Source organism: Prosthecobacter sp. (genome assembly GCF_044226605.1).
Classification (GTDB): domain Bacteria; phylum Verrucomicrobiota; class Verrucomicrobiia; order Verrucomicrobiales; family Verrucomicrobiaceae; genus Prosthecobacter.
In genome coordinates this window covers 1-57,671 of record NZ_JBGAGS010000033.1, presented here as the reverse complement: position 1 = coordinate 57,671, position 57,671 = coordinate 1, and the positions used below count along the sequence as shown (strand labels likewise).

The window sequence follows — 57,671 nt, the reverse complement described above, 5'->3', positions numbered from 1 at the left end:
ATGAGCGCGAGCGTCTCGGTCCAGAAGGAGTGTATAAACCAGCTCATGCCACAGCATGCGCAGGGCAGGGGAGATTGCCAAGCGCTTCGAGGGTGCGGAGTGCGTGAAGCCGGCTCATTTGCTTCGCTTCACGTGGGGAATTCATTCACTTGGGAGAATCCTTGAGCAGCATCTCGTCATAGCGGCGCAGGTCCACGGCGTCGGGGTTTTGAAAGAGGCCGCGGAGAAAGATGGAGACGCGGAGAGCGCGGCGCATTTCCTCGATGTGCGGGTCATCGGTGCGGAGATACTGCAGCTCCACGGTGTGTGTGCGCTTGCCCACGTGAACGCTGAGGGTGGTGGTGCTGGAATCGGGGACGACAACGCCGTAGCTCGCGCCGAGGTCAAAAAAGCGCTCGCGCTGCAGCAGTTCGCGGAGTTCTGCGAGCCTGGCGGGAGGGATTTGAAGAGACTCATGCACCGGAGCGCCGGGTTTCTCCACTGTGAGCTTTGCCGCGCCATCATCAGCGATGGCGAGCTGCCATGAGTAGCCTTTGGCAAACAGGCCCGAGACTTTCATGGACACGGTGAGCGGCTCGGCTGCCTGCGCGAGCGTGGCTGTGAGGGCGCAGAGGAGGAGGGGCAGATATCGGAGCATGCTCATGCCGACCTTTGACGGGTGGAGAGCGTCTTCTATTGTCACTTTTTTGACGATGCGGCCAGCTTACGCGTTCTCAAACTTCCGCCAGTACAGCATCGCGATGGGGACCATGCTGAGGCAGTCTTTGCCGGCCTCGGCCACGCCGGCCATGGTGCGGGTGGTCCAGGCACCGATGACGATGGAGACGGCGATCAATGCCGCGGAGCCAAAGATGAAGACCGCCCGCGGCGAGATGGTGAGCCGTGCCGGACGCGTCTCCTGGGAGAGGAGGTCGATGAAGCGCGCGGCGCACAGCACGAGGATGATGGTGGAAAACCAGCCATGGTCCTCGAATTTGTCCTCGCAGAAGTAGTCGTAGGCGCCATGGGCCACCACGGCCATGCCAAAGGTGGTGAGAAACTCCTCCGCCCGGGCAAAGCGGGTGAGCAGCATGCGATACAAACTGTGCGCGCAGATGCCGGTGAGGGAGATGTGCAGGAAATTGGCGGAAACAAAGCGCGTCCAGGCGATGGCGCCGAGGTGCTCCTGGTAGTAGCCGATGTTTTCCTCCAGCGCGAACCCCAGGCCCACGAAGGCGCCGGTGAGCAGGGCCAGCCCGGGCGTGCGCCTCCACAGCAGCCAGGGCAGAAAGAGGCAGAACAGCGCCAGCTTGCAGCCCTCCTCCCGCAGCCCCACTCCACCCACCCAGTACAGCACATCGTAAGGGAAGGGGGCTTCCGAGGTCATGCCCTGGTGGTACTCCTGAAAGGCCAGGATGGTGAGCGTGGGCCACACGCTGGCGATGCCCGCGGTGAGCGCGGCCACGGGGCGTACCCAGCGCCAGCGCTCGTGGTCGCTGTGCTGCACTAATATGAAATACCACAACCCCGCGGCAAACACGGCCAGCGTGAGGATGCCGTAGGGGAGCTCATCGAGCCGGTGGCGGATGAGGCCGTGCCACTGCATCCACACATCTCCCAGCAGGGAGCCCGCATGGTGCTGCAGCAGCGGGTGGGCCTGCTCGATCCAGCCGGGCTGCGCGGCCATGGTGCGCAGCATGGGCAGGTCTCGCTGCGTCACGGCCAGGCGCAGGGCTTCCTCACGTGCGGAGGCGGCGTCAGGAAAGTGCAGGCCCTCGGTGTAGAAGGCCTGGATGGCCGCAGGGATGTCGTCCCGCCGCTTTTCCACGCTGCCAAAAAGCTCTCCCGCCAGCATCTCCGGGGGCATGGCCGCGGCCTTCTGCTGCAGCTGGCGGAACGCCGCCGCATCGGCATCCAGCGTGGCCGCCAGGTAGTCGCGGAAAAGGCCGGCAGGCGCGTCTGAGGTGGCGTGCTGCTGGAGGAGGTGCTCCACGTCATACCCGCCTATTTTTCCCTTTTCCACAAAGCTCTGGTAAGCCGCAGCGTCGTTGTCCTTCATCAGCTGCGGGATCTGCGCCACCAGCATGCGCAGCCACCTGGCCAGCTCACGCGGATGCGGCGAGGTCTCACGCTCCAGGTGCTGGCAGTCCTCCCGCACCTTGTTCAGGGCGGCGGAGACGAACACGGGGTGCGCCGGGCCGTCCTCATGCGGGCTGCCAATGACGATGGCGCTGGCAATGATGGTGCCGATGGCGATGATGGACGCAGCGGTGCGCAGCAGAAAGCGGCGGTTGCGCGTGAGGTAGTGGGTGCGCGCGCGCAGTCCGTGAAACAGGGAGGGCTTCTCGCTCATGCAGATGTCATGGGTCCGCTTTCTTCCACCAGTCAGCGGACTGCTCCCAGGGGGCCGCCTGGGGACTGGACTCCTCCGCCGGGGCGGCAGGGGAGGGGGCTTTGCGGCCGTTTGCCTCCTGCTCTTCCTCCTCCAGCTCCATGAGGAGCTTTACATGCGGCTCCGGACGGGTGGTGCGCCGCCAGATGAGCCAGGCCCACATGGCAAAGGCGCCCAGCAGGAAGAACAGCGTGCCCAGCGTGAAGAGCACCGCCCAGTCGGACGCCTCCAGAATCTGGCGCGGCACCGGGGCCGTGCCGCCTTCGGGCCGGTGGAGCAAGGCGAGGAACTGCGTGTGCATGGGAGCCTGGCGTGCGGTGGCGTTTGTCAACGGGGTACGTCTTGCGTGGCAGCCTGGCGTCAAAAGACCAGCCGCATGGGGATCATCTTGGAGAACTGGAAGCCGTGCTGCTGGAAGAAGGACTGCGAGTCCGCGCTGATGCGGTCCGTCAGCAGCGTGATGCGGCGGAAGCGCTTCTCCCGCGCAAACTCGATGGCATGCTCCAGCAGCCGCCCGCCATACCCCTGGCGGCGGTGCTGCGGATGCACGATGACGTCTTCCATGATGAGCACCAGCCCGCCCTCCGCGGTGCTGATGGTGAAGAGCAGATTGATCATGCCGATGACCTTGTGGTCCGTGCGCAGCACAAAGATGCGCCCCCGGTTTGGCTGCTCCAGGATGAGGCGCAGGCCATGCTCCTGCTTGGCGCGGTCCGGTTTGAAATCCTCCTCCTCGCTGAACAGAGCCATGAGCAGCTCCACCAGCTGAGGCAGGTCTTCAATGGTGGCCGGTTCAATGCGAGGTTCGGTGTCAGGAGCGGACATGGCCTTTAGAATAACGGGCTGGCAGACAAAGGCAATGCGGGATGCGCACCGCCCTGGATGGGAAACCCTGAAATCCCTGTTAAATCGGCATTCACCCCTCTGCACGGAAGGGCGGCATCCGTGCCACCCCGCTACTTCTTCTGCATCGCCTCCATGGCCTCGCGCATGGCTTCCCAGGCGCGGCGGTAGTCCTGCTTCGCCATGTACAGGCTGGCGATTTCCTGGCGGATGTAGGCGGGGGCGTTGGGGATGGTCATCACTCTTTCCAGGGTGCGCAGCGCGCCGTCGTAGTCGCCCTGGGTCTTCTGGGCCTGGAAGAGGTCGATGCCGCGGCGGGCGTCAGTGGGATTGTACACAAAGGCGCGCTCCAGGGTGGGGATGTCCGTGCTGGTGCCGGGGGCGGTGCGATTCACCGAGGGCAGGTAGGGCATCACCACCTGCACGGCCCGCTGGAAGTCGGAGTTCCGCGCGTAGTGCTCCGCGAGGATGCGCCAGCCGTCGTCCCGCCACCTGGGGTTGGCCTCCAGTGCGGCGACGAGGGTTTCCTGGCTGCCATACTGGTACCACATGCTGAAGAGCGTCTGCCGCTGGGGGGACTCCAGACCGCGCAGGTCCGGCTGCTGCTCCAGCAGGCTGCGCAGGCAGCGCTCAAACTCCTCCCGCGTGCGCACGGTTTTGAGGAATTCAAATTTCAGCTCCGACTTGGTGGCCAGCGTCCACAGGGGCTCGCGCAGCTCCGGGTGCTGGTAGGAATGGCCGAGCATGCTGCTGAAGTAGCCGTAGGTGCCGCCGGCGGCCTCAGGGAAGCGGCGCAGGACCTCGCGCCAGCTCACCACAGCGTACTGCGGGTCGTAGTCCAGCCAGTACACACCTTCGGAGAAGCAGAGCAGGGCGTAGTTTTTGTCCAGCGCCCGGCTGCGGGAGAAGTCCAGCATGGCCTCCTCCTTGGGCTGGCCCAGGCGCAGGCGCAGGCAGGCGCGCTCGTAGTAGTAGCGGAAGTCCATGGGTGCCAGTTCGATGGCCTGGTCCATCAGCGGCAGTGCGCCGGCGGGGGAGCCGGAGTCCGCCAGCTTTCCGGCGCGGGCGCGCAGGGCCTCGGCGGAGCTGGTGCCGGGCAGCACGGGGTGCCCGAGTGCGATGGCCAGCCATGCCGCGCCGAGTGCCAGCAGCGGCAGGCCGCAGAGGCGCAGCATCAGCCGCTGGGAGGTGCTGGCGGCGTCCGGCAGCCGCCGTGGGCGGATGGCGATGCCCGCCAGCAGGGCCATGAAAACAGCGTAGCCAAGGCCGTGGCTGGGCACGTCCCCCAGGCCATGCAGCGCGCCGAGCCCGAAGACGATGGCGGCGGCATTTCGCAGGCGGCGGTCCGCCATGCCGGACTTGCGCTTCTTCCCATACCACGGGCCAGTGGAGAGGAAGATCCACAGCACCAGCCCCAGCGCTGGCAGCACCGTCAGCAGCCCGCCTTCGGTGAGCAGCCACAGCAGATCGCTCTCCGGGTGCAGAAAGCGCCGCGCGTGCACCGCCATCCTGGAATACTGCGGGAAGGTGGCGTCAAAATTTCCCATGCCCACGCCCGTCCACGGGGAGTCCAGCCACATCTTGAGCGTCTCCACAAAGAGGGAGCCGCGCCCATTGTCCGAGGCAAACTCGGTGATGCCGCCCTCCGTGAAGCGTTTGGACACATTCCCGCCGGACATCACCAGAAGGGTGGCGATGATGAAGACCAGTGAAGTGGAGACCGCCAGCTTCTGGAAAAAGCCGCGCTTCATGGCAATGGTGCCCATCCATACCATGATGCCCAGCAGCAGCAGCACCACGCCTGCGCGGGAGCTGTTCATGAGAATGGCGGTCACCGGAGGGACGAAGCCCAGCAGGCAGGGCAGCCACAGCCGGGAGCCGCGCCGGAAGGCATCGTACCCGCCCGCCGCGCACAGCACGCAGGTCATCGCCGCGATGCTGCTGATGTGGTTGCGATTGGCAAAGGGGCCGAAGGCATTGCCCCACTCCTTGGTATTGCGCGGCCACCAGGGGATCTGCACCACCTTGAGGTACTCCAAAATGGAAAGCACGCACAGCAGCACGCCGCCGAAGGCCAGCGTCTGCACCACGCCGCGCCGCTGCCCGTCTGAAAAGCCGCGTGTCAGGCACCAGTACAGCCAGACGCCGCACATGGCAAAGACCAGCCAGCCCTCCAGCGCCACGCCGGCCTGCGGCGTGAGGGTGGTGGAAAGGTGGATGTCCCAGTCCTGTACCAGCGTCGTGCGCCAGGCCGGGGCCTGCCCGAACCAGGAGTTTGGCAGGAAAACCAGCAGCGGGGCAGCAAGCGCCCCCAGCAGGCAAAACAGGGGCAGGGAGGGCAGCTTGCGCTTGGGGGCAAAGAACAGCAGCAGCAGGCCCATCAGCGTGGCGATGAGTCCCTTGGACCACGATTCCCGCCCGGCGCCAAACAAGCAGGCGAGCACGGGCAGCGCGGCAAAGGCCCAGCCCTTCCAAGCGGCGCCGGTGACCTCGTAATTCCTCTCCTGCGTGCTCGCCAGATCGTCCTCTCCTTCGTCCTCCTCTTCCTCGCTGGGAGTGCTCTCCCGGCGGCTGCGGCGGCTTCTGCGCCGGCGGCTCTCGCGAGGGGCTTCCGGGGCGCTTTCCGGGCTGCTCTCGGAGGTGTTTTCACGGCTGGCTTCCAGCGGGCGCAGCACGTCCCCGGGGGAGTCGTCAGCGGCGAGCAGGGGATGCTTTTTCTGCGAGGACTCGTCGATCATGGGGGCGTCATCATTCATGCCGTGATGGAGGGCGGGACTAGGGGGACGTGCGCCGCAGGTGCGGGGATCTGGCTGCTCAGCGGGAGCGTGCTCCATTTCTCCAGGCAGCGCTCCAGGGCGGGCAGCAGCACATCCAGACGCAGGTGCCACTCATTGAGCTCGGTGCCGTCCTTGGGCCGGTAGAGGGTGAACTGCCTGCCTCCGCCCAGGGTGAGGATTTCAGGCTGGTAGCCCACCACCGCCTGCACGCTCAGCCCCATGCGCCCGAGCCCGTGCTGAAACAGGCTGTCAAAGCTGCGGAAATCCTCGCAGTGCTCCACTTCAAAGTCCAGCACACGGCCGTAGGCGCGGAAGAACTCGCGCTGCCGCCGCCGCTCCATCACCTCGCCCAACTGCGTGCGGAAATTGGACCAGCTGCGCACGTAGCCCAGGTAGCGGGCCGCCCCCAGTGCAAAGAGAAAGAGGATGGCTCCCACCATCGGCAGGGCGATGCCCTTCGTCATCAGGATGCTCAGCCCCACAAGGCTCAGTGCCAGGCACACGGCGTACATGGCCGCCAGCGCGCGCCCCTTGCTGTACCCCAGCAGGATGAGCCGGTGGTGGATGTGCTCGGCGTCTGCATTAAAAATGGAAACACCGCGGATGGCCCGGCGCAGGATGGCAAACAGCGTGTCCAGAATCGGCACGCCAAGGGCGATGATGATGACCAGCAGCGCGCCGATGATGGAGCCCTTGTCCGAGGTGAAAAGCGAGACGGAGGCGATGAAAAAGCCGATCAAGTAGGCTCCGCCATCGCCCAGGAAAATCTTGGCCGGGGGGAGATTGAAGATCAGAAAGCCCGCCAGTGCGCCCGCCATGGCCAGGGACACCACCAGCACATCGGGCTGGCCACGGTAGTAGCCCAGGAAGGCCAGCGTCAGGCACAAAAACAGCCCAAATCCCCCCGCCAGCCCGTCCATTCCATCGATGAGATTGACGATGTTGGGGATGGTCACCAGCCAGAGCAGTGTGATGGGCAGGCTCCACCAGCCGAGCGTTAGCGCACCTTCGCCAAAAGGATTGCTCAGGATATCAATGGACACGCCGAGGGAGTACAGGATAAGCGCTGTGCCTACCTGTCCGACCAGCTTGACCTTGGCCCCCAGGGGCTTCAGGTCATCCACAAAACCTACGCTGAAGATCAGCGCATTGCACAGCGCCACGGGCAGCCAGCGCGTCCACCCCAGGCCGCCGATGTAGCCCGCCACCAGCGAGGCCAGGCCCACCGCCACGAAGATGGGGGCGCCCCCGAGGCGGGAGATGGCCTTCTCGTGCAGCTTCCGGCGGGTGTCGGGGGCATCCATCCCGATGATGCCGCCGCGCCGGAGGATCCACAAGGTGCCGAGGGCCGCCACCAGAAGCGCCCCGCCAAAATAGCACGCCATTTCCAACCACGAGACATGCCGCGGCGCCCATGGACCCACGAAAGGTTCTTGGAATTTGGAATTTAACATGCGTGAACGGGCATTTCGGGTTGGAAAGACTCCGAGCATACGCATTTCTTAAGGACGGATCAAGACTTCAACGCGGAAGAACTGCTTTGTCGCAACTTTCGCCCCCCCCCTTCCGCCCGGCTGCAGAGCCTCCCCGCCGTGCGTGATCGACGAATTGTCGAACAAGGAGGGTTGATTTTTGAGGTGCCAAACCACACCCTCCGCCCATGCTTCATGACACCATCGTCGCCATATCCACCGCCTTGGGAGAGGCTGCGATCAGCGTGGTGCGCGTGTCCGGCCCGCAGGCGCTGGGCGTGGCGACCCGCGCCTTCCGCCTGCCGCCGAGTTTGAAGCCCCGCCAGGCCCACCTGGTGCCCGTGGTGGACGCGGACGGCAGCATGCTGGACCAAGGCCTGCTGCTGCACTTCAAAGGCCCCGCCAGCTACACCGGGGAGGACGTCATCGAATTCCACGGCCATGGCGGCGTGCTCGTGACCCAGCGCGTGCTGGACCGGCTGCTGGCCAGCGGCGCGCGGGCGGCGGAGCCGGGGGAGTTCACCCAGCGCGCCTTCTTAAATGGCAAGATGGACCTGACGCAGGCCGAGGCGGTGATGGATCTGATCCACGCCCAGAGCACCCTGGCCTTGCGCGCGGCCAATGAACAGCTCGGCGGAGCCATCGGGCGCGAGGCCACGGCCATGCAGCAGGAGATCATCCCGGTGCTGGCCCACATCGAGGCCTACATTGATTTTCCCGAGGAAGACATCTCGCCGGAAACCGGGGCCAGCCTGATCCGCCGCCTGGAGGCCGTGCTGGACCGGGCGCAAAAACTCATCGCCACCTCCGAGCAGGGCCGCATTTTGCGCCATGGTGCCCGCACCGTGATCTCCGGCGCTCCGAATGTGGGGAAAAGCAGCCTGCTCAATGTGCTGCTCGGCTTTGAGCGCGCCATCGTCAGCCCCACCGCCGGTACCACGCGGGACACGATTGAGGAGATCATCCAGGTCCATGGCATCCCCCTGCGCCTGGTGGACACCGCCGGCCTCCGCGAAGCCGGGGACGATATCGAGCGCGTGGGCATCCAGCGCACCGAGCGCGAACTCGAACGCGCCGACCTCGTCCTCGAAGTCGTGGACGCCAGCCGCCCCAATGGTACGACAGAACCTTCTGTCTGTCGACCAGCGCCCCCGCCATCCCCAGACCCGGACGCGCCCGGCTCTAGCTCGGAAATCCGATATCGAGACAACCCCGAATTGGCAGGTGAGCACCCTGCGACACCCAGCTCCGCCCCCGCGGCTCAAACGAACTCCCGCCTCAACCTCCCGCCGGAGCTCGACCGCCGCCGCATCCTCATTCTCAACAAAGCCGACCTCGGAGTCCACCCCGGCTGGAGCGCCGAACCTAACGCCGTCGCCGTTTCCTGTGTCACGGGGCAGGGGATCGAGTCCTTGAGGGACGCCATCCGCGCCGTCATCGCCACCGCTGGCCCTCTGGCAGCCGACCACCCCGTGGCCATCAACGCCCGCCACAAGGCCGCCTTCGAACGCTGCACCGAGCGCCTCCACGCCGCCCGCGCTGCCTTGGAAAGTAACGCTGCCCCCGAATTCATCGCCTTGGAAATCCGCGAAGCGCTTCAGGCCCTCGGCGACGTCGTCGGGCAGGTCGATGTCGAACGCATTCTTGATGTCATCTTCTCCACCTTCTGTATTGGAAAGTAACGGTTATGGCGTTGCAATGGCGTTGCGCGCTTGTACCGGGGCGGACGGTTCGTGAGGAAGTTCACAGGGTTATCGGACTGAGGCGAGGGGCTGGGAGGTCGATGAATAATGGGAGCGATTCATAACAGGCCCCGCCTGTGGGTAGGGGTAAAACGTAACGATAAAAGCGTTTCTATTGACTCGCGCCACGGCGAACTTGCTTTGCGGGATATTCACAGCCTCCGCCAGCGTGCCTTGTGTCATTGCCGATGCACGCCTGAAGACCGATTTTCTATGCAATGGGTTCTACGCTTGGGTTGTTAAAAGTAACGATAAAAAGGTTTCAGTTCGCTGGTAAATCGACCAATCAGCAATGAGGTCAGGTGGCAAGCCGGGCCAACCCTCTCCCCGCCCTAGTCACCCGCTGAAAAAGAAAACAGGTCTTCAGGGAGACGACCGCAGTGCGGGGCGTTCCTGTTCGCCGACCCCGCCTCCGGAAAGCGCATCTCAGACCCCTCACCCGACCCTTCTTCAAACCTCGATCTGGAGGAGTCTTCACATCTTCGATGGGAAGAGGAGAGACCCTTTTCGCCTGTGGGCGACAGCTAGGAAGCATTGCCCTGCTCCGTTGGGATCCGTGATAAAAGGGACTTGGGGTTAGAACGCTGCCCTGTTTGTGTCTAAGTTATAAGTAACGGTTCAAGCGTTTCTTTATCCGCGCCTGTTTGATTGTTAAATGCGCTTATATACAAAGAAATAACAGATAATAACACGGTATAGGAATGATTCAAAAAGGAAGGGATTCCTCCGGGTTGCTGGAAAGCCACAGAGCTATGCGCGGAAGAAGAAACGATAGTTTCGTTTCTTTAGCGCTTCAGCGAATACACCGCCCCCGCCTTCTTCTCCGCTCGCACTCACAATCCGCTCATGGAGTTGCTCACACATTGTAGTCACCGCTCCTCTTTCTCCCTTCCTTGACAATGTAACGTATAAAACGTTTCTTGGTTTACCCTAGCGCTTGCACCGTTTCTCCTGCTCCCTCAATCACTCGCAACAGCGGCGCACTCACATGAGTAACGAAGCCTTCGTTTCAGGCTCTCCTCTCCCGCGCCATCAAATCTGAAACTACATAGGAAACTAACTCTCGCATCGTTTCACCTCATGCCTTGCGCGGGCACTCTTCTGAGACAGCCCTCGCTTCCCCCCAGTGTGCCTTCCCAGATCTTCTCCTCCATCACTCGGCCCTTTCTCCAACGCCCCCACTCGACGCCGTTCCGCCGCCCACTCACATTCCTTGACCATCCCTTGCCCCTCTCGACTTTTCCGCCAGCCATGAACCGCCGCCACTTCCTCACCACCGCCCTTGCTGCCACCGCTGCCTCCACCACCCGCCTTGGCGCAGTCTCCATCGACAAAGCGGCGGCAGATCCGGCCTACGTCATCAAGAACCATGGCATCCGGCACACCGTCATGGGCTGGTGCTTCAAGCCGATGGACACCGTCGTTTTGGCCAAACACTGCAAAGACATCGGACTCGTGGGCATGGAAGGCATCGACCGGAAGTACTACCCGGACGTGAAGGCGCTGGGGCTGGACATCTCCCTCGTCTCCGGCCACGGCTTCAGCAACGGCCCCTGCAACCCCAAGTTCCGCGACGAGGTCATCGCCAAGCTCACCGAGGGCATCAATGTGGCGGCAGACGTCGGCTGCAAAAAAGTCATCACCTTCACCGGCATGAAATTTGAGGGCATGGACCGCGACAAGGCGATCAAGGACTGCCTGGACACCTGGAAGGTCGTGCTGCCGCTCGCCGAGAAGAAGGGCATCACCCTCGTGCTGGAGCACCTGAACTCCCGGGACAGCTCCCACCCCATGAAAGGCCACCCCGGCTACTTCGGCGATGACGTGGACTTCTGCGTGGACCTCATCAAGCAGATCGGCAGCCCGAACTTCAAGCTGCTCTTCGACATTTACCACGTCAGCATCATGAACGGCGACGTCATCCGCCGCCTGCGCATCCACAAGGACTCCATCGGCCACATCCACACCGCTGGAAACCCCGGCCGCTGCGAACTGGACGAGCACCAGGAGATCAACTACCCCGCCGTCATGCAGGCGCTGCTGGAGATCGGCTACCACGACTTCGTCGCCCACGAATTCATCCCCACCTGGAGCGACCCCGTGCTGGCGCTGCGGCATGCGGCGATGGTTTGTGATGTGTGACACGCCGCACCCCACAACACCGGCTTGGAGCTGGACCTGTGAACTTCGATGTGCATGATTCTAAGATGTTAAAGCTCATGCGCTGGGTGTTTGTGATTCCGGGGAATGCCAAGCGTGGCATGCTGATCCTGGTGATCGCGACAGCCTTGGTCGTGGCGATTTCTCTCCTTTTTAAGTGGAGTGGTGCCGGCCTTGTTTTGATCGTGGCAGGAGTGCTGATCAGATACCTCGACATCCGAGACTACGAGCGCCAAAATGCTGAGCGTGACGGCTCGTCCGAGCCACGGACATAAGAAGATGGCAGGCAGAACGGCACCCGGCTGAGGGCGGTCATCATTCTGCTTGATGAGCAAGTGACGTGTGAAAGGTAGAAAGATTAGGGGTAGAAAAATTTCAGAATTAAGAATTCTGGAAAATCTTTCCACCACCCATTTTTCTACCTCAACTCTGGCGTAGAGCACGCCGTGAACCCACTCGCTCACCGCAGCGCTGCCCGGATGTAGCTCGGTCTTCCGATACCGAGACGGCACCGAATCGGTATCGGAATACCGACCTACATCCGAGCCTCCGCGCCGAGAGGTGTGCTGTGGAGTGCCAGTTCCAGGAGCGCTGAACCTAAAAACCGGAAGGAATATAATGCCAGGCATTATCTACGAAGTGACGATTCAGATCATTGTAATCCAATGGTTTGAATGGTAATTCGAGCCTCTGTGGTAGGCGCGTGAGGGAGGCTCGGGGTGGGGCTGGGGGCAAATGCGGACGTCAGTGTGGGCGCGGAGCGCGGCGGTTGGAGGACCAACCGCCCTGCCTTTGCGCCTCACCACCCGCCGCCCATGGCCTTCACGAGTTTCACGGTGGCGATGAATCTTTGGGCGGTCACCTGGTTGGTCTGGCGTTCGGTTTGCAATCTTGTGCGTTCGGCGTCGAGGAATTCGAGGTAGCTGGCGGCGCCGCTGTCATAGCGGGCGCGGGTGAGTTCGGCGGCCTGGGAGGCGGCGGTGAGGGCTTCGCTCTGGGCGGAGGCTTGTTCGCCGCGGTAGCGGGTCTGGGCGAGCGTGGTCTCCACGTCTTTGAGTGCGGCGAGCACGGTCTGGCGGTAGGTGGCGATGGCTTCCTCCCGTGCTTCGCGCCTGCGTTTCACGTTGGCATGGATGAGGGCGAAGCCGGTGACGGGAAGGCTGATGCTGGGGCCGATGGACCACACGCGGCTGTCGGCGGTGAAGAGATCGCTGGTGTTTTTGCTCAAATAACCGCCCTGCGCGGTGAGGCTGATGGCGGGGAAATACGCGGCGGTGGCCACGCCGATGTCGGCATTGCGTGCCTGCACGAGGCGCTCGGCGGAGGCCACGTCCGGGCGGCGCTCCAGCACGGCGGCGGGCACGCCGGCGGGGATGGTGGGCGGTGCGCCATGCAGCGGGCGCTCGGCGATGCGGAAGCTTGTGGCGGGCACGCCGCAGAGCAGGGAGAGATTGTCAGAAGCTTCCTGGCGCTGGCGTTTGATGTCGGCGAGCTCGGCCTTGGCGGTGGCGACTTCGGTTTTGGAGCGCAGCAGGTCGGTCTCCTGGATGGTGCCTGCGGTGAAGCGCTGCTGGATAATGGCGAGGCTTTTTTCGCGCAGGTCGATGGTGCGGCGCAGCGAGGCGAGATCGGCATCGAGCGCGCGGATTTGGAAATACGTGGCCGCCACATCGCCGGTGAGGGTGAGGAGGATGTTGTTGTAGTCTGCCGCGCTGGATTCGGCCTGGGCGCGGGCGGATTCAAAGTTGCGGCGCACCTTGCCCCACAGATCGAGCTCGTAGCTGAGGTCCAGGGTTTCGCTGAAGGTGTTGATCTGCGCGGAGGGAATTCTCACCGGCACGGGCGTGGGCAGATGCGCGGAGGTGCGCTCGCGTTTGTCTTTTGAATTCGCGGTGATGTTGGGAAACCAGTCGGTGGCTGCAGCGCGGGCATTGGCACGTGACTGCATGATGCGCGCATACGCGGCGCGCACGTTTTGATTGTCCGCGAGCGCGAGTGCTTCGACGCGGTTCAGCTCGCTATCGTGGAAGATCGTCCACCAGTCGCCCTTCGGGGCGTCGTCCTTCGGCGCGCTCGCCTGCCAGCGCCATTTGGCGGGGGTGATGTCGGTGGTGTCCGGCTTGTGGTAGTCAGGGCCGACCGTGCAGGCGGCGAGCCCGAAGAGGACGGGGATGAAGCAGGAGCGTAGTGCGGAAGGTGCCATGAGGAAGAGGGCGGGGGTCAATGACGAAACCAGAATCGAACGAAGTGAGATAGACGACTGGAAGGAGCCCGAAGGGTTGAGCGAAGCGAGATCAATGACGAATGAGGAATGCCTACGGCCGGAGAGCGAGGCTTGGCGTAGGACGGGTGTGGCGACAGCCCGCCCGTCTGTGAGCGTGCTGTGAGCTCCATGGCGTGCGAGGGGCCTGGCAGTCGGCGTGCTGTTAGCTCCATGGGGTAAGATGGTCCTCGCAGTCGGGCGGTTTGGCGGAGGTGCGGGTGGGTGCTTGCGTGAGGCTTGTGCGCCAAACACGACCAAGCTAAGGCCGGAGTGCTTCGCTGCGGCACAAGTGCATGACGATTACTCATGCGCTGTGCGCTGGTGCTTGGAGCTTTGGCATTCATTCGGCATTCGCAGTCATCGCACGTTCTCAAACCGCCACGGGCACCGGCTTGGGCTCCGCGGCTTCTTTTTCAGCACGGCGTGCGGCGCGTTTTTCGGCGCGGCGTTTGCGCCATTCGAGGATGTCGTCGAAGTAAGAATAGAAGACCGGTGTGGCGAGGAGGGTGAGGAGGAGGGAGAGCGTCTGGCCGCCGAGGATCACACCTGCAGTGGCGTTGTTAAAGGCAGCGCCGACGCCGCGTGCGAGCATCATGGGGACCATGCCGGCCACGAAGGCGAGCGTGGTCATGAGGATGGGGCGGAGGCGGTCTTTGTTGGCTTTGAGGATGGCCTCGTGGCGCTCCATGCCATGCTCGCGGAGCTGGATCATGTGGTCGATCTGCAGGATGCCGTTTTTCTTCACCATGCCGAAGAGCACCAGCACGCCGAGCATGGAGAAGAGATTGAGCGACTGGCCAAAGATGATGAGCGAGAGGATGGCAAAGGGCAGGGTGAGCGGCAGCGCCATCAGGATGGTGAAGGGGTGCAGCCAGCTCTCGAACTGCGCGGCGAGGATGAGGTACATGAAGACAAAGGCCATGAGGAAGGCCGTCATGAAGGCCTTGCCGGTGCGGGCCATTTCCTTGGAGCGGCCTGCGGCTCCGCTGCTGTAGTCGGCGGGAAGGTTCTGCTTTTTCACGAGCGCACTGATGGCATCCACGATCGTGCTTTCGCCCACGTCTGGCGCGTTGTTTGCGCTGATGGTCACCTGGCGGCGGCGGTTGAGGCGGTCGATTTGTGAAGGGCCGGAAGTCTGGTCGAGCTTGAGCACGTTGTTCAGCGCCACAGGCACGCCGCCCGCGCCGGGCACGGAGAGCAGGTCCATGGATTCGCGGTTGTTGCGGTAGCCGGCTTCGGCGCGCAGGTGAATGTCATACTGCTCGCCGCCTTCATCATACGTGGAGACATCGAGGCCGCCGACGAGCAGCCGCAGCGTGGTGGAGAGATCGGCGATGTTCACTCCAAGCTGCCCCGCCTTGCTGCGGTCCACGCTGGCGGTGATCTCGGGCTTGCCGCTGATGAGCGTGGAGTCCAGGTCGCGAATGCCGGGGATGTTTTTCGCCTCTTTCATGATGGCGTCTGTGGCGCTGGTGAGGCGGTCGAGATCCGGGCCCGCCACGTAGAACTGCACGTTGGCGCTCGATTGCCCGGTGTTGAAAGGGGGCACGGCCATGACGGTCATGCGCCACTCGGCGGGATATTTCGGCAGAATCTGCTGGCGCACCTGGTCCATGATGTCCTGCTGCGTGGCTTTGCGCGTGTCGGGGTCGGTGAGGCGCACGTAGATGCCGGCGAGGTTGGGCACGCGCTGGTCATTGTCACCAATGGTGAGCAGCGTGGACTCCACGCCGGGGAGCTCGCGGATGTTGCGCGCCACGCGCTCGCCGAGGAGATCGGTGGAGGCGAGCGTGGTGCCCTCCGGCACGCGAAGGTTCACCAGGAACTCGGCTTCCTCGGTGGGTGGCATGAAGCTCTTCTGCACGATTTTCATGAGCACGGGCACGGAGAAGAGCGCGCCCAGGCAGGCCAGCACCACCACCCAGCGGTGGCGCATGGAGAAGCGCAGCATGATCATGTACACGGCCTCGATGGGGCGGTAGAACACATTCACCACACGCTCCAGCGAGCGCTCCGCCCAGCTCTTGCGTTTGCGGTTCAGCATGCGCGCCGCGAGCGAGGGCACCAGCGTGAAGCTGATGAGCAAGGACACCGCGATGGCAAAGGCCATGGTGAGGCCGAAGCTCTTTAAAAACATGCCCACAATGCCGCTGAGAAACGCCACGGGCACAAACACCGCCAGCAGCGAGAGCGTGGTGGCCATGACGGCGAGGCCGATCTCCCGCGTGCCATTGATGGCGGCGTCATGCGCGTCCTCGCCTTTTTCCTCCATGTGGTGGAAGATGTTTTCCACCACGATGATGGCGTCATCGATGACGATGCCCACGGCCAGCGCGAGCGCCACGAGGCTGATCTGATTGAGCGTGACATCCTGCGCCCACATGACGCCAAACGCGGCGATGATGGAGGTGGGAATGGACAGAGCGGCGATGATGGTGGCGCGGGTGTTTCCCAAAAACAGCAGCACGATGAGAGCGGCGAAAAGTGCGCCGAGCACTAGATGCTCCTGCACGGCGTGCGTGCTGGTGCGGATGACGATGGAGTTGTCCCGCACGACATTGATCTGATAACCGGCGGGCAGAATTTTGGACATCTCGTCCAGCCGCTCCTTCACGGCATCCACCACTTTGATGGTGTTTTCACCGGACTGTTTTCTCAAGGAGAGGACGACGGTGGGCACGCCATTGCGCCGTGCTGCCGTTTGAGGCTCTTCCTCGCCATCCTCCACGCGGGCCACGTCTCCCAGGCGCACCATGCCGCCGTCTTTTTCACGCACCACCATCTGCGTCAGCTCGGCAACGGAGGCGGCCTTTCCCAGCACGCGCAGGCCGGCCTGGCTGGCGGCGTCCTTCACGGTGCCGGCGGGGATCTGCACATTCTGCGCCTTCAGCGCCTTCTGCACATCGATGGCGGTGAGATTGAAGGACTTCAGGCGCACGGGATCGAGCCACACATTGATCTGCCGCTTGCGTCCGCCCAGCAGCGTGGCCTGGCCCACGCCGGGCACGCTTTCAAGCTGGCGGCGCAGCACCTTGTCCGCGTACTCGGTGATCTCGCGCTGCGGCTTGTCGGCGGTGAGCGCCACATTGAGAATGGGCGCGGCATCGGGGTCCAGCTTTTCCACGATCGGCTGGTCGGCATCTTCCGGCAGCTCGGGGATGATGCGGTTCACGCGGTCGCGGATTTCCTGCGCGGCCACGTCGGTGTTTTTTTCCAGCAGGAAAACCACGATGACCTGGGAGATGCCTTCGCTGGAGACGGAGCGCAGTTCATCGATGCCGCTGACGGTATTCACCGCTTCTTCAATGCGGTCGGTGATCTGTGTTTCCACCTCCTTCGGCGTCGCGCCATCCAGACGGGTGGTGACGACCACGGTGGGGAAGTCCACCTTCGGAAAGCGGTCCACCGGCAGGCGCGTGTAGCCGATGAAACCGACCACCACAAACACCAGCACGATGACGCTGGCGAGGACAGGACGCTGAACACAGATGCGGGCGAGCCATTGCATGAGGCGAGAGGGAAGGGGAGGGGATTAATGCGCTGCGGTGAACCGGGGGACGCGCGGTGCGGAGTCCCTCTGAAGCATTGTAGTACCGGCTTTAACCGGTCCGGACGCGTGACGAGGCACCGGGTCATTCGCCAGACCGGCTAAAGCCGGTGCTACAATAGGGGAGAACCGGAAAAGGGGCCTGGGTGTGAATTCGTGGTCTTTCATACCATGATGTGGTCAGGGGGTGTTCTGCACCGGGAGGCCGTCTGCCACGTCGGAACCGGGGGACAGGACGACGTTTTCGCCCTTCTGCACACCGCGGCGGATTTCGATGCGGTCCTTGTCGGTCTCGCCGACCTCCACGAGGCGCTCGTTGAGCCTGCCATCCTGCACCACCCACACGCGCTGCACGGCGCCGTCCGCACGCACGGCGCTGGCGGGAACGGTGATGGCGGGCTGCGGCGGCAGGGCCAGGCGGGCCTCGGTGAAAAGCCCCGGGCGTAGGCGGCCGTCGGTATTGATGACCTCCGCCTCCACCTGCAGATCGCGCGATTCCGCACGCACCGCAGCGCCGATGAATTTTACGGTGCCGGTGAAGACCTCGCCAGGATAGGGCGAGACGCTAAACTCCACCGTCTGGCCATCCTTGATGAGGCCCACGGACGGCTCCGCCACATTCACCAGCAGGCGCAGATGCTGCAGATCGATGACACGCGCCACCTTCGAGTCTGCCATGACGTATTCGCCTTTGGCCACGAAGCGCTCGGCCACGGTGCCGTCAAACGGCGCGCGGATGGTGGCGTCCTCCAGGGTCTTCTTCGCCATGTCACGGCGCGCCTGGGCGGCGGCAAGATTCGCGTTGGCGGCATCGCGGTCGGCTTTGATGCGGGCGAAATCCGTCTCCGCCACGGCCTTCATCTGCGCCAGGGGAGCGTTGCGCTTCACCTCGCTCTCGGCCAGATCGAGCTTCGACTTCGCCTGCGCCACATTGGCTTCGGCTTCGGCGAGATTGAGCGTGGCGGTGCGGTTGTCCAGCTGCACCAGCACGTCGCCGGCTTTGACGACGCTGCCGCGCTCCACGGGAGTTTCCATGACCTTGCCAGCGGTGTCCGCGGCCACGGCGGCGTTCTGCGCGGCGGTGATCTCTCCGGTGAGGCGCAGGTAGCGCGGCATGGAGATCTTTTGCGCGGCCTCCGTCTTCACCGCGATGGGAGCGGGGGCTTTGGCTGCGGCGGGAGCATTCGCGGCAGCGGCTGCAGCGGGCGCTTTGCTGCAACTGCTCAGGAAGAGAATCAGGCCGCTGATTCCGAGCGCGAGGAGGAGTTTGAGGAGGGCAGTGCTCATGACGGATTTTTCGAACGGGAGGCAGGTTTCGGTTGTGAAGCGCGTCGGGCGGAGAGCGCGCCGAGCACAAAGCTGGCGATGTTTTCCGCGAGACACTTCACCTCGGCCTCGCTCTTCGGAACGGGCGGTCCCAGGCGGTCGATGAAGACGCGGCAGTGATCGTAGTGAATGCACAGGCCGATGATGTGGTGGCCGTAGCGGATGCAGTCCTCGTCCACCGCGCGCCTGCCCAGCACACCGGCGATGATGCGCTGCAGCTCCTCGTGGAAGGGGCGCACGACCAGCTTGATGAAATCGTTCAGGCAGGGCGTCGGCTCGCGCATCTCGTGGGCCATGATCTGGCTCTTCAGCGGGTTCGAGGCGCGCTTGAGCAGCAGATGATCCAGCAGGTGGTGGATCCAGCGGCGCATCGTCTCCTCCGGCGAATGACCGTCCGCCAGCGTGACCGGCACATCTTTGTCCTTGCTTGGATGGCAGCAGGAGAGAAAGACCTCGCGGTACAGGCCTTCCTTGCTGCCGAAGTAGTACTTCACGGCGGCCACGTTGGCCTTGGCCTTCAGGCAGATGGCCCGCAGGCTGGCCTTCTCGAAGCCGTCTTTGGCAAAGACGGTGGCGGCGGCCTTCAGCAGGCGCTCGCGGCGCGCCTCGGCATCATGTTCGCGTGATGGAGCAGAGTTAAACATGCGTTTATAAACAGCTGTTTAACTTAACGCCGCCGGAGGTCAAACGGTTTTATGTTTCGGAACCGTGGGGCATTTTGCCTGCCGTGACCGCTTGCGGAGGAGAACGCGCGGCGTGGGCGGGGGCGAAAATGCGATTAGAAAGAAAAGAAAGAGGGCGTGCAGTCGTCGAAGACTCACGCCCTTGGTCAGTGTCCGGGCTCTGCGGTGCGGTTGAACCTTTTCACTGACCACAGACTATTCGCCGGTCAGTGAAAAAGCGGATGTACGGGCGAGATTTTTTTGCGCAGGGGTGGGAAGGTGAGCAGCGCCCAACGCAAAATAATGCCAGGCATCCATTGATTGACTTCGTCGCTCTCCTCGTGCAATGATTTGCCATGAAATTCTCTCAAGTGACTGAACGTGAGTCTTTAATGGCGACGGAGGTGGAGGCGCAGCTGGTGGGGGTGAACGCGAAAACGGGGCTTTATCCTGCCGCACGTTCGTGGTCGGGCGGGCGGCGGAGGATTCTGGGGAGGGGGCCGCTGGAGTCGTACTGCTACCATGTGATGTCGCGGACCTGCGGCGGGGAGGTGCTCTTTGATGAGGTGGAAAAGGAGGCGCTGCGGCGGGTGATCTGGCGGATGGCGGAGTTTTCGGGCCTCAAGGTGGTGACCTACTGCGTGATGAGCAATCACTTCCACCTGCTGGCCGAGGTGCCGCATCGGGAGACGTGGCTGCGGCGTTTTGAGGGTCCGGAGGGTGAGGAGAAACTTCTGGAGCATCTCGGGACGCTCTACAGCCGTGCGTATGTGGGCCTGCTGCGCGATGAGCTGGCGGACTTGCGCGCTCGTGGGATGGCGATTCTGGCGGTGCGGAAAATCGAGGCGCTTAAGAAGCGGTTTTGCGATCTGTCGCTCTTCGTGAAGGAGGTGAAGGAGCGCTTCAGCCGCTGGTTCAACAAGCGCCGCAATCGCCGTGGCACGCTGTGGATGGATCGTTTCAAGAGTGTGCTGGTTGAGGGGATGGGCGAGGCGCTGCGCACGATGGCGGCTTACATCGATTTGAATCCGGTGCGTGCGGGGCTGGTGGCGGATCCGAAGGACTATCGCTGGTGTGGCTATGCGGAGGCGCTGGGGGGCAGTCGCAGGGCGCAGCGTGGGTTGTGCAAGGCGCTGGGCAAGCCGGTGAATGGCTGGCGGAGGGCGGGGGCGGCGGAGGCTTATCGCTGTCTGCTGCACGATGAGGGTCGTGAGATCAAAGATGCGCAAAACGAAACCGTGGTGCGGCCGGGGGTGAGCGCGGAGTCCGTGCGCGCGGTGCGGGCGGCAGGTGGAAAACTCAGCCCTGCGGAGCTGGTGCGCCATCGGGTGCGCTATTTCACGGACGGGATCATTCTCGGCAGCAAGGAGTTCGTGGAAGGTGTCTTCACGGCGCAGCGCGATCGGTTCAGTCCGAGGCGAAAGGAGGGGGCGAAACGGATCGCTGAGTCGGAGGGGGCTTTTTACACCCTGCGGCATTTCAGTTTGAAGCCGGTGGGGTGAGGGGGGAAGTGCGAAAGCGGAGGGTGGATGCTTCGGGGCAGGGTGCTGGCGCTTGCGTATTAAAACGTTCTCGCCCTCATTGCGAAAAGACGCGTCTTGGGGATGCAAGAACCGCGCGCCTTAGTTTCTGCCTGTGGAGCGCTTCGAATACGCTCATGGTGACAGCGTCTTCGGCTTTGCTTCGTTCGAAGGCTTCTGGGACGGCGAACCTTTTTGAGCGCATGCGCTGGGATAGACCCGAAATCACGGACCCGACTCAGCGGTTCCTTTCCGGTCCTGGGTGGCGCGTTGTCAGGGGGCGGGCGGTGCCACGTTGCAGCATTTTGCGCAGTCTGGAGCTGGTGGGGGTGCGTTGTGTGCTGTGCTGGGCTTTTCAGTTCGGAAAGGGCTGGGGCCCTCGCGGGAGAAAACGCAAAAACCCCGCCGAGCAGCGCCCGACGGGGTTGATGGAAATGAATCAGTGAGAGCGAATTACGCTTCGCCGGCGACCTTGCTGATCACCTGGCGGCCGCGGTAGTAGCCGCAGCTGGGGCAGGCGACGTGGCCGGGGACGGAGGTGCCGCACTCAGGGCAGCTCTTGAGGGTGGGTGCCTTCCAGCGGTTTGCGCCTTGACGCATGCGTTGGCGGCTCTTGGATTGTCTGCGCTTGGGATTGGCCATGAGAGTATCGAGGTGGGGTCTGTTCTAGTTTAACTTGTTCAATGCCTCCCACACACCCAGACCCGCACCTTGAGGCTCGTCGGGGGCTGTCTCCAGCTCCGGTTCAAACCTGCCTTCGGCGGGACACTGGTGGGGCCGGACATTGCCGTCCTCACAGCGTGGGTAGCTCGGAAGGGCAAGCAGAGTATCTTCCCTGATCGTATCCGTCAAGTTGATCGTGTCATCCTTTGCAATCTCGATCTCGGAGCTGTAGTCGTCCAGTTCCACCCGGTAGTCGAAGCGCTCCAGGCAGGCGCCGCATTCCAGGCTGAAAGTGGCCTCCAGCCGGCCGGAGATGAGCAGATCGCTGCCATCCCGCTCGATGTGGAGGTCATATTTCAGGGGGGAGACGGCCTTCACGGTGTCTTTGGGGTCGAGATCGAAAAACGCCGGGAGCTCCTGACCGGAGATGTCCTTGCCGTTTTCGGGGAGGGAGCGCAGGTCGATGAAAAAGGGGCGGTGCATGGTGAAGAAGTTTAAAGTTGAAGGTTTAAAGTTCCAAGCTGGGTAGAGCCTTAGGCGAGTCCGAGTTTCTGGCGCAGGGCGATGACGACGTTCGGAGGCACAAACTGATCGATGTGGCCGCCGAGCCGGCAGATTTCTTTGACGAGTCGGCTGCTGATGTAGGTGTACTCTTCGCGCGGCATTAGAAAGAGCGTCTCAAGGTTCGGTTCTAACTTACGATTCATGAGCGCGAGCTGGAACTCGAATTCAAAATCAGACACGGCGCGCAGGCCGCGCACGAGGGCGGCGGCTTTGTGCTGACGCGCAAAATTGACCAGCAGTCCTTCGAAGGGCATGACTTGGATGCCGGGGATCTCGGCGGCGGCGTTGCGGATGAGCTCCACGCGCTCGTCCACGGTGAAGAGGCTCTGCTTGGCATTGTCCTTGGCCACGGCGATGATCAAAGTGTCAAAAATGCCCGCCGCACGCTGCAAAACATCAAGGTGACCGTTGGTAAGGGGGTCAAAACTGCCGGGGTAGATGGCGATTCGCATGGAGTGATGGGCCTAGTCTAGCGGCGGGGGACTCGCGTGGAAAGAAAAAGCTCACGCCAGCAGCACCTGCGCCATGGCGAGGTCCTTGGTATGCGTGAGGCTGACCAGGCAGGTGGCCTCTCCGGCATGTATTTTCGCCGCTCCGTGCAGGAGGATGGAAGGCTTGCCATTCTCGGCACGCACGACTTCGATGTCCGTCCAGATGACGCCTTCCGCCCAGATGCCGGTGCCGAGCGCCTTGGCCACGGCCTCCTTGGCGGCAAAACGGGCGGCGTAGTTCATCGCGGGGTCCGCGCAGGCATCGCAGTAGGCCATCTCTCCTGCGGTAAAGGTCCGCTCCTTGAAGCGCTGGCCGTGGCGCTCCAGCATCTCGCGGATGCGATGGATCTCCACGAGATCAATGCCGATGCCTTGGACGTCCATCATGAGAAATCAAGGGCGGTAGGTGGCCATGACCGCGAGCATCTCGCGCACCGCACCGTGCAGGCCGATGAAGATGGAGCGGGAGATGATGTGGTGGCCGATGTTCAGCTCCGCGAGGTGTGGCACGGTCCAGAGATCGGGGAGGTTTTGCGTGGTGAGTCCGTGGCCGGCATTGATCTGCAGGCCCAGGGAGTGGCCCAGCTCTGCGGCGGCGCGCAGGCGGTCCACTTCGGCGGCACGCTCGGCCCCGGTGTGATTGGCAAAGGTGCCGGTGTGCAGCTCGATCATCGCCGCGCCGATCTCCGCACTGGCGCGGACTTGCTCCAGATCGGGATCGATGAACATGCTCACGCGGGTGCCGTTGTTGCTCAGGGCTTTGACGGTGCTGCGCAGGGCCTCGCGCTGGCCGGCTACGTCCAGGCCGCCTTCGGTGGTCACTTCCTCGCGGTTTTCCGGCACCATGCAGACGAAGTCCGGGCGCACCTGGAGGGCGATGGCGAGAATCTCCTGCGTGTTGCCCATTTCCAGGTTCAGCTTGGTGCCGATGCTCTTGCGCAGCAGGTGGACGTCCGCGTCCTGGATGTGCCGGCGGTCGGCGCGCAGATGTACGGTGATGGAATGGGCCCCCGCCGCCTCCGCCGCCAGTGCGGCCGCCAGCACGGAGGGCTCCGCATTGGGGGAGTCCGGCATGGCACGGTAGCGTGCCTGACGCAGGGTCACAGCGTGGTCAATATTGACGCCAAGAAGCAGGTTGGTTGGGGGCATAAGGGCTATGTAACGCACAGGTTTCACGTCGCAAGCCCGGGGTCCATGTGACTTTTGACGCAATCTTTACAGAAATATGTAACGGCGCGCCCAAGAAATCTAAGTACTGAATCGATGCTTCATGCAGTAACGCATGAGCCAAACCTTCAGCTCAACCCTCCCATGAAATCACTCTTCGTCACTCTTCTCATCTTAGGCGGCGCCTTTCTGGCCTATGACTACTTCGGCGCACCTCCCGGCAAGAAGCTGGTCTTTAAAAGCCTGAACCCTCCCCCCGGGCCCAAGCTGGTGCTGGCACACCCGGTGCAGGAAGAAAAGCCCGAGGTGAAGGAAGCCATGCCAGAGCCGGTGAAGCCCGCCGTGGTGGAAGCTCCGAAGCCCGTGGAGCCGCCCGCTCCCGTGAAGCCCGTCGCACCTGCTGCCAGCAGCGGCCCGAAGTTTGAACCCATCGAAGCCCTCACCGGCAACTGGCTCAAAATCCCGCAGACCGCCTTCCCGCGTGAAGTGAAGCTGCTGCAGGAGGCCACCTTTAAAATGAGCGTGGGAGCCAGCAAGGTGGCCGCAGGTGGCAAGGCCTACGCCGTCGGTTCCGAGGGCGGCATGATCATCCTGGCCCCCACCGCCACCTCTCCAGCCCGTGGGCAGCTGCCCATCGATGCCACGGATCTCAAAGACCAGCTCAATGCCTCGTATGAGAAATGGAAGATCGTCCGCGCCGAAGAGCTGAAGGCCATCGCCGCCAAGAAAGCGCTCAATGCCTCCTCCGCTCCGGTGGAAGCCGCACCCTCCAGCAGCGAGGCGGATGCCGCCGGCAAACCGGTGCGCGATTCCAAAGGCGCCTTCCCGCTGCTGCTCGCCAGCATGAACCGCGGCCAGGTCACGGAGATCAAACCCGAAAACGTGCTGGACTGGAATGACCCGCAGCCCGTGATGATCCAGGGCAAGTCCGGCTGGGCGGTGAAACTGACCGCCAATGTAAAGACCATCTTTGGCCTGCAGCCCGTGGAAGCGCAGGCGCTGGTGCTTAATGGCAAGGTCACCGGCTGGTACTACACCGGCTCTGGAGAAGAGGTGCCCTGAGGTGAGTGATGGCGATGGGCTGTGATGTGAAGCGAAGTTTTTTTCACACATTTATAGTTTCCGTTTGCCAAGCCAGAGTCAGCAGTTAATCTCGCGACCCCAAACGGCAAAGGAGCGGTAGTTCAGTTGGTTAGAACGCCAGCCTGTCACGTTGGAGGTCGCGGGTTCGAGCCCCGTCCGCTCCGCCAGTTGGGTTACCAGGCCGCCTTGCATTTTGCAGGCGGCCTTTTTCTTTTTTGGCGGGGAGGCGTGGGCACTGGCGCTCCGAGGCATCGAGGCAGGAGAACGATCTTTCTCCGAGGCTGTGCATCGAGTCGCCGTCGTTTCGGAGAAGGGCAAAAAGATTGAGGGCAAAGAGATTTTACCGATCCTCAGATTCAGAATCTTTTTGCCCGCAATTTTTTTGCCCTCATCGCTCGTCGGTGACAGCCTGCGTGTTCTTCCAAGTGCGAAGAATGGTGCGCTCTGCTGAGCGTGTGGCAAAGGCGCTGTCGTTCGAATGAAGCAGCGCAGATTTGGAGTGCGGTCGCGCAGCGAGGGACGAGCGCAGCTACCGCTTTCCGCAGGCTTGGTGGCATGCGCGAATCATCACGCAGTCGAAAGAGACCACCCGCATGCCGAACGGCATTATTGGGCCGCAGTCCTCACTTCACCCCGCGAAAGCGGTAGCTGCGATGCATGGCTGCGCCTTGCATCTGCGCGACCGCACTCCAAAACGCTTTCGCGTGTGGCCGCCTCCCAAATCACTTCGCCTGCGCCACGCGCTCGTAGCAGCGGCGTTCTTCAGGGAGCATGTGGGCCTTCGGGCTGATGGAAGTTTTAAGCACACCTTTGGCGGCGTCATGAAAACCGCCGCTCTCGGCAATGGCGGCAAACACGGCGCGCTGCCCCTCGGTGAGCGGGTTGAGGTCGATGTATTGCAGGTTCTGCACGGCGAGCTGGATGTCCTGCATGCGCCAGTGGGCGAGCGCCACGGTGAGCTTGCGCAGATTGTCCGTGGGCTGTGTCTTCAGCAGGCCGGCGGCGTTGCGCAGGGAGAGCTCCACGTTGCGTCCTGCCAGGAGGCTGACGTAGAGGAAGGTTTCGTTGAAAGTGGGGTCGTCGGGCCAGCGCGCGGTGGCTTCCTGGGCCGCCTGGATGAGTGACTCGGTGCTCTGATTGGCCAGGCAGGATTTGATCAGGCCGGTGTAGGCATCGCGCTCGATCCTCGGCGAGGCGGAGGCCCGCTTCGCGGCTTTGATGGCCTGGCGGTAGGCGTCTTCAGCGATGTCAAAATGGCCGCGATCCTCGCCGTATTTGGCGATTTGCAGCAGGGAAGGGTAGCGGCCGTTGACCTGGGCGGCGTCCTTGGCGGTGATCAGCTTGGAGCGCAGCTCCTCGGAGGGCTTGTTCAGGATGAAGGCCAGGTGCGCACGGTACATGGCCAGCGTCGTGGCATCGATGATCTCCGCAACCTTGGGGTCATTCACCAGCCGCTCCAGATCGCTGAAACGCTGCAGCATCGTCAGGGCATTGAGGTAGTTTTCCAGCAGGCCCTGGTGGGCCTTGGCTTCGTCTTCCGGCAGCAAGGCAAGGATCTGGCGGTACTCCCCCTCTTCCACGAGCCAGCGGATGAAGGGCAGGAGCTGATCGCGCTTTTTATCGCGATACTTCGCGGCGGCGCTCAGCACGATCTCCTTTTTACGGCCGGGAAAAAGCTGCACCTCACGCTTCAGGGCGGTCACGTAGTGGCGGTCGTCTCCTTTGGGGTGGGTTTTCAGCCGCTGGATCAGGCGCTCGGTATCATCCGGCGTCAGGGAGGGCAGGCTGTTCATGTACTCCAGAGTTTGCAGGCCCAGGGCGTCATCCTGCGCGGCGAGTTTCCAGAGAGTCTCCATGCCCAGGCCCGCTTCGGAGGGGTTTCCAGAAGCGAGCTGCACCTTGGCAAAACGCAGCGCCCCTTCCTTGTCGTCCGGGTGGGACTCCGTGTACACGCGCAGGATCTTGAGCAGCGGCTTGTTCTGCTCGCGCTGCCCCCACACTTCCTCCGCCAGCTTCATGAGAGACTCGCTGGGCTGCTCCGCGCGCATCAGCTTCTCCAGCGCCAGGGAGGCCTCCTTCACCTTGCCCAGGTTCATGAGGCAGCGCACGTAGAGCTGGTCATCGGCAGGGGTGAGCGCACCCATGTCCTTCAGCTTCTGGTGGAAGTACTCGGCGGTGTCCCGCTTCATCAGCGTGAAGTATTCAAAGTTCAGCCGGATGGCCTGCTCGCTCTCTGGAGCGATGGTGTAGGCCTCCTGGGCCTTCATGACCGCATTCACCACCTGGCCGTTTTCCGCCATCTGCCGCGCTTCTTTCACCTTGCTGGCCGCGCGCATGTTTTTGTAGGCTGTCTTCATCGGCCGCGCATAGACCACGCCGAGGATGAGCAGGGTGGTGCAGATGCTGACGATCACAAAAGCGGCGATCCAGCGCGCCAGGGGGGACTGGCGGTCCCGGTGCGCAACGGTGGGTGGTACCAGCCACTCCCAGGCGGCGATGAAGGGGCGCCACAGGATGAAGGGCTTTTGAGAGAGATCCTTGGTGGGATCAATGTTTTGGTTCCAAAGCATGGAGGGTGGGCGGCAGGGGCGCTGAATGTAGGTGTCCTAAATGCGCCGTCACGTTGAAAATTAATTTGTGAGCGGACTGTCACCTGACGGCCACCGCCTGCGGGTCCCTTACGCAAGGTGACGAAAATTCAGTTGAAAAGCCGCCGTCTCCTCCTAAAGCAGCGCTCCGCGATTGAACGTCCGGAGGGGGCGAGCAACCAGAACCGTCCCCGCGCGTGGCGTTCCATTGCCTCCCAACCAACCGATCCCAACGACGTTATGATCCAAGTTAAGAACCTCATCAAGGTGTTCGGCACCAAGGTGGCTGTCGATGATGTCTCCTTCTCCGTGGAAAAAGGCGAAGTCCTTGGCTTCCTCGGGCCCAACGGAGCGGGCAAATCTACCACCATGCGCATGGTGACCGGCTACTTCCGCCCCACGGCAGGGAGCATCCGCCTCTGCGGCGTGGATGTGCTGGAGCAGCCGGAGCAGGCCAAGCAGCGCCTGGGATATCTGCCGGAAAATGCGCCCCTCTATTCTGACATGACGGTGGCCAGCTTCCTGGGCTTTTGCGCGGAGCTGCGCGGCATGCATGGCGCGGCCCGCACCAAGGCGATCGACCGCGTGCTGGACCTCTGCTTCCTGGACAGCGTGCGCAACCAGAGCGTGGACACCCTTTCCAAAGGCTACCGCCACCGCACCTGCTTCGCCCAGAGCATCATTCATGATCCGGACGTGCTCATCCTCGACGAGCCCACGGACGGCCTGGACCCCAACCAGAAGCATGAAGTGCGCGGCATGATCAAGCGCATGGGCCAGGACAAGGCCATCATCTTTTCCACCCACATCCTGGAAGAAGTGGAGGCCGCCTGCTCCCGCGCCATCATCATTGACCGTGGCAAGGTGGTGGCGGATGGCACGCCGCAGAGCCTCAAGAAGCTCGTTCCCGGCGCAGCCACGCTGGACGAAGTCTTCCGCAGCATCACCAAGTCCGAGACGGCGTCCCAGAAGAGAGCCGCCTGATCCCCTGCATCCCTCCTTTTTCCAACCCCTGAATCGAATCAACGCATGAGCAATCGAGACATCCAAAACACCCTGGCCGTCTTCAAGCGGGAGTTCCTGGCTTATTTCAACTCCCCCGTGTTTTACGTCATCGTCATCATCTTCCTGCTGGCGACGAACGGCTTCACCTTCTTCTTCTCCCGCATCCTGGACTTTGATGATGTGTCCCTCTCCACGCGCTTCTTCGTGTGGCACCCGTGGATCTACACGGTGCTGGCTCCGGCCGTGGGCATGCGCCTGTGGTCTGAAGAGCATCGTCTGGGCACCATCGAGCTGCTGATGACCATGCCCGTCTCCCAGTGGCAGGCCATTGTGGGCAAGTTCCTCGCGGCGGCCGTGGTGTGGTTCATCGCTCTGGCGCTGACCTTCCCGATCGTCTGCACCGTGGCCTATCTGGGCAATCCCGACAGCGGCCCGATCATCAGCGGCTATGTGGCCAGCTACCTGTATGCCCTGGCCTGCCTCGCGGTGACCTCCGCCATCAGCGCCTTCACCCGCAGCCAGGTGATCTGCCTCGTCATCAGCGTCTTCGTCTGCTTCGTCATCGCCCTCATCGGCGACCCAGGCTTCACGCAGGCGATCGTGAACGCCGTCCCGAATGGCTGGGAATCCGTGGTGCGCTTCGTGAGCTACTTCAGCTTCATGGACCACTTCTTTGAGATGACCAAGGGCATCTTCGTCCTGCGTGACGTGCTCTACTTCCTCTCTGTCATCGTTGTGTCGCTGCTGGTGACGGATCTCGGTCTCCGCTCCAAGCGCGCCTGATCGCCCCCACGTTTTTCCTTCCAACCACCTTTTTTGTCATCATGAGTGCTTCCACCAAGTCTGCCACCGCGGGCATTACCGCGCTGTTGATTCTTGCCGTCATCGTCGCCTTAAATTTCCTCGTCGGCGGCGTGGGCTTTGGCAATCTCCGACTCGACCTCACCGAAGACGGTTTGTTCACCCTTTCCAAGGGTACGAAGAACATCCTGGGCCGCATCAATCCCGATGCTCCAGTGGTCATCAAGTTCTACGCGACCAATGACGACCGCGTGATGCCGCCGCTGCTCAAGCCGCATGCCCGTTCCATCGAAGATCTGCTGCTGGAGTTTGAAAAACAGAGCCATGGCAATGTCGCGCTGGAAGTCATCCACCCGAACCCGGACACCGATGCCGAGGACGACGCGAAGAACGACGAAATTCGCGGCATCCAGGTGAATCAGGAAGGCGACCACATCTACCTCGGTCTGACCATCCAGTCCCTCGACCTCAAGGAGGTGCTGCCCTTCCTCAATCCGGAAGACGCCACCGCATTCGAGTATGAAGTCGCCCGCGCCATCGTGAAAGTCATCAAGCCCACCGAGATGGTCGCATCGCCTGCGGGCCTGCGTCCTCCGACCGAGGAAGAAGTGAAGCGCCGCAAGGTCACCATCGGCATCATGAGCGCCATGCCCATCGCCGGCGTGCCCTCCATGCCCTTCCAGCAGCAGCGCGGCCCGGAGCCCTGGGAAGTCGTCCGCCAGATCAAGGCCAACTATGAAACGCGGGACATCCCGATGACGGCCGACAAGATCGACAGCGACATCACCGTGCTCCTCGTGGTGCATCCGGCGGACGTCAGCAAGACCACGGAGTTCGCCATCGACCAGTACCTTCTCGGAGGCGGCAATGTGATCGCCTTTGTGGACCCGCAGAGCCTGCTGGCGCAGGCGATGAGCAGCCAGCCCAACCCGATGACGGGCCAGCCGGGCAACATGATCAACACCTCCTCCGACCTGCCCACCCTCCTGAAGTCCTGGGGCATCACCTACCAGAAGGACATGGTGGTCACGGACATGAACTACCGTGGCAACCTGCAGGGCCGCCTCATGCCCACCGCGCTGCAGCTGCCGAAGCAGGTCATCAACCAGGATGACCGTGTGACCGCCGGGCTGCAGTCCTTCACCCTGATCAATGCCGGTTCCCTGGGCATCGAGCGCAAGGAAGGTCTGGACGTGATCACGCTCGCCTCCAGCTCGGAGAATTCGCAGATGATCGACACCGCTGAGGCCGACAAGCTGCGCCGCCAGCCCAACAATAACTTCGTTGCCAGCGGCAAGAAGCAGGTGGTCGGCGTCCGCATCACCGGCAAGTTCAAGACCGCCTTCCCGGATGGCAAGCCAGCCGCTGCCGCAGGACCCAAGGACACCGGCGGACCAGAACAGGACGTGACCGCTCCCGGAGCAGCCGCTGCACCTGCCGCCGCTCCAGCGCCTGCGGCACCTCCGCCCGCACCCGTGCCGGCCACACCGGCGCCTGCTCCTGCTACGCCAGCAGCACCGGCTCCTGCCCCAGCGGCAGCGCCTACGACGGTGACCACGCCGCCTGTCTCTGTGACCACCGCGCCTGTGGCTGCACCGGCAGCTCCCGCGCCTGCAGTCACCACACCTCCGGTTTCTGTGACCACTGCCCCAGTCGCTGTGCCACCCGCCGCTCCCGCCGCCCCGGCGGCAGCTCCGGCCGCACCTGCCGCCGCCGCGCCGAAAGCACCGGACAATTCCCTCAAGGAGTCCAAGGACAGCGAGCGCAACGTCATCCTCTTCTCGGACGCAGACATGCTCTATGACGCCTTCTGCATGCGCCAGGGGGATCTGGGAGTCGGCCCCATCACCAATGGCGGCAACCTGCCCATGCTGCTCAACGCCGTGGAAATCTTCGCGGGTGGCGGCGACCTCATCCAGGTGCGCAACCGCAAGGCCCCGATCCGCCCCTTCACCAAGCTGAAGGAAATGCGCGAGGAAGTGGAGGAAGAGTTCCGCCCTCGCCTCGTGGAGCTGTCCAAGGAGCGCCAGGAACTGGCCGAGAAGCTCAACAAAGCCCGTCCTCAGCTCGACCTCAAGCGCGGCGCGCTGATCGTTGACCAGGCCACCATGGACAACATCAAGGAGATGGAGAAGAACACCAAGAAACTCGACAAGGAGGAGAGCAACATCCGCAAGAAGGTGAACAAGCAGATCGAATTCCGCAAGACGGTGATCAAGAGCCTCAATGTTCTCGTCGTCCCTGCCTTCGTGCTTGTGATCGGCCTTATCTTCGCGTTGCGCCGCCGCATCGTCACCGCGGCCGCCTGATTTAACCATTCATCCCTGTTTCAGCACCCTTCAGTATCTCACCACCATGAAGAAGATCCTCATCCTGCTGGTCCTCCTCGCTGCCATCATCGGCATCGCTGTGTTCAAGGGCAAGGAGCGCACCTCCCGCCTCAACCGTTCCACCACAAGCACCAAAATGCGGGAGCTTTTGTTCCCCGAATTTGACATCAACGGCATCCGCAAGGTGCGCATCAAGGACGACAAGTCTGAAACCACCCTCACCGTGCAGAACGACACCTGGGTTTCCCAGGAGCGCGGCGGCTACCCGGTGGAAAAGGAAAAGCTGCAGACGGCGCTGATGAGCCTGAAGTACGAGAAGGTCAAGGCGGCCCGCCGCATTGGCAAAGACTCCTGGGGCAAGCTGGGCGTTCTTGAATCCGGCAGTGGCGCGGGAACATTCGTCGAACTCTTCGATGACAAGGGCGCGGTGAAGAACTCCTTCGTGCTGGGCGGCCAGGTTACGAGCTCCGGCGGCTCGGACAATGACCAGATGAGAATGTTCAACGGCCCCAAGGGCAACCGCTTCATCCGCATCATTGGCGATGACACGATCTATGAGATCGCCGATCAGCTCCCCGATCTCGTCACCAAGCCGAGCGACTGGCTGGCCAAGTCCTTCATCGATGTGCAGAAGGTGAAGTCCGTGGAAGTAACCGACGCCAAGCCGGAAGACTCCTGGAAGGCCTCCCGCGCGGAAGAAACTGGTGACTTCGTCCTCGAAGGAGGCAAGCCCACCGAGAAGATCGACGCTGGCAAAGTCTCGCTCGGCTCTGTGCTCTCCAGCCCCACCTTCAATGACGTGCTGCCCAAGGACAAGGCCGCGACGATCATGAAAGACGCTGTGAAGGCGAAGCTCGTGACCTTCGATGGCTTCACCTACGACGTCCAGGCCGTGAAGCAGGCAGGGCAGGGTGGTGGAGACAAGTACTACCTCACCGTCAAAGTCAGCGCCGACATTCCCAAGGAACGCCCGGCTGTGAAGGATGAAAAGCCCGAGGACAAGAAAGCCAAGGACGACGCCTTCGCCGAGGAGAAGAAAAAGAAGGAGGAGAAGCTGGCCAACGAGAAGAACTGCGAAGGCTGGGTCTATGAAGTCTCCGAATACACGCTCAGCAGCCTGCTCAAGAAGCGCCACGAAATCCTGGCCATGCCAGACATGAAGGGCACGCCGCCCGAAGGTGCCGTCCCCGGCAAACCCGCCGGCCTGCCCGACGTGAAGAAGATGATCCCCGGCCTCAACATGGCTCCTCCTCAGGGAGCACCCGCCATGCCCTCAGCCCCCTCGGCCCCGAGCATCACCAACCCACCTCCGCCCACCCCCGCAACCCCCAAAGTTGAACTCAAGCCTGCTCCCGCACCCGCACCGGCCACTGCGACGACGCCTCCCGTGAGCGCACCGCCGGCAGAGCCTGCCAAGCCCGCAGAACCTGCAAAGCCTGCACCTGACGCGAAGAAGTAAGCCGAGCACCAGGCCCTGTTTCTCCACAACGGAGTGATGCCGCTGCATCACTCCGTTTTTGTTGGCAGGCGGTGAAGCAGATTTGAGGCAGAAAAATGACGGGTGGAAAGATCTCCCGAATCTCCTGATTCTGAAGTTTTTCTACCTTATCTTCTGACTTCCTCCGAACACTACCGTCAAGCCCCTCCGCTCTGCTCCTCCCACCGTGCGAGCAGCCAGAGCACGTCGGAGAGGCGGTTCAGGAAACGAATGAGCTCGGCGTTTGGCACTTCATCTGCCGTGCCTTGCAGGTCGATGACATTGCGCTCCGCGCGACGGCAGGCCACGCGGGCCAGGTCGGCATAGGCACCGCTCATCACGCCTGCCTCTCCCGGCAGCGCCCAGCCTTTGAACTTGAGCGCACCCCCGGCTTCGAGTTTGGCCACCCATTCATCCAGCCAGTGCACGTGCGAGGTGGCGATGTGGTCCGGGTGCTTCTCTGCATAGCGCGCCTCCTCGCCGGGAGGAGTGGCCAGCTCTCCCATGAGCTCGATGAGCCAGCGCTGCACCTGAGGCACGATCTCCCGCGTCTCCGCTCGTGCGGCGGCGATGCGCAGCGGGCCGAGAGCTGCGTTCAGTTCATCCACCGCGCCGAGGGCGTGGACACGTGGGTGGGACTTGGCCAGGCGGCAGCCGAACAGCATGTCGGTCTGACCTTGGTCTCCTTTGCGGGTGGCGATGGACATGAAAGGGGGTGGTGGGGGAAAGCGGTGCGCAAGATGGCAGCGCCTCATTCATCTGGGAAGGCGTTTCTGGGTGTCTGCTCCCAGGGTGCTGCCGGCTTAACCGCCGGGGCAGGCGCAGGCGGGGAGGAGGAGGCGCCTCCCTTGCGACAGGAGCGCACCTTCCAGCCCGCAAACAAGGCGAGAAGTAGCAGGGCGGCCAGGCGGGCAGAACGTGTGGACAGCATGCGAAGAGGGCTTCACTGCGCTGCTTTGCCCTGCCGGTGGCGGTCTACTTCACGGCTGGCTTTTTCCAGTTTGCGCTGTTCGTCCGCCGTGAGGCTGTCCTTGCCGTGCTGGTTCATTTTATCCAGCAGCGGATCCACCTCTTTTTCGATGTAGGCGGTCACGGGGTCCTGCGGGCGGTGCGGGGGCAGGGGGACCGTCTCGTTTTCGAGATCGACCACCGTGCGGCTGCGCGAGCGTGCCATGGCCGGCTTGCGCTGCTGCTGGAAGTCCATCGGCTGCCACTGGCTGGCGTAGGTCATGGGCCTGTCTCCATAGCCGAGGCTGCGGGCGTAAAACCAGCCCATGACCGCGCCGCCGAGGTGCGCGAAGTAGGCGATCTTGAAGCCTTCCGGCAGAACATTGAAAAGCAGGCCCGTGAGGCCGAGCACCAGCTGGGCGAGGAAGAGCCCCTTGGCCAGCGACCACAGCTGCAGGTGCACCGGGATGATGAAGTAAAAGAGCGCGGTGATCTTCTCCGTGGGCGCCACCACGGCCAGCGCCATGAGCAGCCCGAAGGCTGAAGCCGAGGCGCCCACGAGCGTGGTGGTGGTGTCTCCATGCACGACGCCGTTCACCGTCATCTCGGCGGCGGCTCCCATGATGCCGCAGAGCACGTAGATCATGGCAAAATGGCGGCTGCCGAAGCGCTCCTGCACCCAGCGCCCGATGAACCACAGCATGGCCATGTTCACCAGAAAGTGCAGGACGTTTCCATGCACAAACATGTAGGTAAAGAGCGCCCACACATGGCCGCGTGAGAGCTCGTCCACGCTCACGCCGCCCATGGGCATGTACACTTCTCCCGTCAGCGGCAGGCGGATGCAGCCGATCTCAAACACGAACTGCAGCACAAACACCACCACATTGATGGCAAGGACGACATAAAAGGCCGAGATCCCCCGCACGATGCCGGGCCGGAAACGTGGAGGACCTTCACGCATGTAGTCGCGATCATACAGGGCCATGCGAGGGAATGTGCCCATCCACGCGCCCGACGCGAGTATTTTTTATGTGTTGGCGATGACAACCGCCACCGGTGCGGCTACCCTGTGCGCCACGCATGGAATCATCCTCCGAATCACTGCTTGATGCCGTCTCCCAGAGCGGGGCGCATGACGCCGCCGACTTGCTGGAACAAGCCTCCGGCGAAGACGCCGCCAAGGTGCTGCAGCAGCTGAACCCCATGGTGGCCCAGCGTGTGATGGAGGAGATGCAGGACGAGCCGCGCACCGCCGCCATGACCTTCGTGCCCTTGGTCAAGGCCAAGCAGTGGGCCAAAAACCGCGAGCATCCCGAGGACAGCGTGGGCTGGCTCATGGAGGCCCCGGTGGCCGTCTTCCGCCCGGATGCCACCGCGCGCGAGACCATCGAGCAAATCCGCGAACTCTCCAAGACCGCCTTCATCACCTACGGCTACATCACGGATGAAAAGGAGCACCTCCTCGGCCTGCTCGTGATGCGTGACCTCATGCTCGCCGCGCCGGGTGAAAAACTCTCCAACGTGATGGTGAAGAATCCCTTCACGCTGGACCCCGACATGGAGCTCACCGAGGCGATGAAGGTCGTGGTGAACAAGCACTACCCTGTGTACCCTGTTTGCGACAAAGACGGCATCCTCCTCGGCCTCGTGCGCGGGCAGACGCTCTTTGAAGCACGCGCCATCGAGATCAGTGCGCAGGTTGGTTCCATGGTCGGTGTGGAAAAAGAAGAGCGTCTCTCCACGCCCATCCTGCGCAGCCTGCGCTTCCGCCATCCCTGGCTGCAGATCAATCTCGTCACCTGCTTCATCGCCGCGGCGGTGGTGGGTGTGTTCCAGGGCACACTGGACCGCATGGTGCTCCTCGCTGTGTTTCTCCCCGTGCTCGCTGGCCAGTCCGGAAACACCGGCTGCCAAGCGCTGGCGGTGGCCCTGCGCGGCATGACGCTCGGAGATTTGAAGAAAGGAGACGAGCGCAAGCTCGTGATGAAGGAAGGGCTGCTCGGCCTCTTCAATGGCATGCTCGTCGGCGTTTCCGCCGGCGCTGGCATGTGGGTGTATGCCTACATGAACAAGAATCCGCATGCCATCATGCTGGCGCTCGTCGTCTGGCTTGCCATGACGGCCAGTTGCGTGGTCAGCGGCCTCAGCGGTGCCCTCATTCCGCTGACGCTGCGAAAAATGGGCGCGGATCCCGCCACGGCCTCCAGCATCTTCCTCACCACCGCCACGGATGTGATCAGCATGGGCACCTTCCTCGGCCTCGCGACGCTGCTGGTGCCATCATGATCGTTTGGACACGAGACGAGTGGCAGCAGCGCATGCGACTGCATGCGGCACGGGTGGACGCGCAGGCAGACGCCTTCGTGGACCGCCGCAGCCGAGGCACCAAACACCCGGTGCATGATTTTCTCTTCACCTACTACAGCTTTGCGCCCGCCAAACTGAAGCAGTGGGTGCCGCCGCACGGCGTCTCTCTCGAAATTACCGCCGCCGATCTCGAAGCCTGCCCCTGGCTGCAAGGCGACCGCTTCGTGCATGCAAACGGTCTGCTGCAGCTCGATGCGCGCCGCTTCATGCAGCGCGAGCACGAATTCGCCACCTGGGTGGCCATGCTCTGCGCGCGCATCCTCGGCAGGGCAGGGCGCTTCACCTGCTACGGCCTGCACGAGTGGGCCATGGTGTACCGCCAGTCCGCCGAACAGGTGCGGCATCAGGGCTATGAGCTGCGACTGCCTCCGCATGAGCTTGCCGCCTTCGTCGAATCCCTGCCCATCTGCTGCTCGCACTACGATGCCTTTCGTTTTTTCACGCCTGAGGCACGGCCATTGAATGTGCTGAATCCCACGCTCGATGCGCGACCGGATCTCGAGCAGGCCGCGTGTCTGCATGCGAACATGGATTTGTACAAATGGTCCTCCAAGCTCTGGCCCTGGACCGGCTCCGATCTCATCGGCGCGTGCTTTGAGCTCGCTTTGCAGGGCCGCGATCTCGACATGCGCGCCAGTCCCTACGAACTCAGCGCCCTGGGTTACACACCGGTGAAAATCGAAACCGCTGAAGGCCGCGCGCAGTATGAGCGCGAGCAGCGCGCTCTCGCGGCCAAGGCTGCTGAATTGCGCACCCAGCTTCATCTCTGCTGCACTGCGCTCTCAGACATACTCGCTGCTCATCCGTCGTCCCACTTCCTCGCACAGGCCGATGAAGGTCCTCTCCGGCAGGTTCAGCGGGCGGTTCTTGAGCGTTGAGACAATCCAGCGCCGCTTCAGCTTCGCCTTCGGCAGCGGCTGCGCGATGAGCTGACCCGCCTCGATCTCACCACGGGCGATCCACCGCGCCGCGATCGCCACACCGATGCCCAGCTTCGCCAGTTCCACCGCGGCCTCGGAGCTGCCCAGCTCGATGAAGGAATTGAGTCGCACGCCGTTCTTCAAAAAGTATTCCTGAATCATGGAGAAGTTCAGGCTGTTGCGGCTCGCAACGATGAAGGTCTCGTTGGCCGCGTCCTTCAGCTTCGGCCGCGTCTGCGCCCAGCGGTGCAGGGGAGAGATGAGGAACTCCAGCTCATCATCAAAAATCGCGTGGCAGTTCAGGCGCGAGACATCCAGCGGCTTCAGGCTCACGGCCAGATCCACCTCATTGCTCACCAGCCGGTCGATCGTGTCCGGCGTCTCGCCGCACGTCACTTTGATCTCATAGAGCGGGAAGGATTCTTTGAACTCCCGCAGCACGGTGGGCAGGATGAACTGCGCCGCCGCGGTCGTACAGCCGATCTTCATTTTGCCGCGTGGCGTCTGGTCCAGCGTGCCCAGCACCGCGCGCGCGTGGCTCATCGACTGCAGGATCGTCTCCGCGTGCGGCAGCAGTTCGCGCCCCGCATGCGTGAGGTGTACGTGCTTGCCCTGGCGGTGAAAAAGGCGGCTGCCCAGGTCGGTCTCCAGCGACTTGATGGCATGGCTCACGGCACTCTGCGTGAGGTGCAGTTCGCGTCCGGTTTGCGTGAAGCTGCCGCTGCGTGCCAGGCGGACGAAGGCGCGGAGCTGGCGGGTGTCGATGGCTTGGTCCATGAATGCAATTCATACATCAATTGAAAAAGTTTGCGCGTTGTTTATGACGGAAATATCGCGGGCTGGCCCTCGTGCTGCTGATATGAGGTCTGTCATGCCTGCACGCACTACAGTTTCCAAAGCCCCCCTGGCCGGTGTCGTTCAACCAGTCCGCATCGGGTTCATCCCCCTCGCCGACTGTGCACCGCTGCTCGTGGCACGGCATCTGGATCTGTTCAGCAAGCACGGTGTTCGAGTTGAATTAAGTTGTGAGGTCGGATGGGCCACCATTCGGGAGAAGCTGCTCTATGGGCAGGTGGATGCCGCTCATGCCATCGCCGGTCTTGTGCTGGCCATGCGCCTTGGCCTGAGCTCTCCGCCCTGCCGGGTGGTGGCCCCATTCGTCTTCAATCTTCATGGCAATGCCATCACCCTCAGCCGCGATCTCTGGAACCGCGGCGTGCGCGATGCCGCGAGTTTGAAAAAACTCATCCGCAGCGCCTTCAGCCGCCGCTTCACCTTTGGCATGGTGTCCCGCTACTCCTCCCACTACTTCCTGCTGCGGCAGTGGCTCAAGTCCGGCGGCATCGACGTGGACAAAGACGTCCGCATCGTCGCCCTGCCTCCCACTCAGATGGCCGCCAGCCTGGAAGCCGGCCTCATCGATGGCTACTGCGTCGGCGAACCCTGGAACTCCTACGCTGTGGAAAAAGGCACCGGCTGGATCGCCGCCACCAGCGAGCAGCTCGCCCCCGGTCATCCTGAAAAAGTCCTCCTCACCACCGAGCGCTTCGTCGCCACTCATGCCGAAGAATCCCAGGCCATCATCAACGCCCTCAAGGAATCCTGCGAGTTTTGCGATGCCAAAGAAAACCGCGCGGACGTCGCCAAAGTCCTCGCTGAGAGCGGCTACTTCACCGGCAGCGAGAAAATCCTCAAGCGCTCGCTCGTCGGCCCTCTCGATCTCGGCTCGGACAAATCCGTGCCCGTCACCGACTTCCACATCTTCCACCGGCGCGATGCCAATACGCCGCTCAGCGAGCGCGGCCGCTGGCTGCTCGACCAGTTCATCGCCCACGGACTCCTTTCAAACACCCAGTTCGCCGAGGCCGGCGCCGCCCTCTGCGAGGCCTGGACCTCCGAACTCGATTTTCCCTCAGCCAAGTCAGCCGCCGCCAGCAAAACCGCCACATCCCACAAACGCACCAAACTCGCCCACGCATGAATCCCACGTCTCCGTCACCGTCTCCATCCCCGCTCACCCGTCGCTCCCTGCTCCGCACCGGCGCCACCGCCGGCCTCGGCGCTCTCTTCTCCGGCCTGCCGCAGGGCTGGATCGGCTCCGCCTATGCCGATGATTCTCCGGAATCTCCCGACATGAAGTTCGGCATGATCGCCCTCACCGACTGCTCCAGCATCGTGGTGGCTCATGAGAAAGGCCTCTTCAAAAAATACGGCGTCAATTCCGTCGTCAGCAAAGGCGCAAGCTGGGCCGCCATCCGCGACTCGCTCACCAATGGCGACATCCAGGCCACGCACATGCTGCTCGGCATGCCCATCGCCAGCACCATGGGCCTCGGCGGCGCGCCGAAGAAGCCGATGGTGGTCCCCTACATCCTCAATCGCAACGGTCAGGCCATCACCCTTTCCAACACCTTCAAAGGCAAGGTTGCCGACGATCCCAAGGCGTTGAAGCCCTTCGTCGATGAAGCCAAGGCCAAAGGCGCTCCGCTCACCTTCGCGATGACCTTCCCGCCCGGAACCCACGCCATGTGGATGCGCTACTACCTCGCCGCCGGTGGCATCAATCCCGGCGACGCCGCAGGCGCTGGTGCTGACGTCTCACTCATCACCGTGCCGCCTCCCCAGATGGTCGCGAACATGAAGGTCGGCAAGATGGACGGCTTCTGCGTTGGTGAGCCCTGGAACGCCAAGACCATCGCCGAAGAAATCGGCTACACCTCCATCGCCACGCAGGGAATCTGGAAAGATCACCCCGAAAAAGTCTGCGCCTTCACTGAGGAGTTCGCCGCCAAAAATCCGAAAACTGTCAAGGCCGTGCTCAAGGCCCTCCACGAGGCCAGCCTCTGGCTCGACAAGATGGAAAATCGTGAGGAGCAGGCCAACATCGTCAGCGCCGCCACCTACATCAACTGCCCGCCGGAAACCATCCTCGGCCGCCTGCAGGGCAAGTACAACATGGGAGACGGCCGCAAGATCAAGGACCCGAACTACATGATCTTCAGCGATCGCAACTGCAACTACCCCCAGGCCAAGTACGCCAAGTGGTGGCTCACACAGCTCCGTCGCTGGGGCTTCGTGGAAGGCGCTCCCGACTACGAAGGCGTGGCCAAGCAGGTCATGCGCTCGGACATCTACGAGGAAGCCATGAAGGAAATCGGCTACGCCCACGGCGGTGTCGATGAGAAACCCGAAACCCTCTTCGACGGCGTCACCTTCGATCCGAAGGCCGACCTCGAGGCCTACGCCGCCTCCTTCGCCGTCAAGACGCTCAAAGCCTAAACCTCAAACCGCATAGCCGCATTATGCACCTGATCCACCGCTTCAAGCTCGACTCCATCCTTTTGCCGTTGGGAGCAATATTAGTTTGTGTCCTTTTATGGTATTCAATTGCCGGAAAATCCGTCATCACCGAAAAGGTGGACGACTTCGGCGACAAGATAAAGGTGACGAAACGCCAGGGCCTCTCCGCCGATCTCCCGACTCCGGTCGAGACATGGACGGCGAGCAAGCTCTACGTCACGGAGCCTTTTGCCAAGCGTGGAGAGCTGGATCAGGGCATTCTGCGGTTCACGTGGATGTCTCTGGTGCTGGTGGCGGAGGGCTATCTCATCGCCCTCGTCGTCGGCACTCCCATCGGCTTCTTTCTCGGCCTCTCGAAAAAGTTCACCATCGCCTTTGACCCCATCATCCAGGTGCTGCGTCCGGTTTCACCGCTGGCGTGGCTGCCCCTGGGCATGATTCTCTTCAGCGGCGTCAAAATCGTCAACGGGGACGGGCGCACCACCTTCGGTGCCTCGGATGCCGCCGCCCTCTTCACCATCGCCATCTGCGCCATGTGGCCCACCGTCATGAACACCGCCGTCGGTGTGCGTGCGGTGCCGCAGGACTACCTGAATGTGGCCAAGGTGCTCAAGCTCTCCAAAAGCAAGACGCTTTGGAAGGTCCTCGTGCCAGCCACGCTGCCCTACATGTTCACCGGTTTCCGCCTGAGTCTCGGCATTGCCTGGCTCGTCATTGTCGCGGTGGAAATGCTCACCGGTCGTCCCGGTGTCGGCGGCTTCCTCTGGCAGCAATACAACGCCAACAGCTACGCCCACATCATCCTCTGCATCCTCACCATCGGCGTCGTCGGCTACGTGCTGGACCGCCTGATGAGCCTGGTGGAGTCACGTTTTAAAACCGCTTAACCCCAAACCTGATCCAGATATGCCGCTTATCGAAATCAAAGGGGCCTCCAAAGGCTATGGGCCGCGAGGCAGTCGCACGGAAGTGCTTCACGACATCAACCTCTCTCTCAATGAAGGCGAGTTCGTTGTTATCGTTGGTTACTCGGGCTCCGGAAAGAGCACGCTGATTAATCTGATCTCCGGATTGGTAAAGCCTGATGCCGGTGTGGCCACCATCTCTGGTGAGACCATCACCGGACCCGGGCCGGACCGTGGCCTCGTCTTCCAAAACTACTCGCTGCTGCCTTGGCTGACCGTCGAGGAAAATATCGCTCTCGCCGTCGATGAAGTCTTCAAAGACTGGACGGCTGAGCAGCGCAAGGCGCACGTGAAAAAGTACATCGAAATGGTGAAGCTCGGCCACGCCGCGCACAAGCTGCCCAAGGAACTCTCCGGCGGCATGCGCCAGCGCGTCGCCGTGGCTCGCACGCTCTCGATGAATCCCAAGGTGCTCCTGCTCGATGAGCCGCTCAGCGCTCTCGATGCGCTCACCCGTGCGACGATTCAGGACGAGATCAGCGACATCTGGCGTCAAAATCTCACCACCGTGCTCTGGATCACCAATGATCCCGATGAGGCGCTGCTCCTTGCAGACCGCGTCATTCCGCTGCTTCCGACTTCGCCCGCCACGCTTGGCGCGCCGATCATGGTCGATCTCGAACGGCCTCGTGACCGCAAGACGCTCAATCACGATCCCAGGTTCAAAAAACTGCGCACCGAGCTCATCAACACTCTGCTGGATGCCAAGGGCCGCATGAAGCCCAAGACCAGCGTCAAGCTCACGCTGCCGGACATCCTTCCCGAAGATCTCACCACCGTGAATTCGCTGCAATTCCTCAACCGCTCCGGCCCCCGCCGCCGCTCCGATGGCAAACGTGAAGAAGTGGAGGTGGCCGCGTGAGTGCTTACCTTCCCATGCTCGAACTCGACCGTCTGTGGAAGACCTACGACACCCCGAAAGGTCCCTCAACGATCGTCAAAAACTTCAATCTCAAACTGAAGGAAGGCGAGTTTGCCACGCTCATCGGCCACAGCGGCTGCGGCAAAAGCACCGTCCTCATGATGGTGGCCGGCTTGAGCGATCTCAGCCAGGGCAACATGATCCTCGCAGGTCGTGAGGCCAGCGGCCCCGGCCCAGATCGTGGCATTGTGTTTCAATCTCCCTGCCTCCTGCCTTGGATGACAGCTTTTGAAAACGTCATGCTCGGCGTGAATCAGGTTTATTTCACCGCCAGCAAAACCGAGCGCCGTCAGATGGCCGAGTATTACCTCACCATCGTCGGTCTTGGAGATGCGATGCACAAATATCCCGGCGAGCTTTCGCAGGGCATGCGCCAGCGCGTCGGCATCGCCCGCGCCTTCGCACTGCAGCCCAAGATGCTGCTGCTCGATGAGCCTTTCGGCATGCTGGACTCGCTCACACGCTACGAGCTTCAGGAGGTCCTCCTCGATCTCTGGCGCCGCAACCGCATCACCACCCTCATGGTCACTCATGATGTGGATGAGGCCATCTTCCTCTCCGACCGCGTGGTGATGATGACCGACGGCCCCGAGGCCGAGGTGGGAGACATCCTGAACATCCCTTTCGAGCGTCCGCGCAACCGCAAGCAGATCATGGAAGATCCCCGCTACTACGAGCTGCGCGAGCACCTCATCACCTTCCTCAACGACAAGTCGCACATCCGTCCCAGCCGCGATCCGAAGTTTGTGCCCTCGCCCGACATGGCCGCCGAACTCGCCCGCCACTCCCCCATTTCCCTGCAAGCCGCCGCTTAGCCGATCCAACAACATACCCACATACATCCTCATCCCATGAAAAGGCTTCTCCCCCTCTTGCTGGCGACTTCCTCGCTGGCAACTGCCCAGACTCCCGCCGCCAAAACCACGGCGCCCGCACCTCCGCCTCCCGTCCCGGGCTTCACCCTCGCGCCTCCTCCGCCGGCCTATGCGCCGATGAAGCTGGGCAAGTTCACCTTCGATGTGCAGGAAAAAATGCGCTACGAAGTCCGTGACAACAACTTCGACTTCAACAGCGCCCTCAACAGCCCTCAGGACGCCGCCTGGCTCCTGCAGCGCTTCCGCCTCGGCGTGGGCTATGATGTGAACCCCTGGATCAAGCTCTACGTCCAAGGCCAGGATGTGCGCGAGATCGGTGGCAGCCGTGCGCGCCAGATCGGCGTGGGCGGTGCGGAAGGGGATGACATCTTCGACATCCTCAAAGCCTACGTGCAGCTCGGCAATGCCAAGAAGGGTTTCAGCGCCACGCTGGGCCGCCAGTTCCTCGCCTTCGGGGATCAGCGTCTCATCGGGCCTCTTGAGTGGGCCAATCAGGCGCGCACGTTTGATGCATTCAAGTTCCGCTACACCTCCACCAAGTGGTCCCTGGATGCCTTCACCGCCAGCCCCGTGACCTTCACGAACAACAAGTGGAACAAGTCCGATTTCCTCGATCAGACCGACCACCGCAATGCCTTCCTCAGCGGCCTCTACCTGAGCACGCTGTTTGTTCCCTTCAACACCACCACCGACTTCTACGCTCTGCATTACCGCGACGATGGCACGGCCAATTTCGGCGCGCCCATCGGCTCCACGAGCTTCGTCACACTCGGCACTCTGTGGAAAGGCGATCCGAAGAAGCTCAACGGCTTTGACTACGAAACCGAGATGGACTTTCAGACCGGCAAGGTCGGCGGTCGCTCTCTCACTGCTTATGCAGGCCACTGGGGTGCGGGCTACAACTGGCTGAAATCGCCATGGAAGCCACGCTTTGGCCTTCAGTATAACTACGCCTCAGGAGACGGCAGCCCCAATGACAACAAGGTCGGCACCTTCCAGAACCTCTTCCCCACGAACCACCTCTTCTATGGCTACATGGACACCACGGCCTGGCAGAACGTGCACAATCCCCAGGTGAACTTCAGCTTCATGCCCACGCCGAAGATGAAGGTCATGCTGGACTACCACCTTTACTGGAATGCCAACAATGCGGATGCCTGGTATCGCGCCAACGGCACCACCAAGGTGCGACCGCTGAATGCCGCCTCCAGCTCCGCCAGCAGCTTCCGCGGCCAGGAGTTTGACCTCACCGTGAGCTACAAGATCAACCCTCACGTGGCCATGCTCACGGGTTACAGCTACTTCGTCGCCGGCCAGTATCTTCGTGACACCGGCTTCTCCAGCAACGCCCAGTTTGGCTACGTGCAGATGCAGATCGACTTCTGATCTGTCCGCTCTCCCGCCACCGGCTGCCGCGATTCCATAACGCGCAGCCGTGTGGCGGAATAGGCATGAATGTTATTCATGGATATTACAAAAACGATTCAAGATGATTCTCATTCTTCGGCACCGACTTGGCACGCGTGCAGCTTAATCATGAGGCAGCCCAACACCCCGCCCTTCCATGAAATTCTCCGATCTTAAAACCTCAGGACACTGGCCCACGCTGCTCACGTCATTTCTTTACTTTGATGTCAGCTTCATGGTCTGGACCATCCTGGGTGCGCTTGGCGCGCAGATCGGCGCTTCACTGGGGCTCACCCCCCAGCAGAAGGGCCTCATGGTTGCGGTGCCCTATCTCTCGGGCGCGTTCATCCGCATCCTGCTCGGCATGCTGGTGGACCGCATCGGTGCCAAAAACACCGGCATCATCGCCCAGCTCATCGTCATCGCGGGCATGACCACCGCATGGCTCACCGGCCTGCACCAGTTCTCCCACACGCTCATGCTTGGTTTTGTTCTCGGCGTCGCCGGTGCCAGCTTTGCCGTGGCGCTGCCGCAGGCGGGCCGCTGGTATCCGCCAAACATGCAGGGTCTCGTGCTCGGCCTCGCCGGTGCGGGCAATGTCGGCGTCGTTATCGATGCCATCCTCGCCCCGCGTCTCGCCGTCAGCTATGGCTGGAATGCCGTCTTCGGTCTTGCCCTCATCCCGCTGGTCCTCGTGCTCGTGATTTACATGGTCTTTTCCAAAGAGGCGCAGGTGCAGGTGAAAAAGAAGACCTTTAAAGACTATGCCAACCTGCTGAAGGAAAAAGACGCGCACTGGTTCTGCTTCTTCTACACCATCAGCTTTGGCGGCTTCTCCGGCCTTGCCGCATCTCTCATCATCTACTTCACCTCCGAGTTTCATCTCGCACCTGTGGAGGCCGGCATGTGGGCGGCCATGTGCACGCTCGTGGGTGCACTGGGCAGGCCGGTCGGCGGTGCTCTGGCAGACCGCCTCGGCGGCATCCGCGCGCTGCACGTCTTCTTCCTCAGCGCCGCGCTGGCCTTGGTGCTCGCAGCCTTCGCGGGATCGATCTATCTCTGCGCTCTCGGTTTCTTCCTCGCCTCCTGCGCCTTCGGCATGGCCAATGGCTCCGTTTTTCAGCTCCTCCCGCAGCGATTTGCCAAGGACATAGGCGTGATGACCGGTCTGGTAGGATGTGGTGGCGGCCTCGGCGGCTTCATGCTCGCCAGTTCGCTGGGTTATTCCAAGGGCCTCACCGGCAGCTACCTCGCGGGCCTGCTCGCCTTTTCCACCCTCTGCATCCTCGCCCTCATCGGTCTCAATTTCGTCAAGCTCCGCTGGCGCACCACCTGGGGCGCCATCGCTGACGCACGCATCTGATCTCACCTCCTGATCTGCAGCGAATGAAAATCCTCACCACCAGTCACGGCATGGCCCGCGAAGAAGGCACTCCTTCTTCCGATGCCTTCGACGTGCGTGCGTGGGACCAGACCGTCATCGCTGTGCTCAGCGACGGTGCTGGCAGCGGCGAGCCGGCGCGTGAGGCCGCAAAGCGTGCGGTGAGTTCGCTCATCGAGCACTACAGCGCACGCCCGCGCTCATGGTCGCCTCAGCAGGCGCTCGCCACCTTTGCCCGCATCCTCAATCAGTCCCTGTATCAGGAGTCGCAGGTGCGCTATGAACGCACCGAGATGGTGGCCACCCTCGCTGCCGTGGTGATCGAAGGCGACACGCTGCATGGCATCAATCTCGGCGACTCCTCCGTCTGCCTTTGGCGCAATGGAGATCTGCACACGCTTTCCACCGCGCATGTGGAGCAGGAGCAGGGGCGCACCCACATCCTCACCCGCGCACTCGGCATGAACTCGGAGATCGAGCCTGCCTGCTTCTCCCTCACGCTGCAGGATGGCGATGTCGCCCTGCTGTGCTCAGACGGTGTGTCCAATCACGTCTCGCAGCCGGAGCTCGCCACCGCCCTCTCACGCCACAGCTCGGCCCGCAGCATCGTGCTCACCGCACGCCAGCAGGCAAAGGAGGAGACGCTGGATGACATGAGCGCCCTCGTGCTGGACATTCATCAAACCGGCAGACTTCACGCCATGAATGCACGCGCCCTCACCATTCCCGCTGTCTTGAACAAAGGGGACGTGATCGACGGCTACGAGCTCGTGCGCTCATTCCATGGAACCAGCCGCGTCTGGCTGGCAGAGAAAGACGGTCATCGCGTCGTCATGAAGTTTGCCCCGACCGAGGCCATCGACAGCGCCCCGCATCTCGAAGCCTTCACGCACGAAATCTGGAACGCCACCCGCGCCCAGTCCGCGCACTTCGTCCGCTCGTATGAGCCGCCAGGGCAGACCATGCGCTACTACCTCATGGAGTTTGCCGATGCGCCCAGCCTCTCCGCCGTGCTGCGCGAGCGCAAGCTCTCCGTGGACTCCGCCATCGCGCTGGGAAAATTCCTCGCCGATGCCGCGCAGGTGCTGCTGCGCCTGGACCTCGCCCATGGCGACATCAAGCCGGAGAACATCCTCTGCATCGGCGACTACACACGCCTCACCTTCAAGCTGGTGGACCTCGGCAGCGCCGCCTCCATCTTCTCCGTCTCCTCCCGTGCAGGCACCGCCAGCTATCTCGCCCCGGAGCGTTTTCACAGCGCGCCCATCAGCGAGCGCACGGAGATTTTTGCCATGGGCGTCACGCTCTATCAGGCGCTCACCGGCAAACTTCCCTATGGCGAGATCGAGCGCTTTCAGACGCCCGTTTTTCATCCCGCAAAGCGCCTTTCCAAAATCAATCCAAACATCCCTTCGTGGCTGGAGGCCGTCATTCACCGCGCCATCGCCATCAAGCCCCAGCGCCGCTACCAGCACTACTCGGAGCTGGTCCACGACATCAATCATCCCGAGCGCGTGCAGCCTTTTTATGAAGAGGACACGCCTCTGCTCGAGCGCAACCCGCTCGCCTTCTACAAGACCGGATTCTTCGTCCTTCTGCTCACCACCATCTGGCTGGTCTTCAAGCTGCTCGACCAGAAGTGATGAACACAAATTCCCCCACCGCCGCCGCAATGAAATCAGTCCCCATCATTCCTGAAAACGCACCCTTCTCAGCCGAGCAACGCGCCTGGCTGAATGGATTCCTCGCCGGAGTCCTCAATCGAGGTGCCGCTCCCGCCGGAGCCGCACCCACCGAGTCAAAACAGCCTTTGCTCATCGCGTTCGGCAGTCAGAGCGGCAACGCGGAAAGTTTGGCCAAGCGGCTGGCCAGGGAAGCATCGGGTCGGGGCTTCGCAGCGCGCGCTGCGGGCCTCGACTCGCTGCAACCCGCTGATCTCCTCAAGGACAAGAACGTCCTCCTCATCACCAGCACCTGGGGGGAAGGGGACATGCCAGACAATGCCGTCTCCTTCTGGGACAGCATCAACCAAAACGGCAGCAGCCCCAAGCTCGACGGCGTGCAGTTCAGCGTCCTCGCCCTCGGCGACAAAAACTACGGAGACACCTTCTGCCTCGCCGGCAAAAAGCTCGACGCCCGGCTTGAAGAGCTTGGTGCCAAGCGCATCGCCGATCGCGTCGATTGCGATGTGGAGTTTGACGCTCTTGCCAAAAAGTGGAGCGCCACGGCCTTCACCGCATTGAGTGGTGCTGCTGCCGCGCCCGCCGCCGCAGCGGAAGAAGTGGAGGAAGTCGAAACCGGGTACAGCAAGAAGAATCCCTTTCCTGCCAAGCTGATCTATAACACACCGCTCAACAGCCGCGGCAGCAGCAAAGACACCCGCCACATCGGTTTCTCTCTCGCCGGCAGCGGTCTCACTTATGAGGTGGGAGACGCCCTCGGCGTGCACGTGCAAAACTGCCCTGAGGTGGTGGATGCCGTCATCGCCGCTCATGTCTTCGATCCCCAGGCCCTCGTCGCACTGCCAGACGGTGGCACCGCACCTTTGCGCGAGGCTTTGATCAAGCACTACGAAGTCCGCAGCTTCTTCGGCAAGGCCGCCGAGGCAGGCATCACACTCACCAGCTTTATCGAAAATCTGCGCAAGCTCCAACCCCGCCTCTACTCCATCGCCTCCAGCATCAAATCGCATGCGGACGAGGTGCACCTTTGCATCGCCGCCGTGCGCTACTCCACCGATGGCGTCGCGCACAAAGGCGTGGCCTCCACCTTCCTCGCGGATCGCCTTCCACTTGAGGAAACGACGGGCATCTACTTCCACGCAGCGAATCATTTCCGCCTCCCCACGGATCTCACCAAGCCCGTCATCATGGTAGGTCCTGGCACCGGCATCGCTCCCTTCCGTGCCTTTTTGGAAGAGCGCGAGGCCACCCAGGCTCCCGGCAAAAACTGGCTGTTCTTTGGCGATCAGAAACGCGCCACTGATTTCCTCTACCATGATCAGATCATCGAGTGGGTGCAGAAGGGCCATCTCACACGGCTGGACACCGCCTTCAGCCGGGATCAACAGGAGAAGATCTACGTGCAGACCCGCATGCTCCAGGCCGCCACCGAACTCTGGCAGTGGCTGGAGGAAGGCGCGCACTTCTACGTCTGCGGCGATGCCAAGCGCATGGCCAAGGATGTCGATGATGCGCTGCACAGCATCATTCAAACCGCTGGTGGCAAGTCCGCCGAGGAAGCCGCCGCCTACGTCAACCAGATGAAAAAGGAGAAACGCTATGCCCGCGATGTCTATTGAACCACCCGCCGTCGCCACTCCCATGAACGCGGATTTTTCCGGAGAGCAGAAGCGCTACCTCGAAGGCTTTTTCGCCGGCATCGCCGCCGGTGGTGTCTCCTTTGGCGATCTCGCTCCCGCACCTGCCGCCGCGGCCCCTGCCGGCCCCGCGCTCGATGACCTCACCAAGGAGGAGCGCATCAAGCGGGAGTTGCATCCCTTCGATGCCATCGAACAGCTCGTGATGGACGCGCGCTGGAATGCCAAGCCCGAGCCTGAATCCGTCTTCCGCTACAAGTGGAACGGCCTCTTCTGGCTCAATCCGGTGAAGGACGGCTACATGTGCCGCCTGCGCATTCCCGGTGGCATCGTGAAGAGCTACCAGCTCCGCGAGCTGGCCGCCATCGCCCGTGAGCTGACCACCGGCTACATCCAGATCACCACGCGCAACAACTTCCAGATTCGCCTCATCGAGCCGAAAAACTGCCCCGAGGTGCTGCGCCGTATTCAAGGCTGCGGCCTTCACTCCAAAGGCGCTGGTGCGGACAACATCCGCAACATCACCATGAACCCATGCGCGGGCTATGATCCGTATGAGCTCATCGATGTGCGCCCGCTGGTCAATGAACTTGCCACCCTCATCATCGCCTCCAAGGAGTTCTACGATCTGCCGCGCAAATTCAACATCGCCTACGATGGCGGCGGCCTCATCTCTGCCGTGGAAGACACCAACGACATTGGTGCCAGCGCCGTGAAGATCGGCGAGAACAGCGAAGGCATCGAACCCGGCGTGTACTTCCGCATTGCCCTCGGCGGTGTCACGGGCCATCAGACCTTCGCCAGCGACTGGGGCGTGATCGTGAAACCCGAGCAGCTCAATGACGTCATGGTCGCCCTGCTGCGTGTGTTCATTCAGTTCGGAGATCGCACCAACCGCAAGAAGGCGCGCTTCAAGTATGTCGTGGAAGACAAGGGCTTGTACGGTGTCCTCGTGGAGACCGAAAAATTCCTCAAGTTCAAGCTCACCCGTCTGGCGCCTGATGCGCCATGCCAGGCGAAGCGTGAGTTTTCCCAGCAGGGCCACTCCCATGTGGGCGCCTTTCCGCAGAAGCAGGAAGGCCTCGTTTACATCGGAGCGAGTGTTCCCGTGGGCCAGCTCACCGCCAAGCAGCTCGACCGCATCGCAGATCTCGCGGACAGCTACGGCACCGGCGAGATCCGCCTCACCGTGTGGCAGAATTTCATCATCCCGAACATCAAGAGCGCTTACGCCGCCACGGTGGCAAAGTCCTTGAAAAAACTCGGCTTCCCCAGTGAGCAGTCCAATCTCAAAAGCGGCTTCGTCGCCTGCACGGGAAACAAGTACTGCAAGTTCGCCGCCAGCGACACCAAGGGCCACGCCATCGCCATGATGGAGTATCTCGACAAGCGCGTGAAGCTCGACAAGCCCGTGAACATTCACTTCACCGGCTGCGCCCACTCCTGCGCCCAGCACTTCATGGGAGACATCGGCCTGCTCGGCACCAAGGTGAAATCCGAAAGCGGAGAAGGCTACCACATCACAGTAGGAGGTGGTTTTGGCGAGAATCGAAAGATTGGCCGCCAGATCTTCAGCGGAGTCGCTTTCGAGTCCCTCGGCACCACGCTGGAGGCCATGCTCAAAGGCTATCAGGCGCAGCGCACAGAAGGGGAAAGCTTCCACGCTTTCTGCAACCGCCACACCGTGGGCCAGCTTCAGGAGGTCTTCAGCTGCTAAACTATGATCCGCGACATGGAGCGCTCGATCTCAGCCGGCGGCAACGGCCTCAGCATTATCGACGCTGCCCTTCGCGAGCAGCAGACTCTGCGCACTCCTGTCGCGCTCTTTTCGGACGAATACGACTCCCGCTCCGTGCGGGAGCGCTTCACCCATCTGATCCCGCTCAGCAAACCCAGCCCGGGAGAGCAGTATGCGTTTGAGGTCAATCTCGACGCCTGCACCGGCTGCAAGGCCTGCGTGGCCGCCTGCCATTCCCTCAATGGGTTGGATGAAGGCGAGAGCTGGCGGGACATGGGCCTGCTGGTGGGCACTCGCAAGCAGCCCTATCTGCAGACCGTCACCACCGCCTGCCATCACTGCGCCGATCCCGCCTGCGCGGAGGGCTGCCCCGTGCTGGCCTACGACAAGGACGCCACCACCGGCATCGTGCGTCATTTGGATGACCAATGCATCGGCTGCAGCTACTGCATCCTGAAATGCCCGTATGACGTGCCGAAGTTCAATCTCAAGCGTGGCATCGTGCGGAAGTGCGACATGTGCCAGGGCCGCCTCGCGGAAGGCGAGGCCCCGGCCTGCGTGCAGTCCTGCCCCAATGAGGCCATCAAGATCAAAGTCGTGAAGCTCGATGCCGTGCCAGATCGTGGCAGCATCATCGCTGGTGCGTTTGACTCCAGCTACACCCGCCCCACCACCAGCTACGTCTCCACACAGCCCGTGCCAGACGCCGCACGGCCCGCCGACTCCGGCAGGCTGGACCTCGATCACGGTCATCACGATCCGCTCGCATGGATGCTCGTGCTCACTCAGATGAGCGCCGGAGCCTTTGCCATCTGCGCCGCAGCCATGTGGATGCAGCATCTCGTTTTGAAGCAGGCCGCGTTCGCCAGCGCCGCAGCGCTCGTGGTCGGACTCGCAGGCGTGGGTCTCAGCACGCTGCATCTCGGCCAGCCATTGAAAGCCTGGCGCGCCTTTCTCGGCTGGCGCAAATCCTGGCTCTCGCGCGAGATCATGGCCTTTGGTGCGCTGCCCGCCGGTGGCATGGCCATCTTTGCCACTTGGTGGCTGGGAAATCTGGAATGGATGCGCCTCGCAGTCACCGGCACCGCATTCGCCGCACTCGCAGCCGTGTGGTGCTCCGTCATGGTCTATGTGGACACACGCAGGCCCTACTGGTCGCTGAAAAATGTCGCCATCAAATTCCTCGGCACCACGCTGCTGCTCGGTGCCGGGTTGTGTGCTGCGGTGTGGCATTGGGCAGGGGAGCCTGCCGCCGTGTGGGCCATGGTGGTCTCGCTGCTGTGCCGCTGGAGCCTGTCCCTCTGGGAGATCTCCTCCTACCGCCGCGCTCTGGCAGAGGAGGGCTGTGCCTGGCACAAGTCCGCGCGCATCATGCAGCGGCATTTCTCGCGTCATCTCGAAGGCCGTGGGCTGCTTCTCATCGCCACTGGCCTGCTCATTCCGGTGACCATCGCCGCCGGTGCCTCTGCGCACTGGATGTTCACGCTCTCGTTGCTGCTCACCTTTGTCAGCCAGCTCATGGAGCGGCTGTATTTCTTCACCGCCTCAGCAGGCTCCAAAATGCCAGGAAACTGACCATGATGAAACTGCCCGCCATGACCTTGCGCGAGTGGGACGGCCCGCTCACCGCCGATCTCGTGCGCGAGCCCGCGCGCTTCGGACTCGGGCAGGTGCCCGCGCATCTGCTGCCAGATGCCGCCACCAAGGCCGTGTGCGGCTTCTGCTCCACCGGCTGCGGATTGAAGGTGCATCTCAAGGAAGGCTCCGCTGTCAATCTCACTCCGGACCCCGACTACCCCGTCAATATCGGCACCGCCTGCCCCAAGGGCTGGGAGGCTCTCAGCGTGCTCGATGCTCCGGACCGCGCGCGCATGCCCCTGCTGCATGGCAAGGAAGTGGACTGGGACACCGCGCTCCGCTATTTCTGCGACCAGATGCGCAGCGTGCTGGACAAGCACGGCCCCGAGGCCGCCGCCTTCATCAGCACCGGGCAGATCATGTTTGAGGAGATGGCCTTCCTCGGTGCTCTGGCAAAGTTTGGCATGGGCATGATCCACGGCGATGGCAACACGCGCCAGTGCATGGCCACCGCCGTGACGGCCTACAAGGAGAGCTTTGGCTTTGATGCGCCTCCCTTCACGTATGCAGATTTTGAAGAAAGCGATGTCCTTGTCTTCATCGGGGCCAACCCCTGCATCGCCCACCCCATCATGTGGCAGCGCGTGCTGCGCAATCAGCGCAACCCGCAGATCATCGTCGTGGACCCGCGTGCCACCGAGACGGCCATGGCCGCCACTCAGCATTATGCCATCAAGCCCAAAAGCGACCTCACCCTTCTTTACGGTCTCGCCCATCTCATCATCCGTGACGACGGCGTGGACGCGGCCTTTGTCGCAGAGCACACAAGCGGCTTTGATGAGTTTCAAACATTCCTCGACGACTATCATCCGGAGCGCGTCTCGCAGGAGACGGGCATTAGCGTGCATCGCCTTGTGCATTTCGCCCAGACTATCATCCAAGGTACGCCACGCGTCTCCTTCTGGTGGACCATGGGGGTGAACCAGGGGCATCAGGCCACACGCACCGCGCAGGCCATCATCAATCTGGCGCTCATGACCGGAAACATCGGCAAGCCCGGCACCGGGGCCAACTCCATCACCGGCCAGTGCAATGCCATGGGCTCGCGCCTGTTTTCCAACACCACGAATCTTCTGGGCGGCCACGACTTCCGCAATCCGCGCCATCGTGAAAAGGTGGCCGCCGCCACCGGCATTCCTGTGAAGTGCATCCCGGATCGGCCGAGTCTGGCGTATGATCAGATCATCAAGGCCGCCGATGAAGGCACCGTGAAGGCGCTCTGGTTTGTCGCCACCAATCCCAGCCACTCGTGGATCGATCAGAACGAGATCAACCGCATCCTCGACAAGCTCGATTTTGTCGTCGTGCAGGACATGTACTGCACCACCGAGACCGCCCAGCGCGCCCATCTCGTGCTGCCCGCCGCAGGCTGGGGGGAGAAAGACGGCTGCTTCATCAACAGCGAGCGCCGTATCGGCTACAGCCCCAAGGTGCGCCGTGCTCCGGGCCAGGCGCTTGCCGATTTCCACATCTTCCGTCTTATCGCCCACTACTGGGGCTGCGAAGATCTCTTCCGCGCGTGGAGCACGCCCGAGGCCGTCTTCCGCGTGTTGCAGCGCTGCACCGAGGGGCAGCCCTGCGACATCACCGGCATCGACGGTCACGAGATGGTGCAAAAATCCGGCGGCGTGCAGTGGCCGCTTTCCAAAGACGATGGTTTCAAGTTCAATGCAGCAAGCTGGAAAGAGCGGCGGCTGTTTGAGGACGGTCAGTTCTACACACCCGACAGGCGCGCCAAGTTTGTCTTTGATGCCCCCGAGGCCGCACCCGAGCAGCGCAGCGCCGACTATCCGCTCATCCTCATCACCGGACGTGGCACCAGCGCCCAGTGGCACACCGAGACACGCACGGGCAAGTCCGCCGTGCTCGCCAAGATGATGCCTCAGGAGCTCATGCTCGATCTCCATCCGCAGGACGCCGACTCCCTCGGCATCCGCGATGGTACGCCTGTGCGCGTCATCTCCATCCGCGCCGAGCTCACAGCGAAAGCCCGCCTGACCACCTGCGTGCAACCCGGTGAGGTCTTCCTGCCCATGCACGACAACCGCGTGAACCAGCTCACGCATGCGTCATTCGATCCCCACAGCCGCCAGCCGAGCTATAAGCATTCGGCGGTGAGGGTGGAGAGGTAGCCCCAAGTGATGCGGGCACTCCTGCCCGCAACGAACGTCCAGGGTGGTTCGAATTGCGGGCAAGAGTGCCCGCATCACTCATCACCCGATCTTCCCCACACTCTTCAGCACCAGCGTCGGCTTTCCATCCTCCCGCGCCAGTGGCAAATCCACGCTGAACTCCGCCTGCCAGTCGTTCAGTTCCTCGGGATCGATGAGCACCTGGCACACGCGCCACGTCGTGTTGTCCTCGCTCGGTTCCACGTAGGTGTGGCGGCCGTTGCGGGCTTCGTTGTCCAGGCGGATGCGCTCGTGGTCGGCATAGTATGGCTCCATCTGGGCGGCCAGAGTGTCCGCAGTCCATCCACTGCCAACGGCACTCGCAGCAGTGGCGTAGTTCTCCGCCGAAAGTCCACGCAGGAAGCGAAAGATCTCGGTACGGATGAGCGCGGTAAATTCGCGCTTGTTTCGCGTGATGTCCGGCGCCTCCTCGCGTTTCTCCTTCACTTCGTCCGGTTTGTAATTCGGGTCTCGCATGCGCTCCCACTCATCCAGCAGGCTGGAGTCCGTGCCGCGCAGCACGCCGGCCAGCCATGCCTCCATCTCCTGCACCGGCTCCGTTTTGAAGTTATCGGGCACCGTCTGCGCGAGCACTTTGTGCACACTGGAAAGGTGACGCAGCAGCACGCCCTCCGTGCGTTGCAGCTCATAGTCGTTGATGTAGTCGCTGAAGCTGCGGAAGTTTTCAAACATCTCCCGCGCGATGCTCTTGGGGCGGATGTTCTCCTGGCCGATCCACGGATGCGCCTCGCTGAAGGCATTGAAGGTGTTGTAGATGAAGTCGCGGCAAGGCTTCGGATATTCCAGCTCCTCCAGCTTGGCGATGCGCTCCTCATACGGGATGCCCTCGTTCTTCATCGCCACCATGGCCTCGTCCTTCACTTGATCCAGTTGCCGCCGCAGAATGATGTCCGGGTTTTCGAGGATGGATTCGCACAGAGTCATCACATCCGCCGCATACGTGGGCGATGCGGGATCGATCAGCGCCAGCGTGTCGATGAGGTAAAGCGAGAGCGTGTAGTTCAGAGAGAAATCCTCCTGCAGCTCCACATTCAGTTGCAGCTTGGTGCCGTCTGCATCGCGCTTCCTGGGTGGGATGATCTCGATGATCTTCCTCTGCACTAGGGAGCGAAACAGCTCCCACGCTCGCTTCTCATGCTGCTTCTTCGCATTGGTGGTCTCATGCGAATCCGCGATGAGCTGACGCATGGCGGCGCATTCATCTCCCTTGCGGCTCAGCACCTGCAGCAGCATGCCGTGCGAGACTTGAAAGCGCGATGCCAGCGGCTCCGGCGCGGCGTTTTGCAGCTTCTTAAAAGTGTCCTCGTTCCAGCCCACGAAGCCCTCGGGCGGCTTCTTCTTCACCATCTTGCGCATCTTCTTCACGTCGCCCGCCGCCTTGGCCTCCATCTTCGCATTCTCCACCACATGCTCCGGCGCCTGGCACACCACGTAGCCGACATCATCATAGCCGCGCCGTCCGGCACGCCCGGTGATCTGGTGGAAATCTCGCGCGCTCAGCGTGGCCACCTTTTCTCCGCCATACTTGCTCAGCCGCGTCAGCAGCACGGTGCGGATGGGCACATTGACACCCACGCCGAGCGTGTCCGTGCCGCAGATGACTTTCAGCAGGCCGCGCTGCGCCAGCTTCTCCACCAGCACGCGATACTTCGGCAGTAGCCCAGCATGATGAATGCCCACGCCGTGACTCAAATACTTCTTCACTTCCTTGCCGTAGGGGCTGGTGAATTTCGCTCCGGCCATCGCCTCTTTGATCGCTGCCTTTTCCGACGTGCTGCAGAAGTTCAGGCTCATCAAATCCTGCGCGGCTTGTGCGGCCTCATTTTGCGTGAAGTGTACGAGATACACCGGTGCCTTGTTAGCCGCCACCAGCTCCTGCAGCGTCACGTCCACCGAAGTCTGCGCGTAGCTAAACTCCAGCGGCACCGGCCTCTCGTACGCCGCCACGATGGTCGTCTCGGCCTTGGTCAGACGTGTCAGCCCATCCTTGAAAAACTCGCTGCCGCCCATGGTGGCGGACATCAGCAGAAAGCGTGCGTTGCTCATCGTCAGCAGCGGCACCTGCCATGCCACGCCGCGCTCGCGGTCCGAGTAGTAGTGAAACTCGTCCATGATCACCTCTCGGAAGGGGGCCTGCGCTCCATCGCGCAGCGCGTAGTTGGCCAGAATCTCCGCTGTGCAGCACAGGATGGGCGCGTTGCGGTTCACCGTCGCATCTCCCGTGGCCATGCCCACGTTGTCCGGGCCGAAGTCGCGGCACAGCGAGAGGAATTTTTCATTCACCAGCGCCTTGATCGGGCAGGTGTACACGGAGCGCCGCCCCTTCGCCAGTGATCGGAAATGCAGTGCCAGCGCCACCAGCGATTTGCCTGAACCGGTCGGCGTGTTGAGGATCACATTGCGATCATCAAACAGCTCCAGAATGGCCTCCTCCTGTGCGGGGTACAGCTCCAGATTTTTCTCCGCCACGTAATCAAGAAACGCCGCCAGCAGCTCGTCATTGGAGCAGTCAGTGGATTTCGGCAGTCGGCGCAGCAGCGGGTGGTCGGTCATGAGCACTCATCCATAGAATGCCGCGAGTGCACCGCAACTGGTCTGGCATCAATCCGCTCCAGTTGCGGCGTGACTGCACCACCGTGGCGTCGTTCGCGAAATTCATTCCTGCTTAGAGAAGTGCGATGGGCAAGATCGCCGTGGGCTCCGACGGCGGCGGGCTGGGGACACAGGCTGTGTGAAAACACTCTTTTTAGAGAGGCCTGCCCGGAATGCCGGTTAAATTCTGGCATTCTGCCAAGCGATTTTGCCTTCAGTGCTGTGCTGCTTTCCTGAGCGCTTGTAATGCGC

General features: G+C 62.3%; 45 protein-coding genes and 1 tRNA gene (1 of these 46 running past the window's edge). 24 read left to right on the top strand and 22 right to left on the bottom strand.

Annotated features, from left to right (window positions below):
• The 7 genes from cls to ACILSO_RS30165 form a co-directional block, all read right to left on the bottom strand.
• A protein-coding gene (cls, locus tag ACILSO_RS30195) for a cardiolipin synthase (protein WP_395741221.1) crosses the window boundary here: on the bottom strand, nt 1-47 show its 5' portion. 1,399 nt of this gene lie to the left of the window's left edge; the window shows 47 of its 1,446 coding nt (coding positions 1-47); it begins with the start codon at nt 45-47; its stop codon lies beyond the left edge, outside the window.
• 98 nt (nt 48-145) lie between these two features.
• A complete protein-coding gene (locus ACILSO_RS30190) occupies nt 146-643 on the bottom strand; it encodes a hypothetical protein (RefSeq protein ID WP_395741220.1) in 498 nt (165 codons plus the stop codon).
• 60 nt (nt 644-703) lie between these two features.
• Nucleotides 704-2,332, bottom strand: coding sequence for a PrsW family glutamic-type intramembrane protease (locus tag ACILSO_RS30185; RefSeq protein ID WP_395741219.1), 1,629 nt, complete (start codon nt 2,330-2,332; stop codon nt 704-706).
• Nucleotides 2,333-2,339: 7 nt separating this feature from the next.
• Entirely contained in the window at nt 2,340-2,672 is a 333-nt protein-coding gene (locus ACILSO_RS30180) for a hypothetical protein (RefSeq protein ID WP_395741218.1), read from the bottom strand.
• 59 nt (nt 2,673-2,731) lie between these two features.
• A complete protein-coding gene (locus ACILSO_RS30175; protein WP_395741217.1) occupies nt 2,732-3,196 on the bottom strand; it encodes a GNAT family N-acetyltransferase in 465 nt (154 codons plus the stop codon).
• A 131-nt stretch (nt 3,197-3,327) separates the two neighbouring features.
• Entirely contained in the window at nt 3,328-5,970 is a 2,643-nt protein-coding gene (locus ACILSO_RS30170; RefSeq protein ID WP_395741216.1) for an O-antigen ligase family protein, read from the bottom strand.
• Nucleotides 5,967-7,376: an MraY family glycosyltransferase gene (locus ACILSO_RS30165; protein ID WP_395741215.1), complete on the bottom strand. Its 1,410-nt coding sequence runs from the start codon at nt 7,374-7,376 to the stop codon at nt 5,967-5,969. The genes ACILSO_RS30170 and ACILSO_RS30165 overlap by 4 nt, the downstream gene beginning before the upstream one ends.
• A gap of 275 nt (nt 7,377-7,651) precedes the next feature.
• Here ACILSO_RS30165 and mnmE point away from each other — a divergent pair, with 275 nt between their 5' ends.
• The 3 genes from mnmE (at nt 7,652) to ACILSO_RS30150 (ending at nt 11,640) form a co-directional block, all read left to right on the top strand.
• Nucleotides 7,652-9,145, top strand: a complete 1,494-nt coding sequence (gene mnmE / locus ACILSO_RS30160; RefSeq protein ID WP_395741214.1) for a tRNA uridine-5-carboxymethylaminomethyl(34) synthesis GTPase MnmE — start codon at nt 7,652-7,654, stop codon at nt 9,143-9,145.
• Between the two features lie 1,311 nt (nt 9,146-10,456).
• A complete protein-coding gene (locus tag ACILSO_RS30155) occupies nt 10,457-11,347 on the top strand; it encodes a TIM barrel protein (RefSeq protein WP_395741213.1) in 891 nt (296 codons plus the stop codon).
• A gap of 38 nt (nt 11,348-11,385) precedes the next feature.
• On the top strand, nt 11,386-11,640 hold the full coding sequence (locus ACILSO_RS30150) for a hypothetical protein (protein ID WP_395741212.1): 255 nt from the start codon (nt 11,386-11,388) through the stop codon (nt 11,638-11,640).
• A 524-nt stretch (nt 11,641-12,164) separates the two neighbouring features.
• Here ACILSO_RS30150 and ACILSO_RS30145 read toward each other — a convergent pair.
• From ACILSO_RS30145 to ACILSO_RS30130, 4 genes are all read right to left on the bottom strand, one after another.
• The gene (locus tag ACILSO_RS30145; protein ID WP_395741211.1) at nt 12,165-13,568 is read right to left on the bottom strand and encodes an efflux transporter outer membrane subunit; all 1,404 of its coding nucleotides are present in this window, start codon (nt 13,566-13,568) and stop codon (nt 12,165-12,167) included.
• A gap of 430 nt (nt 13,569-13,998) precedes the next feature.
• Nucleotides 13,999-17,136 carry an efflux RND transporter permease subunit gene (locus tag ACILSO_RS30140; RefSeq protein ID WP_395741210.1) on the bottom strand — a complete coding sequence of 1,046 codons (3,138 nt, stop codon included), beginning with the start codon at nt 17,134-17,136 and terminating at the stop codon, nt 13,999-14,001.
• Between the two features lie 219 nt (nt 17,137-17,355).
• The gene (locus tag ACILSO_RS30135; RefSeq protein ID WP_395741209.1) at nt 17,356-18,462 is read right to left on the bottom strand and encodes an efflux RND transporter periplasmic adaptor subunit; all 1,107 of its coding nucleotides are present in this window, start codon (nt 18,460-18,462) and stop codon (nt 17,356-17,358) included.
• On the bottom strand, nt 18,459-19,145 hold the full coding sequence (locus tag ACILSO_RS30130) for a CerR family C-terminal domain-containing protein (RefSeq protein ID WP_395741208.1): 687 nt from the start codon (nt 19,143-19,145) through the stop codon (nt 18,459-18,461). Before ACILSO_RS30130 ends, ACILSO_RS30135 begins: the two co-directional genes overlap by 4 nt.
• A 374-nt stretch (nt 19,146-19,519) precedes the next feature.
• On the opposite strand from ACILSO_RS30130, the gene ACILSO_RS30125 reads away from it, so the two are divergent.
• Nucleotides 19,520-20,665: a transposase gene (locus tag ACILSO_RS30125; protein WP_395741207.1), complete on the top strand. Its 1,146-nt coding sequence runs from the start codon at nt 19,520-19,522 to the stop codon at nt 20,663-20,665.
• 471 nt (nt 20,666-21,136) lie between these two features.
• Here ACILSO_RS30125 and rpmF read toward each other — a convergent pair whose 3' ends face one another.
• The 5 genes from rpmF to ACILSO_RS30100 are packed head-to-tail and all read right to left on the bottom strand — an operon-like array spanning nt 21,137 to nt 23,550.
• Nucleotides 21,137-21,325 (bottom strand): 50S ribosomal protein L32, encoded by a 189-nt coding sequence (gene rpmF, locus ACILSO_RS30120; protein WP_300203639.1) that lies wholly within the window; start codon nt 21,323-21,325, stop codon nt 21,137-21,139.
• A gap of 24 nt (nt 21,326-21,349) precedes the next feature.
• Nucleotides 21,350-21,829, bottom strand: coding sequence for a YceD family protein (locus ACILSO_RS30115; RefSeq protein WP_395741206.1), 480 nt, complete (start codon nt 21,827-21,829; stop codon nt 21,350-21,352).
• 50 nt (nt 21,830-21,879) lie between these two features.
• The gene (gene coaD / locus ACILSO_RS30110; RefSeq protein WP_395741205.1) at nt 21,880-22,362 is read right to left on the bottom strand and encodes a pantetheine-phosphate adenylyltransferase; all 483 of its coding nucleotides are present in this window, start codon (nt 22,360-22,362) and stop codon (nt 21,880-21,882) included.
• Nucleotides 22,363-22,413: 51 nt separating this feature from the next.
• The gene (gene acpS, locus ACILSO_RS30105; RefSeq protein ID WP_395741204.1) at nt 22,414-22,788 is read right to left on the bottom strand and encodes a holo-ACP synthase; all 375 of its coding nucleotides are present in this window, start codon (nt 22,786-22,788) and stop codon (nt 22,414-22,416) included.
• Between the two features lie 6 nt (nt 22,789-22,794).
• Entirely contained in the window at nt 22,795-23,550 is a 756-nt protein-coding gene (locus ACILSO_RS30100; protein ID WP_395741203.1) for a pyridoxine 5'-phosphate synthase, read from the bottom strand.
• A 162-nt stretch (nt 23,551-23,712) separates the two neighbouring features.
• Between ACILSO_RS30100 and ACILSO_RS30095 the strand changes: the two genes are divergently transcribed.
• Both ACILSO_RS30095 and ACILSO_RS30090 read left to right on the top strand, forming a co-directional pair.
• Nucleotides 23,713-24,630 carry a hypothetical protein gene (locus tag ACILSO_RS30095; protein WP_395741202.1) on the top strand — a complete coding sequence of 306 codons (918 nt, stop codon included), beginning with the start codon at nt 23,713-23,715 and terminating at the stop codon, nt 24,628-24,630.
• A gap of 111 nt (nt 24,631-24,741) precedes the next feature.
• A tRNA-Asp gene (locus tag ACILSO_RS30090) sits at nt 24,742-24,818 on the top strand.
• 555 nt (nt 24,819-25,373) lie between these two features.
• Here ACILSO_RS30090 and ACILSO_RS30085 read toward each other — a convergent pair.
• The gene (locus ACILSO_RS30085; RefSeq protein WP_395741201.1) at nt 25,374-27,221 is read right to left on the bottom strand and encodes a hypothetical protein; all 1,848 of its coding nucleotides are present in this window, start codon (nt 27,219-27,221) and stop codon (nt 25,374-25,376) included.
• 258 nt (nt 27,222-27,479) lie between these two features.
• Between ACILSO_RS30085 and ACILSO_RS30080 the strand changes: the two genes are divergently transcribed.
• From ACILSO_RS30080 to ACILSO_RS30065, 4 genes are read left to right on the top strand one after another with little or no spacing between them, the layout of a single operon-like run.
• Complete coding sequence (locus ACILSO_RS30080; RefSeq protein WP_395741200.1) at nt 27,480-28,223, top strand: ABC transporter ATP-binding protein; 744 nt, start codon at nt 27,480-27,482, stop codon at nt 28,221-28,223.
• A gap of 45 nt (nt 28,224-28,268) precedes the next feature.
• Entirely contained in the window at nt 28,269-29,027 is a 759-nt protein-coding gene (locus ACILSO_RS30075; protein ID WP_395741199.1) for an ABC transporter permease, read from the top strand.
• Between the two features lie 41 nt (nt 29,028-29,068).
• The gene (locus ACILSO_RS30070) at nt 29,069-31,354 is read left to right on the top strand and encodes a Gldg family protein (protein ID WP_395741198.1); all 2,286 of its coding nucleotides are present in this window, start codon (nt 29,069-29,071) and stop codon (nt 31,352-31,354) included.
• A 46-nt stretch (nt 31,355-31,400) separates the two neighbouring features.
• Nucleotides 31,401-32,834: a DUF4340 domain-containing protein gene (locus ACILSO_RS30065; protein ID WP_395741197.1), complete on the top strand. Its 1,434-nt coding sequence runs from the start codon at nt 31,401-31,403 to the stop codon at nt 32,832-32,834.
• Between the two features lie 176 nt (nt 32,835-33,010).
• Here ACILSO_RS30065 and ACILSO_RS30060 read toward each other — a convergent pair whose 3' ends face one another.
• Together ACILSO_RS30060 and ACILSO_RS30055 are read right to left on the bottom strand one after the other, a co-directional pair.
• Nucleotides 33,011-33,559, bottom strand: a complete 549-nt coding sequence (locus tag ACILSO_RS30060) for a cob(I)yrinic acid a,c-diamide adenosyltransferase (protein ID WP_395741196.1) — start codon at nt 33,557-33,559, stop codon at nt 33,011-33,013.
• A 236-nt stretch (nt 33,560-33,795) separates the two neighbouring features.
• On the bottom strand, nt 33,796-34,806 hold the full coding sequence (locus tag ACILSO_RS30055; protein ID WP_395741195.1) for a rhomboid family intramembrane serine protease: 1,011 nt from the start codon (nt 34,804-34,806) through the stop codon (nt 33,796-33,798).
• Between the two features lie 77 nt (nt 34,807-34,883).
• On the opposite strand from ACILSO_RS30055, the gene ACILSO_RS30050 reads away from it, so the two are divergent.
• Together ACILSO_RS30050 and ACILSO_RS30045 are read left to right on the top strand one after the other, a co-directional pair.
• Nucleotides 34,884-36,089 (top strand): magnesium transporter, encoded by a 1,206-nt coding sequence (locus ACILSO_RS30050; protein ID WP_395741194.1) that lies wholly within the window; start codon nt 34,884-34,886, stop codon nt 36,087-36,089.
• Entirely contained in the window at nt 36,086-37,048 is a 963-nt protein-coding gene (locus tag ACILSO_RS30045; protein ID WP_395741193.1) for a hypothetical protein, read from the top strand. The genes ACILSO_RS30050 and ACILSO_RS30045 overlap by 4 nt, the downstream gene beginning before the upstream one ends.
• Here ACILSO_RS30045 and ACILSO_RS30040 read toward each other — a convergent pair.
• Nucleotides 36,953-37,867, bottom strand: a complete 915-nt coding sequence (locus tag ACILSO_RS30040) for a LysR family transcriptional regulator (protein ID WP_395741192.1) — start codon at nt 37,865-37,867, stop codon at nt 36,953-36,955. The two genes, ACILSO_RS30045 and ACILSO_RS30040, sit on opposite strands and share 96 nt — an antisense overlap.
• A gap of 94 nt (nt 37,868-37,961) precedes the next feature.
• On the opposite strand from ACILSO_RS30040, the gene ACILSO_RS30035 reads away from it, so the two are divergent.
• From ACILSO_RS30035 to ACILSO_RS29980, 12 genes are all read left to right on the top strand, one after another.
• Entirely contained in the window at nt 37,962-39,071 is a 1,110-nt protein-coding gene (locus tag ACILSO_RS30035) for a CmpA/NrtA family ABC transporter substrate-binding protein (RefSeq protein WP_395741191.1), read from the top strand.
• Nucleotides 39,068-40,369, top strand: a complete 1,302-nt coding sequence (locus ACILSO_RS30030; protein WP_395741190.1) for a CmpA/NrtA family ABC transporter substrate-binding protein — start codon at nt 39,068-39,070, stop codon at nt 40,367-40,369. Before ACILSO_RS30035 ends, ACILSO_RS30030 begins: the two co-directional genes overlap by 4 nt.
• A 23-nt stretch (nt 40,370-40,392) precedes the next feature.
• Complete coding sequence (gene ntrB / locus ACILSO_RS30025) at nt 40,393-41,277, top strand: nitrate ABC transporter permease (RefSeq protein ID WP_395741189.1); 885 nt, start codon at nt 40,393-40,395, stop codon at nt 41,275-41,277.
• Nucleotides 41,278-41,296: 19 nt separating this feature from the next.
• Nucleotides 41,297-42,217, top strand: a complete 921-nt coding sequence (locus ACILSO_RS30020) for an ABC transporter ATP-binding protein (RefSeq protein WP_395741188.1) — start codon at nt 41,297-41,299, stop codon at nt 42,215-42,217.
• Between the two features lie 14 nt (nt 42,218-42,231).
• The gene (locus ACILSO_RS30015; RefSeq protein ID WP_395741232.1) at nt 42,232-43,092 is read left to right on the top strand and encodes an ABC transporter ATP-binding protein; all 861 of its coding nucleotides are present in this window, start codon (nt 42,232-42,234) and stop codon (nt 43,090-43,092) included.
• 36 nt (nt 43,093-43,128) lie between these two features.
• Nucleotides 43,129-44,538, top strand: a complete 1,410-nt coding sequence (locus ACILSO_RS30010; RefSeq protein WP_395741187.1) for an alginate export family protein — start codon at nt 43,129-43,131, stop codon at nt 44,536-44,538.
• A 178-nt stretch (nt 44,539-44,716) separates the two neighbouring features.
• On the top strand, nt 44,717-45,922 hold the full coding sequence (locus ACILSO_RS30005) for a nitrate/nitrite transporter (RefSeq protein ID WP_395741186.1): 1,206 nt from the start codon (nt 44,717-44,719) through the stop codon (nt 45,920-45,922).
• Between the two features lie 23 nt (nt 45,923-45,945).
• Nucleotides 45,946-47,583 (top strand): protein kinase domain-containing protein, encoded by a 1,638-nt coding sequence (locus ACILSO_RS30000; RefSeq protein WP_395741185.1) that lies wholly within the window; start codon nt 45,946-45,948, stop codon nt 47,581-47,583.
• Between the two features lie 29 nt (nt 47,584-47,612).
• Entirely contained in the window at nt 47,613-49,241 is a 1,629-nt protein-coding gene (locus tag ACILSO_RS29995) for a sulfite reductase flavoprotein subunit alpha (protein WP_395741184.1), read from the top strand.
• Nucleotides 49,231-50,976, top strand: a complete 1,746-nt coding sequence (locus tag ACILSO_RS29990) for a NirA family protein (RefSeq protein WP_395741183.1) — start codon at nt 49,231-49,233, stop codon at nt 50,974-50,976. The genes ACILSO_RS29995 and ACILSO_RS29990 overlap by 11 nt, the downstream gene beginning before the upstream one ends.
• A 15-nt stretch (nt 50,977-50,991) precedes the next feature.
• The gene (locus ACILSO_RS29985) at nt 50,992-52,572 is read left to right on the top strand and encodes a DmsC/YnfH family molybdoenzyme membrane anchor subunit (protein ID WP_395741182.1); all 1,581 of its coding nucleotides are present in this window, start codon (nt 50,992-50,994) and stop codon (nt 52,570-52,572) included.
• Between the two features lie 2 nt (nt 52,573-52,574).
• The gene (locus ACILSO_RS29980) at nt 52,575-54,767 is read left to right on the top strand and encodes a molybdopterin oxidoreductase family protein (protein ID WP_395741181.1); all 2,193 of its coding nucleotides are present in this window, start codon (nt 52,575-52,577) and stop codon (nt 54,765-54,767) included.
• 81 nt (nt 54,768-54,848) lie between these two features.
• On the opposite strand, the gene ACILSO_RS29975 is transcribed toward ACILSO_RS29980, so the two are convergent.
• Complete coding sequence (locus ACILSO_RS29975) at nt 54,849-57,380, bottom strand: DEAD/DEAH box helicase (protein ID WP_395741180.1); 2,532 nt, start codon at nt 57,378-57,380, stop codon at nt 54,849-54,851.
• Nucleotides 57,377-57,671 (bottom strand): hypothetical protein (locus ACILSO_RS29970; protein WP_395741179.1); only part of this gene is annotated, 295 nt, incomplete at its 5' end. The genes ACILSO_RS29970 and ACILSO_RS29975, both read right to left, overlap by 4 nt.

Excerpts from the sequence above, each read along its gene's own strand:
- ACILSO_RS30065 (WP_395741197.1), top strand. The coding sequence starts at position 31,401 with ATGAAGAAGATCCTCATCCTGCTGGTCCTCCTCGCTGCCATCATCGGC.
- ACILSO_RS30035 (WP_395741191.1), top strand. The coding sequence starts at position 37,962 with ATGCCTGCACGCACTACAGTTTCCAAAGCCCCCCTGGCCGGTGTCGTT.
- ACILSO_RS30180 (WP_395741218.1), bottom strand. The coding sequence starts at position 2,672 with ATGCACACGCAGTTCCTCGCCTTGCTCCACCGGCCCGAAGGCGGCACG.
- ACILSO_RS30045 (WP_395741193.1), top strand. The coding sequence starts at position 36,086 with ATGATCGTTTGGACACGAGACGAGTGGCAGCAGCGCATGCGACTGCAT.
- ACILSO_RS30070 (WP_395741198.1), top strand. The coding sequence starts at position 29,069 with ATGAGTGCTTCCACCAAGTCTGCCACCGCGGGCATTACCGCGCTGTTG.
- ACILSO_RS30115 (WP_395741206.1), bottom strand. The coding sequence starts at position 21,829 with ATGCACCGCCCCTTTTTCATCGACCTGCGCTCCCTCCCCGAAAACGGC.
- ACILSO_RS30005 (WP_395741186.1), top strand. The coding sequence starts at position 44,717 with ATGAAATTCTCCGATCTTAAAACCTCAGGACACTGGCCCACGCTGCTC.
- ACILSO_RS30155 (WP_395741213.1), top strand. The coding sequence starts at position 10,457 with ATGAACCGCCGCCACTTCCTCACCACCGCCCTTGCTGCCACCGCTGCC.
- ACILSO_RS30050 (WP_395741194.1), top strand. The coding sequence starts at position 34,884 with ATGGAATCATCCTCCGAATCACTGCTTGATGCCGTCTCCCAGAGCGGG.
- ACILSO_RS30030 (WP_395741190.1), top strand. The coding sequence starts at position 39,068 with ATGAATCCCACGTCTCCGTCACCGTCTCCATCCCCGCTCACCCGTCGC.
- ACILSO_RS30055 (WP_395741195.1), bottom strand. The coding sequence starts at position 34,806 with ATGGGCACATTCCCTCGCATGGCCCTGTATGATCGCGACTACATGCGT.
- ACILSO_RS29990 (WP_395741183.1), top strand. The coding sequence starts at position 49,231 with ATGTCTATTGAACCACCCGCCGTCGCCACTCCCATGAACGCGGATTTT.
- ACILSO_RS30060 (WP_395741196.1), bottom strand. The coding sequence starts at position 33,559 with ATGTCCATCGCCACCCGCAAAGGAGACCAAGGTCAGACCGACATGCTG.
- ACILSO_RS30145 (WP_395741211.1), bottom strand. The coding sequence starts at position 13,568 with ATGGCACCTTCCGCACTACGCTCCTGCTTCATCCCCGTCCTCTTCGGG.
- acpS (WP_395741204.1), bottom strand. The coding sequence starts at position 22,788 with ATGATGGACGTCCAAGGCATCGGCATTGATCTCGTGGAGATCCATCGC.
- ACILSO_RS30165 (WP_395741215.1), bottom strand. The coding sequence starts at position 7,376 with ATGGCGTGCTATTTTGGCGGGGCGCTTCTGGTGGCGGCCCTCGGCACC.
- ACILSO_RS30020 (WP_395741188.1), top strand. The coding sequence starts at position 41,297 with ATGCCGCTTATCGAAATCAAAGGGGCCTCCAAAGGCTATGGGCCGCGA.
- ACILSO_RS30175 (WP_395741217.1), bottom strand. The coding sequence starts at position 3,196 with ATGTCCGCTCCTGACACCGAACCTCGCATTGAACCGGCCACCATTGAA.
- ACILSO_RS29980 (WP_395741181.1), top strand. The coding sequence starts at position 52,575 with ATGATGAAACTGCCCGCCATGACCTTGCGCGAGTGGGACGGCCCGCTC.
- mnmE (WP_395741214.1), top strand. The coding sequence starts at position 7,652 with ATGCTTCATGACACCATCGTCGCCATATCCACCGCCTTGGGAGAGGCT.
- rpmF (WP_300203639.1), bottom strand. The coding sequence starts at position 21,325 with ATGGCCAATCCCAAGCGCAGACAATCCAAGAGCCGCCAACGCATGCGT.
- ACILSO_RS30100 (WP_395741203.1), bottom strand. The coding sequence starts at position 23,550 with ATGCCCCCAACCAACCTGCTTCTTGGCGTCAATATTGACCACGCTGTG.
- ACILSO_RS30085 (WP_395741201.1), bottom strand. The coding sequence starts at position 27,221 with ATGCTTTGGAACCAAAACATTGATCCCACCAAGGATCTCTCTCAAAAG.
- ACILSO_RS30015 (WP_395741232.1), top strand. The coding sequence starts at position 42,232 with ATGCTCGAACTCGACCGTCTGTGGAAGACCTACGACACCCCGAAAGGT.
- ACILSO_RS30130 (WP_395741208.1), bottom strand. The coding sequence starts at position 19,145 with ATGTTTAACTCTGCTCCATCACGCGAACATGATGCCGAGGCGCGCCGC.
- ACILSO_RS30080 (WP_395741200.1), top strand. The coding sequence starts at position 27,480 with ATGATCCAAGTTAAGAACCTCATCAAGGTGTTCGGCACCAAGGTGGCT.
- ACILSO_RS30125 (WP_395741207.1), top strand. The coding sequence starts at position 19,520 with ATGAAATTCTCTCAAGTGACTGAACGTGAGTCTTTAATGGCGACGGAG.
- ACILSO_RS29985 (WP_395741182.1), top strand. The coding sequence starts at position 50,992 with ATGGAGCGCTCGATCTCAGCCGGCGGCAACGGCCTCAGCATTATCGAC.
- ACILSO_RS30140 (WP_395741210.1), bottom strand. The coding sequence starts at position 17,136 with ATGCAATGGCTCGCCCGCATCTGTGTTCAGCGTCCTGTCCTCGCCAGC.
- coaD (WP_395741205.1), bottom strand. The coding sequence starts at position 22,362 with ATGCGAATCGCCATCTACCCCGGCAGTTTTGACCCCCTTACCAACGGT.
- ACILSO_RS30170 (WP_395741216.1), bottom strand. The coding sequence starts at position 5,970 with ATGAATGATGACGCCCCCATGATCGACGAGTCCTCGCAGAAAAAGCAT.
- ntrB (WP_395741189.1), top strand. The coding sequence starts at position 40,393 with ATGCACCTGATCCACCGCTTCAAGCTCGACTCCATCCTTTTGCCGTTG.
- ACILSO_RS30075 (WP_395741199.1), top strand. The coding sequence starts at position 28,269 with ATGAGCAATCGAGACATCCAAAACACCCTGGCCGTCTTCAAGCGGGAG.
- ACILSO_RS30000 (WP_395741185.1), top strand. The coding sequence starts at position 45,946 with ATGAAAATCCTCACCACCAGTCACGGCATGGCCCGCGAAGAAGGCACT.
- ACILSO_RS30040 (WP_395741192.1), bottom strand. The coding sequence starts at position 37,867 with ATGGACCAAGCCATCGACACCCGCCAGCTCCGCGCCTTCGTCCGCCTG.
- ACILSO_RS30095 (WP_395741202.1), top strand. The coding sequence starts at position 23,713 with ATGAAATCACTCTTCGTCACTCTTCTCATCTTAGGCGGCGCCTTTCTG.
- ACILSO_RS29975 (WP_395741180.1), bottom strand. The coding sequence starts at position 57,380 with ATGACCGACCACCCGCTGCTGCGCCGACTGCCGAAATCCACTGACTGC.
- ACILSO_RS30010 (WP_395741187.1), top strand. The coding sequence starts at position 43,129 with ATGAAAAGGCTTCTCCCCCTCTTGCTGGCGACTTCCTCGCTGGCAACT.
- ACILSO_RS30185 (WP_395741219.1), bottom strand. The coding sequence starts at position 2,332 with ATGAGCGAGAAGCCCTCCCTGTTTCACGGACTGCGCGCGCGCACCCAC.
- ACILSO_RS30135 (WP_395741209.1), bottom strand. The coding sequence starts at position 18,462 with ATGAGCACTGCCCTCCTCAAACTCCTCCTCGCGCTCGGAATCAGCGGC.
- ACILSO_RS30190 (WP_395741220.1), bottom strand. The coding sequence starts at position 643 with ATGAGCATGCTCCGATATCTGCCCCTCCTCCTCTGCGCCCTCACAGCC.
- ACILSO_RS29995 (WP_395741184.1), top strand. The coding sequence starts at position 47,613 with ATGAAATCAGTCCCCATCATTCCTGAAAACGCACCCTTCTCAGCCGAG.